Here is a 40,448-nt window from a genome sequence, read left to right on the forward strand (position 1 = left end):
AAATTTATCTGGGATAGGGCAATCAAATATTTTATATTTTACAGATGGTGAATATATCGCAGCAGTAAGCAATGCATAGAGGGTTATGGTGACTGAGTTAATATCTATGATGAAATTGAATACCAATATAGCTAATTGATGGGTATGTGTTTATCTTGCTTATTATGCATTGTATATATTTGTTTTTTTTAGTGTTATTTGGGGGTGTTTTGAGTGGTGGCTGCTATGTATTGTGGCTTTACACTTCGAATACTTAGTTGGCACCTATTGTAAAGAGATGAATATTAGATGAGGTTTGATATCTAGCTAAAGAAAAGTAGTGAGAGTAAATTGTTCTCATACTAATCAGCTAAGGCTTTATCTGAAGCACTTACGAGTGAGCTTGTATTCAATTCGTCAGTTATAAACTGATCGGATCTGAAACTAAAGGTCTATTATAAAAAAGATTATTGTTATATTTATTTGTCACTCTCTTTGTCGAGTTACTTGATATAATAAAAATGTTTGACTTCGCACCTTTTAAGTCTGTATATTTCGTCCTTGTCGGGTTTGTGGTTCGATGTCAAACTATTTTTGATTGGGCGGGATATAGGTTGTAATAGATATGTTGATGAAAAAAGCGCCTATAGCGGTACCTCTAATTGCAGTGTTTGGTGAAGCCGCTGAGGTGATGGTGACAAAGTCTGAAAATGTTTATAGCCAGGTGCGTCAGGCTATCGTTGAAGGTTTGATAATCTCGTTTCACGGTGTGGAGTTCGAGTCACCAGAAGAGCTTGATCAATATATAAGGAACATGGCTGAGACTAATGACCGTAATCGTCGGAAGGGCGAAGCATTGATTCGGGGTATTGAAGGTAGCTATAAGAATGGTGATATCAAAGTGAGCGCGAGCCGAAGCGTACGGAGTAAATATACAATTTAGCAGCCTTTCAATATAAAGATACGGTGTCTTCTTTTCTCGTTGATTCTCACAAAACGTCAGTGAGTTAAGGAGACTGTATAACCGTTTCATTGCCAACGGTATAAAAAAGGCATATGCACCTAACTTCGTGACAGAGTTAGATTAGCACCCGTTTTACTAGCTACGGGTTAAAGAGGCTAGCTCACTGACTCCTATAGGTGAGGCTTTGACTTTTGTCACTCGATATTCTGGCTACGAGTAAAAAAGCCAGCTCAGCTAATTGTTCGCTAGTAATTGGCTGATGATTGTTTGTTTGATTTTATCAGAGTTATCTCTTTGTTTTATACCGCCTTAATCGGCGGTATTTTTTTGCGCTACATTCGGTGACTTCAGTTACGCAATGGGGGAGCGTGGCCAATATCGCTTTTGCTATCAGGGAGCACTGCAACCCTTAGCGATTAAAAACTTCAGGTATTAAATTACCAAGAGTCGTGTAGCCAGTCAGGGTTTAATTCTTCAAGCATACTATCCATAGCCTGTTTAACGACTTTCTGGTCTTTTTCAGAAATATTACGTGTTACTGATATCAGTAGAGCATCAACAACTGGCGAAATATCATCTAATATCGTTTTACCTTTCAAAGTGAGGTGTACTTTTTTTGCATTTTTGTTCTTTGGATCAGATGCCAACGCAATCAATTCGTTTTTTTCTGCGTGCTTAAGTAGGCTTGATATCGTACTTTTTGTACGCTGCATTCGGTAAGCGAGAACGGAAGGCCGCACACCATCATCGTAGTTAAGTTCAATCATGAGCTGAAGTTGTTCAGTATTAAGGAAAGGATAGTGAGCCTGAAGTTCGTTCTGAAGGTTGTTCTGCAGAAGTTTCATGGCCATCCAGCATTTCCCTGTCAGTGAATCAAACAGCTTTGGATCTTCAGTCATTATTTATTCTCGTTAGTGCCTACAGGTTTGATAATATTGTATGCCTTGCATGTTCGATATCAAACCTTTTTGTAATGCATTGTTTATTCAAGCTATTTTTTCTTCCGCATAACCATTTCTAATTCAACGGCATCAAAATAAGCCATGAGTAAGTGGCGGCAAGCGCTAAGCCTAAAATCACTGGCTATCTCGTGGGTGTTGATAGGTAACACGAGATCTGCTGTATGCGATAATTGAGAAAGCTGTGAGGTGATAGCGATGACCCTGCAGCCTTGCTCTTTCGCTTTTGCTGCTGACTGGCTCAGTAATTCATGGTGTTGGTTGATACTAAGGCATAGCACGACATCGTTAGCGCGAAAATTGTGACTATATGCATCTATTAATGAAGGATCATGACTGGTTAGTGCGATTTTCCCCTGTGTAGTGAAGCGATATTGGGCATCTTCTGCGGCGCTATAGGTGATGCTGTCTGATCCCAAGATATAAATAGTCCCAGCTTCTTCAATAAAGTCAGCGAGTAAAGTGATATGGCTACCCGATAGGGTAGTGACATTATTGAGTAAAACGGTACTGATTGATTCATAAATTAAATTATAGCCACTGGTCGCAAGTCGATTATCGATATCAGGGGTCTCACCCAAGCCTAATGATTGCGCGAGATGAAACTTCAGTTCTCGAATATTCTCAAACCCAAGCGCACGGGCAAATCGGCTGATCGATGCAGCACTCACTCCAATCATTGTCGACAGTTTGCTAATGCTTGATACCGCAACTAAGCGGGAGTCATCAGTTATAAACTGGGCTATTTTTTTCTCTGTTTCACTGAAAGCATCATGCTTTTCGAAGATCAGTGATATGACATCAATTTTATTTTCCATGTGAATATTAGTTCGTCCTACAGCAAATATTTGTATATTTCATTTTTTCAATTCTATGAAAATTATTTTCATGGTGCAATTTATTTTTAGCCGTGAAATAAAATAACGTACTGTTTTTAAGTAATAAAGTTTATGGGTAGTTATGGGTGGTGCTTGTAAGTCATTGGTTTTAGTGGGTTGTTTCAAAATATYTCCATGTGATCATTGTTCGCTTTATTAATAAAGTTTCTTGAAAAAAGTTTCATGAAACATATTATCTCTCCGGCAAGTATAAGAATATTCCTAAAGCAAATAAAAGCAAAGTTTCACTATTAATAAAAATTAGCAAAATCATGGAGCATAAAATGAAAAAAATTCTATTGATGTGTACTGCGGGTATGTCGACCAGCATGATGGTTCAAAAAATGCAGGAAAGTGCAGCAGAGCAGAAGATTGAGGCGACTATAGAGGCCTTTGGCTCTGAGCGATTCAATGACTTAGTGACTGAGTATGATGTGGTGCTGCTAGGCCCTCAGCTTAAGTACATGCACAATGAATTTAAAAAGCGTGCAGAACCCTACGGTAAAACTGTTGAGGTGATCAATCCAATGGACTATGCCGTGATGAATGGCCAAAAAGTGCTAGCTCACGCACTTGAACTAATTGGTTAAGGGGCTCGACAATGGAAAAAATGATGCATTGGATCGAGCAGTATGCAATGCCTGTCGCCGCTAAAGTTAGCCAATCTCGCTACTTGAATGCGCTAAAAGATGGTTTTGCTTACGCAATACCATTTTTGCTGACGGGTTCATTTGTTTTGCTGTTGCTCAATCTACCGCTGACTGATCCGAGTAACTTTTTATACATGGAATGGTATACCGATTGGGTCGTTGATGCTCGAGCAAAGTATATGCAGCCATTTTATGTGAGTATGGGGATCATGACGCTGTTTATTTCCTTTGGAATAGGTAGCAGCCTGTCGGCCAGTTATGGGCTTCATAATATCACCGGTGGTTTCTTAGCCATGTTCTCATTCCTGTTAGTCGCTGCTCCTGTTTCTGAAGGTGCAATGTCTATCAGCTATCTGGATGCGAAAGGTATATTCACTGCGATCTTTACTGCCATTATTTCAGTGCATGTGCTGAGGTTATGTGTTGAGAAAGGGATCACCATTAAATTGCCGAGTTCGGTTCCGCCAGCGATTGCTAAATCTTTCGAACTGATTGTCCCAGTCGTTTTCATTATGGTACTGCTGCACCCGATTAACTTGACTATCGATTATGTGACTGATGGGGCAGTAACACTATTACCTGAACTAATCATTACAGTATTACAGCCGTTGGTTGTGGTGTCTGATTCATTACCAGCACTACTGTTAGCTGTCTTCTTCGTCCAACTATTATGGGTTGCGGGCATCAATGGCGGTTCAATTGTTCTGAGTGTTTTGACACCTTTCCTTTTTGCCAACTTACAGTACAACCAAGATGCCTTAATGGCGGGTGAAGAAGCGTCACGCATTTTCGTCGCAGGTTTCTGGGATTACTTCATCTTTATTGGTGGGGCAGGCTGTACCTTCTCATTAGCATGTGTAATGGCGTTCTGGTCAAAAGACGCTCACTTAAGAACCATTGGTCGTCTGAGTATTGTACCGGGGATGTTCAACATTAATGAGCCTCTTATTTTTGGTACACCAATGGTAATGAACCCAGTTCTGTTCCTACCGTTTATCTTTATTCCAATGATAAATGCGACGATTGCATGGTTTGCAACAACGAGTGGTTTTGTGGGCAATGTGGTGACGTTACTACCATGGACGACGCCAGCACCTTTGGGAGCATTCCTGGCGACAAACCTTGGTACAACCGCATTACTGTTAAGTATTACGCTAATTATTACCTCTGTTCTGATGTACTTGCCATTTGTTCGCATGTACGAAAAAACATTAGAAGCACAAGCAGCTTAATTAGGAAGCATTATGAAAACAAAACGAATTGGAATTTCTGTTTATCCTGAGCATAGCGACTTGGAGCAAATCAACGCATATATTGAGTTGGCGGCGAGTTATGGCTATAGCCGATTGTTTACCTGCTTATTGTGTGCCGATGGTGACAAAGAGGCAGTGTTTGCCAAATTCAAAGCAGTTGTACAGCATGCTATAAAATACGACATGATTGTGGTTGCAGATGTCGACCCACGGGTATTTCGTGAATTGAATCTTACCCATGACGATTTATCGTTCTTCAAAGATCTAGGTCTAACTGGGATCCGTTTGGATGAAGGTTTCACTGGCTTCGAAGAAGCGATGATGACATTTAATCCGCAAGATTTGCTGATTGAAATTAATATCAGCCCAGAGCAGAGATACCTTGAGAACATCCTGACCTACCAGCCAAATCGCGACATGTTGATTGGGTGCCATAACTTTTATCCGAAGAAATACTCGGGGCTGGGCTGGGACTACTTCATGGAACGCTCAACCAGTTTCCAAAAAGAAGGAATACGGGTTGCCGCTTTTGTTAATGCACCAAGTGCAGAAATTGGTCCTTGGCCAGTATCGGAAGGCTTGTGCACCATTGAAGCACACCGTGATTTGACTATATCAACACAGGCTAAAGAGTTATTTAACTCTGGCGTGGTTGATGATGTGTTGATTGCCAATGCATTCGCATCGGAAGCTGAGTTGGCAGAATTGGCTGGGATCAACCGTTCTACGGTGGAACTTGATGTCGTGACGATTGATGATATTAGCGATGTTGAACAGCGCATCTTGTTCGACCAAATTCATTGGGTACGTGGTGATATTAATGAAACGACGATTCGTTCTAGCCACACTCGCAACCTGTACAAAGGTCAGAGTATTAAGCCAAAGAACACCTGCGAGAAAGTAAAACGTGGCGATGTCATTGTTGAAAATGATGCGTACAACAAATATACCGGCGAAATGCATGTTGTATTGAATGACTTTGTTAATACGGGTTGTTCGAATGTGGTTGGCCGTATTAGCGACGAAAATATTCGATTGCTTGATCAGCTAAAACCATGGCAAAAATTTTATTTAAAACCAGCTAACTGAGGCTCACTGTGAACAAAGAAGATTACGAATTAACGGTAATGGATTTAATTACCAATGCAGGACAAGCCAAAAGTGAGTCAATGTCGGCAATCCACTACGCCAAAAATAATGACTTCGCAGCAGCTGATGTTGCGATGGAAGAATGCGGCAAGTTTTTACGCTTAGCACACGGCGTACAAACTCGACTGATTGGCTTGGATGAAGGTGAAGGAAAGGTGCCTGTCACGTTAGTGATGGTTCACGCTCAGGATCACCTCATGAATGCTGTGTTGATGAAAGATCTAGCGCAAGAATTTATCGATTTATATAAGAGGCAAGCATAGTCTCAGCCGTTGGCTAGGCTATTTGCGCTGGGTCGTCATGGCCTGATGACTCAGCGCTCCCTCAACGTTTGTAGGATACCTACAAGGATAATTAAAGGAAAAAGCAATGGCGATTATTCGTTACGGTGTTGAAGGTGGTACAGGTACAGGTGGTCAACACCTACCGTTTGCACGTGCGACACAAGCTGGTGGTTTTTTGTATGTCTCGGGACAAACACCAATGCTCGACGGTGAAGTCGTAGAAGGGGGGATTGTCGATCAGTCTCGTCTTGCGATTCAAAACTGTGTCGATATCATGGAAGAAGCTGGTTACAGCTTAGAAGATGTTGTGCATGTTAAAGTTGTTCTGACTGATTCTCGGTATTTCCAGTCGTTTAACAAGGTGTTTAAAGAGTTCTTCGGTGCAAACCCGCCCGCTCGTATTTGCATGGTGTGTGATTTAGTGGTCGATGTAAAAGTGGAAGTTGATGTGACTTGCTTCCGCCAAGATCGAGTCTAATCATATACAGATATATACTTTCATTGATTGAGAGTGTATCGAAAAAATTCCCCCTCTATAGCAGCAGCCTTATGGCTGCTGCTATTTCAGAACTGCAATATTTACCACTGACGGTAGCCACACGTATCAATGTGAAAGCGTACTCCGCCATAAAGTCCTAGCCCCATTTTATTTTTCTTACCGACAGTTCGATAGATATCTTGGAGGATCTTATGTAATGCTGGTCTAGATATGTTGTCGATTGGAACTAAATCAAGCGCACAGAAGTCAAGGTGAGAGCTCCTAGGTGCTCCGCCGGCATGTACGTTGTATTCTTTGCTGCGGTCACCAGAAACGGGGATTAGCAAACCAGTTTTAGGAGAAACATGTTTTTGGATGAACAGCAAAGTACGTATCATATTGTCCCAGTTTGTCCTTTTGGGCAGGTTGAATATCGTCGTATTGCTAACGCGCCAATCTGTACCTTGAAGAAGCACTAAGTGTAAGGGCATTGTTTCTTTTACCCCTCTATCAATAAAGTAGTTATAGGCTTCTTCAATAATGTCCTCATTATGGTTCATCAACACCCAGCCCCTGAAGGCTGCACGAGTGGGGACTTTATATCCTTGAACTTCAACGACCAAGTCATCGTAGCTGAAATCTCTATGGCTTTTATAGAGGCTCGAGTAGGGCACAGCATTGAGCGTGGTTGTAGCGATAAGGCAAAGAGTGGCAAGGAAGTACTTCATTATCTCCCCTTTTTCACCAGTATTTGTGAATGAGTATTGGTATTAATTCTAGAAGAGCCTGTGAATTAAGTGATCCGATTAAGAGTGGGAGAACGAAAGTGTACTAAGAATCGGGAGAGTGGAAGCAAAATAGTCTGAGTAGTTAGGACAAACCTGTGGTTATGGGGAGCGATTGAATCGAAAAAAAAGTCATTATTTTAATTTCTGTTATTATTAATAATGTTATCAAAAGACAAAATAGTGACATTGACGTAGAAAAGTATGTGCAGAATAATCCTATTATTATTGTTGTTTTCAACCAGTGCCATAGCAGCCGATAAACATGTCGAGCGACTTGCGACGGATGTGTATCAAACGGCAAAATTACGCGGTGTCATTGATTATGAGTTGTTTCGTGAGGGGGTTGAAGCCTACATGGAGCAAGCGATTGGTGCGAATCCCAATTTGGTGATCATCGATTTTAGTCGCCCTTCCAATGAGCGGCGATTCTATGTTATCAACCTATTAGACAAAGAGTTGAAATACCACACTTATACTACGCATGGGATCGCTAGCGGTAAGGGGGCGATCGCCGAACGTTTTTCAAATACCGTTAATTCGAAGCAAACCTCGCTGGGAATCTACAAAACGGCTGAAACCTATTATGGAAAGTATGGCTATTCTCTACGTTTAGATGGCTTATCGAAAGGGCTGAATGATAATGCCCGCAAGCGGTATATCGTGATCCATGGCGCTAATTATGCCTCCCCCTCATTTTTAGAGCAGAATAATTTTATAGGTTGGAGCTGGGGCTGTCCTGCATTACCCCTTGAAAAAAATAGAGAAATTATCGATTTGATAAAAGGTGGAAGCATTATTCTTGCCGCCACCGGTTCCGCTCAAGGGGAGTTACTCGCAAAAGCTAAATAAACGATGCCTAATACGATAAAGGTTCGTCTAAGGTGTTGTTTTGTGGCTGCTTGCACGGTTGATCAGCTTGAAGCCAATATCAACAGCAGTCAACTGTGATTCCGCGCCATTACCATTAAGCTTATCGAGAAGTAATTGTGCAGCTTGACTGCCCATCGCTTCGTAATCAATCTGAATCGCGGTAATATTAGGGTGGCTTTGGGCACAAATTACCGAGCCATCAAGGCAGGTTAATGCAATTGATTCTGGAATTTTTACTAGGCGTCGCTGGCACTCAAAAAGGGCACCAAGCGCAATCTCCTCATGGTTACAAATCAATGCATCAAGTTCTCGCTGGCGAAGCAGTAGTTTTGCGACGCCTTCACAACCAAGTGCTAAGTTCGCCCCTTCATGGGTCGTTAAAAAGTGATCTGGGGTGAGATACCCTTCAATCATCCCCGCTTGCCAGCCACGTAGCTGTTTGTTCAGAATAGCTTGATCGCCATGCGCGCCGATAAAGCCAATATTTTTATAGCCTTGCTCTATGAGATGGCGAGTCATGGTTTTTGCTGCTTGGTAATGATCAATACCAATGTTGAGATCAACGGCAAGTGGGGTGAGCTCGTTTACCTCTAAAACGGGACACTCGCCACTTTCTAGTAGCTTTCGCGATTTTGCCGAATGTTCACTGCCAAATAGTACAACTGCTGCTGGGTTATTGGCGAGCATGCTGGTGAGCAGATTTTCTTCTTGTTCCATTGAATCATGGCTATAACCGATGAGTACTTGATAGCCACTCCGTATGATGGCTTGTTGGAACGTCGCAATAAAATCAGCACACACTTTTTCAGTGAATGACGGGAGGATAATCGCGATAGTATCGCTTTGTCCTGATGCGAGCGCACCTGCCGCTTTGTTGGGGATGTAGCCCAACTCATCGACTGCTTGTTGAATTTTTTCACGTAGTTTATCAGACACTTGATCGGGGGTACGCAATGCCCGAGATACAGTCATTGATCCTACGCCCGCAAGTTTAGCGACATCGGCAAGGGTAACTTTGCCTGTACTACGACGTTTTCGAGGCTCAGCCATCGAATCTCCTGAAGCTTTTAAAATAACATTGTGAATGATCTTTCATTGGCAATGTTATTTTGTATGTTAAATCAATTAATTATCATTTTTTAATGTTAGTTATCAACGAACCCACCATTCTAACCTTGTTCATTCTGTTGTTCCAATCTGTTCTCGCCAAGTGTGATATTCAAAAATGATAGCGCTATCACAAATTTTGGTAGCGCTATCAGGTAGCGCTATCAAATGTGACTTTGATCGCTTTATTGTCTTGGCGTGACGGTTAAAGTGGCGCCATTCCGACAGGTTATTGATGCAATGAAAGAGTAGAGACATGCTTAAAGAACTTCTTACCCACGATGTGATCAGTATTCATGACACTGCTGAAAATTGGCAGCAAGCGATTGAATTGGCCTGCCAGCCTTTAATCGATAACGGCAGTATTGAACCAAGCTATGTAGAGGCTATTTTCCGCTCGCATAAAGAAATGGGGCCTTACTATGTGATTGGCCCTGGTATGGCGATGCCACACGCACGTCCTGAAGATGGAGTAAATAAGCTATCTCTTGGCCTCACCGTGATCCGTAGCGGCGTGCATTTCGATGCTGATGAAAATGATCCAGTGAAGCTGTTGGTGACTTTGGCGGCAACCGACAGTAACAGCCATGTTGATGCGATTGCTCAGCTGGCAGAGTTATTCATGAATGAAGAGCATATTGCTGCCATTTGTGAAGCTAAAGATGTAGACGCGATTCGTCAGATCATCGAAACCTATTAATTACTCATTTAGCTGAGCGTTAGGCTTAGCTGATAACGAACAATCCAATATAAGCACGGCTATACCAGTAGCGATAAGCCGTGCAAAACGTAGAAAGGTAGAACATTATGAAAATTATGGTTGTATGTGGTCACGGTCTTGGTACTAGTCTTATGATGGAAATGAGCATTAAAAGCATCATTAAAGATTTGAATGTTGATGCGAATGTTGACCACATTGATTTAGGGTCTGCAAAAGGTACTGATTGCGATATTTTTATCGGCACAAATGATATTACTGAGCAGCTAATTGCACAGGGTGTTGAGGGTAAAATTGTATCGTTAGCCAACATGGTTGATAAAAATGCGATGAAAGAGCGTTTGTCTGTTGCATTGCAAGAGCTAGGTGCTCTTTAAGAGGTCGCTATGGAATTCTTTAGCTTTTTAATGAATGACGTGCTGGCTGAGCCAGCCGTCCTTGTCGGCCTGATCGCATTGATCGGTTTGATTGCACAGAAGAAACCCGTTACAGAATGTATTAAGGGCACAGTGAAGACCATTATGGGCTTTGTGATCCTTGGTGCAGGTGCTGGTTTGGTCGTGACATCACTGGGTGATTTCGCGACCATCTTCCAAGAAGCCTTTGGCATTACTGGTGTTGTACCAAACAACGAAGCGATTGTGTCGATTGCCCAAGAAGCGTTTGGTAAAGAAATGGCGATGATCATGTTCTTTGCCATGCTGGTCAATATTCTGATTGCGCGTTTTACACCGTGGAAATTTATTTTCTTGACGGGTCACCATACCTTGTTCATGTCGATGATGGTTGCAGCCATTCTATCGTCAAGTGGCATGAGTGGTGTTCCACTGATTGCACTTGGTTCATTGGTTGTTGGTGTAGTGATGGTGTTCTTCCCTGCTATTGCACATAAATACATGAAGCAGGTAACAGGTTCAGATGATGTAGCCATTGGTCACTTCTCAACGTTATCTTATGTACTTGCTGGCTTTATCGGTAGTAAGTTTGGTAACAAAGAGCACTCTACCGAAGAAATGAACGTGCCAAAGAGCTTACTGTTCTTGCGTGATACGCCAGTTGCTATCTCGTTCACCATGGGTATCATTTTTGTTATTACCTGTTTGTTTGCTGGTGGTGATTTCGTACGTGAAGTAAGTGGCGGCAAGCACTGGTTTATGTTCGCACTAATGCAATCAATTGCTTTTGCTGCTGGTGTATACGTTATCTTGCAAGGTGTACGTATGGTTATCGCTGAAATCGTACCGGCATTTAAAGGTATTTCAGACAAGCTAGTACCAAATGCAAAACCTGCGCTTGATTGCCCAGTAGTGTTCCCTTATGCGCCGAATGCAGTACTGGTAGGTTTCCTATCAAGCTTCGCTGCGGGTCTAATCGGCATGTTCCTGCTGTACATCATGGGCTTGACTATCATTATCCCTGGTGTTGTACCACACTTCTTCGTTGGTGCTGCAGCTGGTGTGTTTGGTAATGCAACGGGTGGTCGTCGTGGTGCAATGCTTGGTGCATTTGCTCAAGGCTTACTCATTACCTTCCTTCCGGTATTCTTGTTACCTGTACTAGGCGACTTAGGCTTTGCCAATACCACATTCAGTGATGCTGACTTCGGTGTTGTTGGTATTTTGCTTGGCTTGATTGTTCGATAATCATTGCAAAAGCGGATGAATAAAAAGCCCGACTACCGGAAGGTAGTCGGGCTTTTTGATATTAGAGGGTAAGAATTATAACGCGGCTTCTAGAATCGCACGGCTATCTGCGATTGCGATATTGCCATGCTCGCCGAGAGTCATCATGCCGTGTTTCTCAAGGCTAGCAACAAGCGTATCAATATCGTTCTTACCCAGATCGACATCAGTTAAGCTGGTTGGAACTTCCATTTGCTGGAAGAAGCTGATGGTTTGGGCAATCGCCGCATCAATACGCTCATCGGTAGTACCTTCAGTGATACCAAAAATGCGCTCTGCATATTGAAGAAGTTTGCCTTCTTTATCTTCACGGCGTTCAGTCATTACTGCAGGCAGTACAATACTTAGAGTACGAGCATGGTCGATACCGTAATTACCCGTTAGTTCGTGACCAATCATGTGGGTTGTCCAGTCTTGAGGAACACCGACACCGATCAGGCCGTTCAGGGCTTGAGTTGCTGTCCACATAATATTGGCACGTACATCAATATCATTTGGTGTTGTCAGCGCTTTCGGGCCTTCTTCAATCAGGTTTAATAGCAGGCCTTCTGCAAAGCGATCTTGTACCTTAGCGTTTGCAGGGAAGGTTAGGTATTGCTCCATGACGTGAACATAAGCATCGACTACGCCATTTGCAACTTGGCGTGGTGATAGGCTAAGCGTCGTTGTTGGATCAAGCACCGCAAATAGTGGCTGTACTTTCGGTGTCATGAATGCCAACTTATCTTTACCGCGGGATACAACCGCACCTGAATTACTTTCAGAGCCTGTTGCTGGTAGCGTTAGAATGCATGCTAGCGGAATCGCCGCTTCAACAGGGTGCTGCTGAGCCAGGATATTCCAAGGATCTTCACCTTGGTAAGCTGCCGCTGCTGCGATGAATTTGGTGCCATCAACCACAGAGCCGCCACCCACTGCGAGCAGGTAATCAAAACCTTCTGCTTTGATTTTTTCTACGGCTTGCATCAGAGTGTCGTACTGTGGATTTGGCTCTATACCTGAAAATTCACCCCAGTTATGACCTTCTAGGGCTTTAACCACTTGCTCATAAACACCATTTGATTTGATTGAACCACCGCCGTAGGTCACCAAGATTTTTTTGTCTTTCGGAATGTCGTTGGTAATAGCAGCGATTTGACCTTCACCAAAATGAATGCGGGTAGGATTCTGGTAGGTAAATTTATTCATGAACAACTCCAGTGTTTTATGTATCGATAAATGTAATGCGAGTGATACTTTGTGTTGATGGCTCTAGTCTATGCCAGTCATCTAGAATATGTAATGCACGATTCTGTTTAATACTTGCCTATTTCTACTAAGCAAAACTTCGTATAGCTGCAATAAAGCCTACTTTATAAGTTTGATAATCATTATCAAACAAAAGGCGTGATGTATATCACTATACTTATCAGGAATAAATGTGACGTAAATTCAATAATTCACGTTTATTAAGTTTCTTTGTGAAATTGATCAAAAACTCAATAACTGCAGCTGTAACCGGTTACTGTAACCGGTTACTCTTTTGTCATCAGGTTAGAACTTATAATTTAAAATGGAGACTGAACCAATGAGTACCCAAGCTGCTAGTTTGCAAAGTACTATGATGGATAGAGTAAATCGATTCTTGCCCACAATATTAAAGTTTGTTAATTCAAAGCCTATTACAGCAATTAAAGAAGGCTTTATGTTAACCATGCCATTAACAATCATTGGTTCAGTTTTTCTTCTGATTGCTTTTGTACCAATTGATGGCTACAACGAATTTATGGCCGGTATTTTCGGCGAACAATGGGCAACACCTTTATTTCAAGTTGTTGGTTCAACCTTTGATATATTGGCATTGATTGGTGCCTTCGGTATTGCATTTACCTATGTGAAATATGAGGGGCATAACGGTATTAATGCAGGTGTGCTTGCAATAGTTTCAATGCTTATTGTGATTAATGCCTTTGTTGTTGCTCCTGATGGAACAGAAGTTGGTGGTGTAATACCAAAAGCCTTTTTAGGTGGAAAGGGTATGATTGCTGCTATATTAATAGGCTTGTCTGTCGGCTGGATATATGCACAAGTTCTTCACCGTAACTGGGTTATAAAATTGCCTGACAGCGTGCCAGAAGGTGTGTCGAATGCTTTTAAATCTTTAATACCTGGTTTTATTATTATATTTCTTGCCTTCTCGACTTATATTTTCTTTGAAGTTGTCTTTGAACAAACCTTTATTGAAACCATTTATGTCATCGTACAAACACCACTTCAAAGCATGTCAGATTCATTCTTTGGTGCTGTTGGTATCGCATTGCTTATCTCACTCTTATGGTGGTGTGGTGTTCATGGTCCAGTTATCGTTATGGGTATCATGGGGCCGATTGTTACAGCTAACGCACTTCATAACCAAACGTTGGTAACAGCAGGAGAAGCTTTAATTGCTGGTGATAACGCGAAGATTGTAACCAACCAGTTTGTTGACCAGTTTATTACCGTGGGCGGCTCTGGCCTTACATTTGGTCTAGTATGTTGTATGGTGATGTTTGCCCGTTCTGCACAATATAAACAACTTGGCCGTCTGTCTTTCATCCCTGGTGTGTTCAATATCAATGAACCAATTATTTTCGCTACGCCAATTATCTTTAACCCAATTATGTTCATTCCATTTGTACTTGCACCTGTGACATCTGCAGTTATGGTTTATACCGCAATTAACTTTGGCTTTGTTGGGCCATTTACAGCAGTACAAGTTCCTTGGACAACGCCAATGATATTAAGTGGTTTTATTATTGGCGGGTGGAGTGCAGCTTTACTTCAAATTAGTATTTTCGTAATGACAGTATGTGTTTATTTCCCATTCTTTAAATATCAAGATAAGTTAGCGCTTCAAGCCGAAACTAAATAAACATGTAAATAAATTTATTAAGGTGATTAAAATGAAAAAAATTCTACTTCTATGTGCTGCTGGTATGTCAACGTCAATGGTTGTGAAAAAAATGAAAGAGTCAGCAGCAACAAAAGGGCTTGATGTCCATATTGAAGCTCATGGTGTTGAAACTATTTCAGATTTCTTAACGGAATACGATATTTTCTTATTAGGTCCTCAAATTCGATTTAAGCAAGATGAATTACAAAAACTAGCAGACCCGATTGGTAAGAAAGTAGAAGTTATCGATATGCTTGATTACGGTATGTTGAAAGGTGAAAAAATTCTTGATGATGCTTTAGCACTATTAAATTAATTATTGTTATTGATACGCGTATTTAATGATATGTCGATATGCGTATTAATCTAAATTTAGAAAGAGATTAAAATGAAGTTTTCAAATGAATTCTTATTTGGTGCAGCAACAGCTGCTTATCAAGTTGAAGGCGCATGGGACCAAGATGGGAAAGGCGTAACAAACTGGGATGAATTTACTAAGATCCCGGGTAAAACTTTTGAAGGTACAAACGGTGATGTCGCGGTTGATCATTACAATCGCTATAAAGAAGACATTGCGTTAATGGCAGAGATGGGGCTAGAGTCTTATCGCTTCTCAATTTCATGGGCACGCATCTTGCCTAATGGTACCGGAGAAATAAATCAAAAGGGTATTGAATTCTATAATAACCTGATTGATGAGTGCCTAAAACACGGCATCGTTCCTTTTGTTACCTTGTATCACTGGGATCTACCGTTACCGCTAGAAAAAGATGGCAGTTGGTTAAACAAGAAAACAGTCGATGCTTATGTAGAGTATGCCAAGGTGTGTTTTGAAGCCTTTGGAGATCGTGTTAAGCATTTCATTACCTTTAATGAAACCGTGGTGTTTACTGCATTAGGCTACCTTGCCGGTGCGCACCCTCCGGGTATCACCAATGATCCAAAGAAATATTTCCAAGCCACACACAATGTATTTTATGCGCATGCTTTAGCATTGATTGAGTATAAGAAACTGAATCAATTTGGTGAAATTGGCTTGAGCCATGTCTTTAGTCCAGCTTTTGGCGTTGATGACTCAGAAGAAAATCAGTTCGCACAAATGCATGCAAATCAATTTAGTACTAACTGGTTCTATGATCCTATCTTGCTTGGTAAATACCCTGAATACGTGGTTCACGAGCTTGAAAAACTCGGCTATGTGCCTGACTGGACACAAGAAGAGTTAGATACAATTGCAGCAGCTGCACCGCTAAATGATTTCATGGGGCTAAATTATTATCAGCCACAGCGTGTTGAAAAAATTGATGCTTCTTTCGAAGGTGAAGAAATAACCCGTGAAAATTCGACTGGATCGCCAGGTAACCCAAGTTTTGATGGCGTTTACCGAACAGTAAAAATGGATGATAAGCGCTATACCAAATGGGATTGGGAAATCTCACCAGAAGGTTTTGTATCTGGCCTAGACATGCTCAAAGAGCAATATGGTCAGATTAAACTCTATATCACTGAAAATGGTTTAGGTGATGAAGACCCTATCATTGAGGGTGAGGTCTGCGATATTCCACGCATTAACTTTATCAATGACCATTTGGTCGCGGTAAAAGCTGCCATCGATAGTGGCGTGAATATCAAAGGTTATTACGCATGGTCAGCGATTGATCTGTTGAGTTGGTTAAACGGTTATAAAAAGCAGTACGGCTTTATTTATGTTGACCATCAAAACGGCTTAGCGCGTAAGAAAAAAGCGTCATTCCATTGGTTTAAAGACGTCATCGCAACACGTGGTGAGAACTTAAAGCGATAGGTAGTACTGGGTTTATGATGATGAAACAAGAGCAATTGTATCTCGCTTACGATATTGGTGGCACCAACATTAAATATGGCGTGCTTAACCAAGACGGCAAAATTCTGCATAAAGACAAGGTTGAGACTGAGCTAAACGGTGAGGCTATTATTGATTGCCTTGTCGCGATTAAGGAAAAGTACAGCCGCCGTTATAAGTTTGAAGGTGCGGCCTTTTCATTGCCTGGTTTCGTTAATGTTGATACAGGCTATATGCAAACAGGCGGCGCGATAGATGACTTTTATGGTATTAACTTTAAAGACATCATGACAAGCAAACTCGCAATGTCTGTTGAGCTAGAGAATGACGTTAACTGTGTAGCTCTGGCTGAGAAATGGTTAGGAAATGCAATTGATTCAGAGAATTTTCTCTGTATCACTTTAGGATCAGGGGTTGGGGGCGCAATATACTTCAACAATCAACTGGTCAGAGGCCACAGGTATATGGCTGGTGAATTCGGCTATATGTTAACGCGTGATTTGTTTGCCAACCAAGAGTTGCCCGCCACGATGAGCTTTACCGCTTCGGTTAAAGAAGGGTTAAGGCGCCAATATGTACTCCGTAAAGGGGGGCTCACCCTTGAAGAAGTGTCTGGACGAGATGTGTTCAGCTTTGCCAAAGCGGGCGATGCTATTGCGCAGGGGGTTCTTGAATCATTCTATGAGCATGTAGCAATCGGTTTATATAACCTGACTTTCATTTTAAACCCAGAGAAAATAATTATTGGTGGCGCGATAAGCGAACGCCGTGAAATATTAGAAAAGATAACAGATAAGTTTCAGAATATCATTAATCATGAACGAGCAATAAAAGATACATTGGTTTCAGATTATGTGACGATTGAATCAGCAAAGTTTAATAATGACTCTGGTCTTATTGGTGCTGTTTATCATTTTATTACGATGTCTAAATAAAGGCATTTAAAAGCATGGGAGAGAACATGAGTCTATTAACGGGTGAAGCGCTAGAAGGCACTGTTATGGAACTTATTATCAACGCTGGTGAGTCAAAGTCATCTGCGATGGATGCGCTACGTGCGGCAAAAGCTGGAGACTGGACGAAGGTCGATGATTGCCTTGAGCGCTCTGCAGCTGCATCAAAGCGTGCTCATGATGTACAAACGCAGTTGATTGGCTTAGATGAAGGCGAAGGGAAAGTACCAGTGAACCTTATTATGGTTCATGCTCAAGATCATATAATGACAGCGATGTTAGCAAAAGATCTAATTGCTGAGCTAATTGATATCCATCGAGCATTACAAACTAAATAATCATGAAATTAATAAGGTCCGTTAGGGCCTTGTTTAAAATATATTAAGCCATCTTCTTTCTATATGGTTATTGAGTAGGTGTACCTATAAATTAAGAAAAATAAATATAAATAGAACTTAATTTATTTCAATTCAAATTAAAAGTCATACGACAAATGTCGTGTGAGAGCTTATTACATCTTTAATTTTCTTAGGGGTAAAATAATGAAACTATTACCATTAGCCGTAGTTATATCTACACTTTTGGCAAGCACGTCAATTTTTGCAGAAGAGGCTGATTCAAATAATGATTTAACTTTTACGGGCTATGCTCGTTATGGTCTGCATTATGCTGATAATGGCAACGATTATGTTAGGGCTGATGGGCAGATGTCTGACAGTGCTGCTGGCCGATTAGGTAACGAGGCAAATGGCGGCGAGTTCCAGTTTTCAAAAGGTTTTGATGGCAGCAATGGCACTAATTGGGATGTTGTGGTGATGCTGGAAAACTGGTGGAAAGAAGATGGTGAGTATGGTGATATCGCCTTGAAGAAGTTTTACGCGGGCGTATCGGGTGTATTTGCTTCTCAGCCAGATCTTTATATCTGGGCTGGTAGAGACTTCCACCAACGTCCACAACAAGGGATCAATGATTACTTTTGGATGTCTCATGATGGACAGGGTGCAGGTTTTTATAACCTGAATCTTGGCGGTGTTTATTTCGACATGGGCGCTGTGGGTCAGACCGCTGATGAAGGTACAGGTGATAGCGGTAACTATGCGATTACCACTAAACTTCACGGTATTAATCTGACGGAAGATCTAGGCTTAACACTTTATGCAAACTACGGTTTTTCTTCTGATAAAGCTAAAGATTCAACAGATCCAGGTAAAGAAGATATCACCGCTTATCAAGTTGCAGCTGTTTTAGATTATAACGGCCATAATTTCATGGTGCGTTACTCTGATAACTCTGATACTTCTGTATTTAATAAAACAGATGATCTAACCATCTGGTATGCAAGTTTAGAAGGTGCGTTTGACTTAGATGACCGTGCGGCTATCGAATATTTAGCGGGTTACCATAAATACGATGGAGACGACAAAGCTATCAATCGCACAAACTATACAGCAATTGTTCGCCCAACCTATGCGTGGACAGATGTGCACTCAACGTGGTTAGAAGCTGGCTACTCGTTAGTTGATTATGATGAGTCTGATGAAAACTCCGCATGGAAAGTAACGCTATCTCAGAATATTAGCTTCGGTAACAGCTCATCTGATCGCCCAATGCTGCGTTTTTACGCGACTGTCGGTGAAGCCGAGAATAACGTCGATGCAGAGACTGGTTCTTTGAAAAACAAAGATATCGATCGAGACACATTTGCAGTGGGTGCAATGTGGGAAGCTTGGTGGTAATCAGGTAGCCTCTTAAAAGAAAGAGCAGCAACAGCTGCTCTTTTTATTGGCTGGATTATTGATTGAAACGAAAAGCAGCAAGACTAAAGATTGACACTTTTCCTTTGTGAGCAGATTAAACCGTATCGTTTAGCATCGATACAGAGCCCTTTCTCGACTTTACTTTCATTAACGATACTGCATTGATGTGTCACTCGTTTTAATTCGCAAGCTTGTTGCACATCTTTGAGTGCTGGAGTTTGTGTTTTTGTCGCCATGGCAGGTAAAGCAATAAAAGCAGCTATAGAGATAGAAATAAACCACTTCATATGAGCCTCTTTGAGTATGTTTGCGGGTTAGCATTTTAATTTTAGACAGAACTTTGCTAGCTGCATATTTTATTTGCATAACTATGCAAAAAAGCATGCAATTGGCGGCAGAGCAGTGAAGTGTGTAGTTGTAAAGGTAGGAAGCAGAGAGGCCATAGCCGACCTCTTGAGCTTAGGACGTGTTATTTTTTTGCAGTAGCTGAATGACGTAAAATGAGCTCGCCTGTGAAGGTTTTTGAGCCATTAGTAACAGGTTCGCCTTCAGCGAGTTGCTGTGCGATATGCATTGCGTGCAGGGTCATGGTTTTTATCGGTAGTTCGACTGTCGTTAGCGAAGGCGTTACAAAGGCACTTTTCTCTTCATTATCGATGCCGACGATAGAGACTTGCTCCGGTACCTTTATACCAGCTTCTGATAGTGCCTTCATCGCACCGATTGCAATATCATCACTAGCAGCAAAAATAGCGCTAAATGAAACTTTGCTCTTAAGGAGTTCTTGGCATGCTTCATAACCACCATAGACAGTAAAACCTGAGGTAACGAAGTGTCGACCCTGCGCAGTAAATTTGTGCTGTTCAAGTGTTTCTTCAAAAGCTTGGAGTCGAAGTTCAGTCGTTGGCGTTTTGGGCTCAGGGCCGATATAAATGATGTCTTCATGGCCAAGTTCTATTAAATGTTCAATAGCAATTTGTGCCGCGTGTTTGTGGTCAAAACCAATGGCATAGCCTGCTGATGTAGGCAAATCTCGGCCTACATTGACGATTGGGATTGAAATCGAGCGTTTAAGTTCAATGATGTCGTCGACAGACATTTTTCTCGTGTACAAAATGATTACGTCGCACTTACGATCGGCGAGGAATTGAATTGCCTCTTTCTCTCGTTTAGCACTATTGTGACCATCCGTCACAATGAGTTGCTTCCCTGTTTTTTCAGCTGTTTGAGAGGCTTGTTTTAACAAGCGGCCGAAGTAGTTACCATCAAAATCGGATAAAACCAGACCAATGCTATTAGATTTATTGGTAGCAAGGGCTTGAGCTAAGGAGTTAGGGCGAAAATTAAGTTCGTCCATAGCTTCAAAAATGGCCTTTTTGGTTTTGTCACTAACTTGACCTGTACCATTAATGGCTCTAGATACGGTTGCTTTCGACACTCCAACCATTTTACTAATGTCGTTTATTGTTGCCATGTATATTTCTCGTTATATGAATGCTGGCCGGTAGGTTTGTTATGAATTATTTTAGCCAGCAGAACTAATATTGCAGGCAATGTAACCGGTTTCCTTACAAAGACAATACCATAACCGATGTGCTGCTGAAACCGGTAAAAATAAAAGGTTCAACTGCTATTGAGCAAAGGCAATTGATAGTACTAAATTACTGTAGTTAAAATCGTATTAGCGAGACACGAAGGGCTGAAGATTCTAATAATGTGCTCTTGGTCATAGTTGGCCACATTACGCTGTAGAAGCGTAGTCGGGTCTTGCCTAATTTTATTCATTTATTGCCTAATTCTGTTTTTTAGCACGAAATGGTTTGATCTATCACTACTGCGACTTCGATAATGTGAAGCGACACCTTGAACGGAGATGCTTTATGAACCAATGTGCACTGAAGGCGAACGATTTATGTCATTACTTTGGCCTTTCAGCAGAGCCGGGCATTGTTGATACTGAATTATCAGGGGTACGGCTATTTAGAATTAATAAATACCATAAGCTGACACCCCAGATGTACCAACAAGGTGTAGTGGTTATTTTGCAGGGCAATAAGGTTGGCCACCTAAATGACTATCAGTTTGAATATGACACTGAAAATTGTCTGATAGTATCAACACCATATCCAATCGCTTGTGAGACTTTTGCTTCAGAGCAAGAGCCATTAATCGGGTTGGATATTGATTTTGATCTTACTGTGATTCAAGAGTTGGTTGATACGGTTGAGCAGTATGCTCAGAGTCAAGAAAGCCACAGTATTGTAAGTGATTTTGACAATGGACGTGGTGTGGCTGTAACCCCAATTACGCCAGCCATTCAAGAGTGCATCTGCCGCTTACTTAGCTGCTTAGATAGCCCATTAGACGCAAGAGTAATAGGGAAACAGCTCCTGCGTGAGTTTTATTATCAGTTGTTGAAAAGCGAGCAGGGCTATTTACTCGCGCAGTACAGTAAGCACGATACAACGTTAGCACGCGTATCTAAGGTCATTAATCACGTCCAGCTTAACTATGAGCAAAAACTGTCGATTGATGATTTAGCCGCAATGGCTGGAATGAGTGTGTCAGCTTTTCACCGAGCATTTAAGCAAGTTGTGACAGATCCACCGTTGCAATACATTAAAAAAATTCGATTAAATCGCGCCAAAACCATGATGGCGCAAGAAGGGATGCCGGCAAATGTTGCGGCAGTGAAAGTGGGCTATGAAAGCCCAACCCAATTTAGCCGTGAATTTAAGCGTTATTTTGGTTTGCCACCAAGCAAGGCTTCGCATATTGGAATCTCATGAGTTTGTGAAGTTTTTTCCTACTTCTATTAATAATTAATTACAATAAAACGGTGTTTTCTATTCTTAAGGTTGGGTTCAGGTTTATTCTGTACAGTGTGCATTATTGAAACGGCAAGCACTGAGTTGCCGCATTTTACGAAGGAAGTAGGAAAATAATTATGAAAAAGTACGCAGTAGCTTCAACTCTTATTCTAGCCACTTTATCTGCAGCACCTGCATTCGCTAACAATGTTGATTGGTTTGTTGGTGGTGGTATTGGTTACCAGAACGACTCTATAAAACAAGAGGGTATCTTTAACAACCATAGTAAGAATACAGAATCGGCAACTTATCAGTTACGTGCTGGTGCAATCATTAACGATCATCACCGTGTAACAGGTACATACAGCTACTTTGACGATAAGTATACCAGTGGTGTTACGGGGCTAGAGAACAAGCAAACTCAAAACATGTTCCTTGCATCTTATGATTATCTGATCCCTGTTCACCAAAATATTAACCTGTTTGCGGGTGTATCGGCAGGTTTTGCTGATAATAAAATTGAAACTGGGTTGCTTGGAATGAAAGCAGACTCAACTGATTTTGTATGGGGCGGCCAGGTTGGTGCTCAGTACAACATCGATAATAATTGGTCGACAGATCTGACGTACCGTGTGCTTGATCAGGACTATGACAAGCTATCCAATAAAGTTGACTATACACAACAAGTTGTTTGGTCACTTGATTACAAATTCTAATGACGTTTTAGCTAATGAATAACGAAGAGGGCTTTTTAGCCCTCTTTTTGTATTTGCAGATAAATAAAAATCGCCAACTGAACTAATTTTGTAAGTTTTATTTAAAACACTGAACGTATTTTTATCAAATGATTTAATGGGCTGGCTTTCGTCGTCTAAAAGTCTCAGTGTTTATTCAKCAATATTGGGTATAAAGATGAATTATTTACCCAGTATTCAATGGGTTTAATGCTATACCCTGAAATCTTTACAATCCATATTCAGCGACCATTCAGACTATAAAACATTGTTTTTTATTTTAAGTTTCCATACAGGTTAAAGGTGTAACGTAAATAGCGAGCAAACAATCTAGATAAATATTTCTTTGGGTTACTGCTTTATAGAGTATGCGTAACCGAAAGTCTAAGGAGCTATAAATGAAAAAAATTACTGCGCTATCAACAATTGTACTAGCTGTTTTCGCGGCTTCTCCTGTTTTGGCTGCTGATGCTCAATGGTTTATTGGTGGTGGTATTGGTTATCAAGAAGATACCATTAAAGGGGAAGGTGCTCAAAACGGTGAAGATGCAACGTACCAATTACGTGGTGGTGCTATTTTGAATGACCATCACCGAGTGATGGGTACATATAGCTACATGGATAAGTCATCACAAAATATGTTCTTAGCTTCTTATGATTATTTACTTCCAGTGCATCAGAACGTTAACTTGTTTGCTGGTGTATCAACAGGTTTTGCTGATAGTAAAATTGATGGTAAAAGCTCAACAGATTTCGTTTGGGGTGGGCAAGTTGGTGCCATGTATGAAATCAATGACAGCTGGTCAACAGATCTAACATACCGTTATTTAGATCAAGACTACAGCGAGAATAATACAAAAATTGATTACTCTCAGCAGGTTGTGTGGTCGGTAGATTATCGTTTTTAATCTGGGCTAATAGCTGAAAGTTTTATTGTAAAGGGAGGCTATGCCTCCCTTTTTGATATGCGCATTAAACATTGTTATGTCAATGGTGGGTATTAGCTGCTATAAACTATTGTAATGGAATATATTTTTTGGGTGATAGGATGAAGCCAATATTAGCAATAGGGATGTTAATTGCAGGAGTTACGGCCTTTGGTGTTCAAGCTACACCAGATTTAGAAGGCGGTACTTGGCGTTGTCAGCGTACGGATACACCAAATGGTGTGCAGGAGTGGACGAGCTATACCTTTCATACTAACGGTACGATTACTTCTCAAGAGTGGCTGAGAAACAAAGAAAATAATAAAGTTGTATTGGAATTTACCTTGTCTGTGAATTATAGCTATCACAATAACGGTGAGGAGTTCGTATTAAGGCCGATAGAACTGGCTCGAGATATAACGGTTGATTATTATAATATCGACCCGTTTAATTATGATTCTCGTCGCGATTTATTAGGATATCGAATTTTCTTCCAGCCACAGTTTGATGGCAATGATCGAGCTGAGTTTGATATGCGCCACCATATAACGCCAGAGCAACCTTTTTCATTAAGCTGTACTCGCAAAGCGTAACGTTATCGCTAAGCACGGCTTCGCTCTAATAAATTCTCTTTATATTGCGTGGGCGTTTGTCCACGCTGACGTTTAAAAGCTTTGCTAAAGCTTTGAGCGTTGGAGTAGCCAAGCTGTGAGGCTATGGTTTTTATTGGTATGTCTTTTTGCATATATTTTATAGCCTGATTACAGAGTACGTAGCTTGATACTGAGGTAAAACTCCAGCCAAAGTCATGTAATCGGCGTTGAAACTGTTGCCTTGAAAGCTTAAAGCGCGCTGCAATAAAGTCTATATTGGGGTAACCGTAGAACCTTGCGTAGTTAATCATTTCATAGACAACTTTGGCCGTATCATGCGGTTGTGGCATATTTAAAAACTCATCCAGTTCGAGGTTCGATAGCATCATAGGTCGGTTGTATTGAAAAGGTTCTGTATTACCGTGCTCTAGTATGGAAATGTCTAGCCAGACATTTGTCCTTGGCGCATTCCATTGAATATTACAACCAAAAAAGTCTTCAAACCTTCCGTTACCGCAGCGAGGCCCACTGATCTCAATGTTTTTAGGTGCATAGTTAGCTCCCATAAAATGCCTGAGAGTATTGGTAAACATAATCGCCATTCTCAGGCTGTCATGTAATCGACCTCTTCCTTGTGAAAAGTGGTTGTCATAACTCCATTTGATTATCTTTCCTGAAAGCTCACCGTGAAACGATGCCCCTGACTGTAGGCAAGAAGTGCCGTAATTAATGCGGCGAAATGACAATGCCAGCTCGGGGGTAGAAAGAAGCCAATCGCCGAGTTTATCCATATTATTAAAGGATAAATCGGGGGCGAGTGTTGCCATATAGGCAGCATCGCCAACCATCTCCTCTATATCTTCAAGCCACTTGTTTACATCAACAAACGGGATGAGTGTCATTTGTTCTGAGATCAGCTGGCTGGGTATGTTGAGGTGGTGGAGCTGTATTTGATAATGCTTTTCCAGTGATTTTGCGACAGGCTGCATAAACACAGAGCGAATGAATGATATATCAAAGAGAGATTGCGGCGTTGGCATTGGCAAATCTTTGCTGTTGTGATTACGAGATGGTCACATTGTATCATTTCCTTACCAAATGTGACCCAATCTAACCAAAAGAAAGATCTCTTATTATATACACTTCAAACTGGCATGCATAAAAACAACGTATTAAATCCGTGCAGATAACTGTGTGGAACCGGAGAATGTTTTATGAGTCTTGTCAGCATGCCTTTTGTTGATAGTGGCGTAGATACTGCTTTGCATGTAGTAGCTGCTGTTGTACTGCTGGGTTCAATTGCCGCCGTCGTTTACGGTTTTTGGCGAATTCATGAGTTACCAATCCAAAAAGCGCACACAAAAGATCACCATCAAATTGGATTAATCACCGCTTTAACATGGATAGGGTTTATCTGGCATTGGGTTTGGGTAGTTGCTGTCATTATTGCATTTGTCGATGGCGAAAAAGCACTGCGTCGGATCCGTGATATTTGGAAAGGAGAGAGTGATCCGCTCGCACCAGTACAAGATCTGGCTTCACCATCAGTAGTACAAACTAAAACGGTTAAGGCTACTGTCGAAACTGCTGCCGCGGAGGTTGAGAATGCTTGAGGGTCTAGCGGTTTGGGCATTATTCATATACCTGTTGCGCCTAGTGGGTATGCCTTGGAATAAGTACACCCAAAGTTTTGCCTACCTTGGTGGTGGCGGTTGGCTATTGTTTGTATGGGTTGGCTTGATCACCTTTGCACCGATGGATTTATCTGGCGGTTCAGTGGTGCAATCCCCACATGTGCAGCTGCGGCCGGGCTCAACAAAAATAAAGGGTAATGTTGATCAGATTTTTGTTCGTCCGAATGAACAAGTCACCAAAGGTCAGTTGGTATACACCATTGAAGATGAGCAATACCAAATTGCACTCAATAAAGCTCAAGCCGGCTTAGATGCAGCCGCAGTGACGTTGTCGATTGCTAAAGAAGAAGTACGGATTAGCGCCGAAAGCTACCAAGCGGCACTGAAAGATATTGAAATCTCTAAGCATCAATTAGTTGCTGCAGAAGAAGAGCTGAAATGGAAGCAAACCACACTCAAACGCTACGAAGAGCAAAACCGTGTGGTGAAGCATACCATTACAGAAACTAAAATGGATGAGCAGCGTACTGCGGTAGAAGTGGCGAAAGCACAACAAGTTGCTTTGAAGTCACAACTTGATAAATCGTTATTATCGTCAAACAAAGCAAAGCTTGCTTTAGAAAAAGCAGGGTTAACGGTTGAGAGCAAACGCGTTAATGTCGCGAGTGAAAGAGAGAATGTTGCTCAGGCACAATGGAATCTCGATAACACCAAAATCCATGCGCCATCAGACGGGTACTTAACCAACTATATTATGCGCGAAGGTCAATACATTGGTACGTTGCCACGAATTCAGATGTATACCAATGAAAAGTATGTACTGATGCGGGTAAACCATCAGGCTATTCGCAATGTAAAAGTTGGGCAACAAGCTGRATTCACCTCTGCTGTCTATCCGGGAAAAATCTTCAATGCTGAAGTTGAAGGTATTATTGAAGCAACAGGTGAGGCACAGGGAAGCCTATTGGCGCGTGATGACAGTATTCGCCAAACCACAGGACAGAATGTGATGAACAAACATCATTTCGTCCGACTTAAGCTTGTTGAAAACGATGGTTATGACATACCGGTGGGTTCGGTGGGGTTGGCATGGATAAGTGCTGAAAAGCCAATCAGCTTCCTTCAATTCTTGGATGTTATACGTGGGATTATTATTCGAATGAAATCACAAATTTACTATGTTTGGTCAATGTAATGCTTAAGACCTGTACATAAAGCACAAGACAGGGTAGCGAGATAACTACCCACTTACTGACTACGACTCTGCTGACCGTAGGCTTTGCTGCAATTTTCTGGTAGTACGGAGTTGCAGCTTTTTTTTTATATATCTCCTCAACATTGAAACAACGAACGCTATAGCATTTTTATCTTCAAGATCAATTGAAGGATTAGATCTAGTGACTTAGCCAAACAACGCTATAACCGCAAGGGTAAATAATACAATATGTGGAAAAGCGATGGTTGGTCTGAGTGATTGCGAAATATATTCTTTTATTAATCCAAATTGGCTTGGTCGAGACTGATAATATTGGCTGTTGAACTGATATGGAGGCTCACTATTTTCATCAATGATGTCATTTTTTATTGATTGTTCAAGGCCAAGTAGCCTTGGTTCTATTCTGGATTGAAAGGTTTTCCAAATTGCATCCTGCATCCACAAAATGAGTAAAATGGTGACAGTAAATAAGGTGACATCGCTGAATAAATAAAACGAGCACAAGAGGGTAATACTCAGTAGCTTAATAAGCAGAGAATACTTTTCATACCCATCAAATTGACTTTGTAGTAGTAACCATTCGTTTTCTAATCCTTGTTTTTCGATTGTACTCATTTTATGTCCATTAAAAGAGTTATTGGTATGTGCTGATTTGCTCTATTTACTTTAGACAACAAAATTCTTATTTGCTTTTTTGTTTGCTTAAAGCATCGTTATACTGTGGTGGTTGTTTGTATGGAGTGTTTACTTTGTCATTGAAATTGTCCTCATCAGCGTTAACCCAAAGAATCAAAATGGGTACTTTACTCATAATGATTTTGGGCTTTTCTTCGGTTTCGGCGAGAGAGGTTGCCTTGCGGCAAGATATCGCATTCGGTGATGATATTAAGTATGTCAGTACCATTGCTGAAGGGTTTGATTGCTCGGTGTTATATCATGACGGTGATGCTGAAAACCTCGCGTATTGCTTCGATGACACCAGCTTATTTAACCTCAATACCGGCTTATATAGCGCACACTTTATTGATGGTAAAGTTAATAGGGTCGAATATCGAGCCCCCTTAACGTTGGTTAATTACAATGCGATACTTGCTGGCTTGCGACGCCAGAATTATGTATTTGCCAAACTACATGTCGCTGATGAAAAACTTGATGTATTGGCTAGTCTGCAAGTATTAGGTAGACAAACAACTGATGATCAGATGTTTAAGCTTGCTAACCGCTATGATCTCACTGTTCATCGTGAATACTTTTTCTTGGATAACAGTAGTTTCCAGCAAGCAAGTCAACTTGGGCTAGAGAATATTGATGCGTGGCTATTAAATGAGTCATCAGACAATAGCTTTGCAACGACGACTCTAGTCCGTCTGTACATTGATGGTAGTGAAATAGCGCTAGACGCTTATTTACCCTTTGCCGACTAACTTCCGGTCTTGGCCATTATTAGCTGGTGGCTGGACTATCTACGATTCATGGTAAACAAACTCAGTCTTGCCGAAGTTTACTCACGGTAGATATAGGGGTTGGAAAGCGTTTCACGACCCAATAGGTTGAAACGATAAAAGTGGTCATAGTGGCCACTTGGATAAACAATGCAGCATCGGGTGAGAGTAAATTAGCTTGCATCGCCGCATAGGCGACTAAGAATGAAAACTCACTGGCTTGACTCAGCCTTGCACTAAGTTCTCTATTCATCGAGTCTTTCTCTTTCGCTAAAGAGAGAGCCTTTGAAAACCCCCATGCTTTTACTGCGACGAGTATAACGCCAAAAACCCCGCCCCATAAAACATAGATATTGGCTTGGTCCAGTGTCATTCTTGCGCCGATAGCAAAAAAGAACAGAATAAGAAAAAACTCACGTAGGGGCTTTAGGTGTACAGAAATAGCTTGTGAGACTTGGCTAACTGCAATGGATATTCCCGCAATAAATGCCCCACTTTCATATGATAGCCCCACTTGGTGACTGAGTTCGGCCCAGAAAAAACACCAAGCTAATGTTGTGACGAAGCTGTATTCCTGAATGACATCGAAACGACGAAATAGCGGTAAGATCAGAAAGCGAACCCCCATAAATGCGAGTAAGCAAAGCATGGCAAACTTGCCAAGCATGAACACAAATGACAACAACATGTCGTTCCCGTCACCCATGTTGAAAAAGATGATCACACTAATGGCGAGAATATCCTGCACCAGCAGAATACTGGTAATGACTTCACCCATGCGCTTGTGATGTAACGTCGTGGTTGGAATGAGCTTTAAGCCAATTACCGTGCTGGAAAACATCATAGCAGCTGCCACTATGATGGCGTCAATAACGGATAGTTGGATAGATATACAGAACAGCAATGTGATTAAGAAGAAAAACGCACAAGTACCGAGAGTAATGATGGCACTTTCTTTAAATAGGCTGAGTAACTTTTTAGGTTGGAGGTTTAGCCCAATTAAGAAGAGTAGCAATATCACCCCAAGGTTGCCTATTTGCGTAATATTTTCGGCACTGGTAACAAGGTTTAGGCCGTGTGGCCCTATAAGCATACCAGCTGCGATATAGGCGAGAATAATGGGCTGGCAGGCATATAAAAAGAGTGTACCAAGAATCGCAGCACTGATAATAATTGCACATAATTCAAAGATCAGCGGCGCTAAATCAATCTGCATAAATGCGACGCCTATATTGCTGGAACAGGATTTAAGTTTGGTTCATTACAGCCTATTACGCCTAGGTGTCTGGTTTCTTATTGAGTTTATTATTATGACTCAACAGTGATCTGCGTCACACTTATTATACGGTTCGCTGTTCTGTATAATAATGTGGTGATAATCTCATTTCTGTAATGGTTCTCGCAACAAGGATGTTGTCGATTAGGCTTATATTTAAGTTACCTCAAGATACTTTTGTGCCTTGAAGGAGCTTGGATTTTATGCAGCGGGCTGAGCCCGCTCTTTTTTTATCTACATTAATTTAACTGAGCATTCAGTGTTTTGGTTGTATTTTAGAGTTTTCACTCTAAAATGTTGAGTATCTAGCCACCTTTGGGCTGAAAGGTACAAAATGAAACTAAAACCCATCGCTTTGCTAATATGTTGTGCATCTTTTGTTATGCCAGCAACAGCTGCGGTATCGCCAATTGATGGTGAGAATAAAACCAATACAGCAACGCCATATACTGCTCGTCAAAATGTCAGTTTTTTTGATGCGTGGCGCGCTGTAGTTGAAAATAATGACGGCTTGGCGGCAGAGCGCGCCAATGTCGATCGTACTCGCCATATGCAAGATGCAGCAAAAGATCTGTATCTTCCGAAAGTAACCGCCTCGGCAAAATATACCCGTCTTGATAAAGCCGTTGAAATCAAACCCTCAGACTTGTTTGATAGCATGGCGGTTAGCGATAAGCTTAATCTTAACCTCTCTTCGCTTGACCCACTTTTTACTTCCCAGCTGACTGAGCGTGATGTGTTCACCAGTTCCATTCGTGCTGTTTGGCCGATTTTTACCGGCGGCAGGATTAGTGCTGCCCAAGATATTGCGAAAGGGCAAACAGAAGAAGCTCAGTATCTGTTGGCAATGAAACAGCAAGGAACATTTGAAGATCTCTCAAAATTTTATTTCGGTGTTGCGTTAACACAGCAAGTGCTAGATGCACGTCTAGATGTTGAATCAGGCCTGAAAAAACATTTTGAACATGCCAAAAAGCTTGAGCAGCAAGGTCAGATAGCAAAGGTCGAAAAACTCCAAGCAGAAGCCTCTTACGATAAAGCACGTGTTGAGCGACAAAAAGCCCAGCGAGATATGGAAATCGCGCAAGTTGCGTTAACCAAATTGTTGAAGCTTGATACACCAGCAATGCCTTCAACAGCACTGTTTATCAATCCATCGTTACCGCCAATGTCGGCTTTTATTGATAAGACCCTGATTGATTACCCTGGGTTACATATTCTTGATGCCAAGAAAAAGCAGGCCAGCGGGTTGATTGATGCAGAAAAGGGGAAATACTACCCAGAAGTGTATCTGTACGGGAATTATAACCTGCATGAAGACGATACATTGGCATCGAAAACCGCACCTGATTGGGCAGTTGGTGTCGGGGTAAATATTCCGTTATTAGATAATTCTGGCCGCTCGGGGAAAGTCAAAGCTGCCCATAGCGCAGTCACCCAAGTGAACTACTTACGTGCTCAAGCAGAGCAAGATTTAACGGTGTTGGTTGAAAAAACGTACCGCGAAGCAATGCAATCATTAGAAGAGTACAACGGCTTAGCTTCAAGTTTGCAGCTTGCCAAAGAAAATGTCCGCTTACGTGAAAAAGCATTCAGTCAGGGCTTATCAACATCGCTTGATGTTGTAGATGCCGAAATGTATTTAGCGGGTGTTAGAACCCAGCGTTCGGCCGCAGCATATCAGTATGTCATTTCTCTTACCCGGTTACTGGCCGTGAGTGGTGAAATTAATAGTTTTAATCAATATCAGCAATATCAAGGTATAGAGGTTCAGTCATGAGTAAGTTTAAGTCTATTGCAATGCTTGTTCCGGTTGCGGCACTTGTTGGCTGGCTAGGGTTTACCTTCTGGCAAGCTTATCAGCCAGATCCAATACGTATGCAAGGGCAGATTGAGGCCCAGCAATACAATATCTCTTCTAAAGTACCAGGACGGATTGAGCAGGTTTTGGTAAGAAAAGGCGATCAAGTTTCTCGCGGTGAGTTGATATTCACCCTGTTAAGTCCAGAAATTGACGCCAAGCTTGAACAGGCAAAAGCCGGACGAGAGGCTGCAGGGGCAATGGCGGCACAAGCTGAAAAAGGCGCTCGCAGCCAAGAGATAGCGGCAGCGCGTGATCAGTGGCAAAAAGCTAAAGCGGCGGCTGCTTTGATGGAAAAAACCTATCAACGGGTAGATAACCTCTATGAAGACGGTGTAATGGCTGAACAAAAGCGTGACGAAGCTTATACCCAATGGCAGGCTGCGCGATTTACTGAGCGAGCAGCTTATCAGATGTATGCAATGGCAAAAGAAGGGGCGCGAGACGAAACCAAGCGTGCAGCCGTTGAAAAAGCACGTATGGCAGCAGGTGCTGTTGCTGAAGTGGAAGCTTATGCCGCAGATACACAGGTTGAGAGCTGGTACGACGGTGAAGTGGCACAAGTTCTGCTCCATGCTGGTGAATTAGCCCCACAAGGTTTTCCAGTTGTGAGCGTGGTTGATATGAACGATGCATGGGCGGTATTCAATGTGCGTGAAGATAACCTAAAAAACTACAACAAAGGTGCAGAGTTTAAGGCGGTTATCCCAGCTTTAGGTAGTGAAAGCCATCAGTTCAAAGTAACGCATGTGGCTGTGATGGGGGATTTCGCAACGTGGCGCACGACCGATGCAACCCAAGGCTTTGACTTGCGAACGTTTGAGGTTGAGGCTCGTCCACTTAAACCGATCGAAGGTTTACGTGTTGGTATGAGCATCATTGTTGAGTAATCGCTTATGACAATAGCTCAAGAAACGGGTGAGGTGAGTGTGTTAGCACAACTTGCTAGAGAGTGCCGGATAATCAAAGGTGACCGATGGATTTTTGCAATGTCCTTTTGGTTGCCGTTACTATTATTTACGTTGCTATGGGGGATATTCTCCACCGGCATTGCACGGAATTTACCGATTGGAGTCGTCGATCTCGACCATAGTCAATTATCACGGCAGTTAGTCCGCCATTATGATGCGAGTCCTGTGTTAGCGGTGTCAGAGAGATATACCTCTGTCGCTGAGGGGAGTGCAGCACTGAGAGGGGGAGGTATTTATGCACTATTGGTTATCCCCCCAAAGCTTGAACAACAGACGCTAATAGGGCTATCACCAACGGTCACCACTTTTTATAACAGCCAGTTTATTCTAATTGCTAAGCTTGTGAATTCTGCTGTGATACAGGCACAAGGTACCTTAAACGCCTCAATAGATACGCTGAAAAATATGGCAAGTGGTGACAGTGTACCGGTCCAAGCCCTCGGGCAGGCAGTGCCTTTACGGTCGCAAATTACACCGCTATATAACAGCAACAGTCATTATGGCCAGTTCATTGTTTCTGCGGCTATTCCTGCTATCTGGCAAATTGCGATTGTGATTACCACGATCATGGCCCTGTCGTTTGAAGCTCGTAACAGTGCTAATTCGCAGCAGGGTATTAGTAAGTGGCTGTCAGGTATGCCTGTGCGTAATTTAGCCCTTAAATTGTTGCCGTATACCTTGCTGTTTATGGTGCAAGGGGGAATATTCTTAACGGCCTTATATGGGGTGCTAGGTTGGCCGATGCATGGTCATTGGGCCATTTTAATACTTGCACAATCGCTTATGGTGTTGGCGTGCCAAGCAGTTGCTTGCTTGTTCTACTTACTGACATTGGATGCGACAAAAGCGATGAGTATGGCAGCTGGTTTTACTGCGCCCGCTTTTGCGTTTGTCGGTATTACCTTTCCGGCGAGTGACATGCCGTTTTTGGCTCAAGTATGGCGGGCAATGCTGCCGGTATCACACTACCTTGAGGTTCAAGTTCATCAGGTGAATCAGGGGCAAACATTAGCACTTGCGATGCCTCAGCTGCTGGCCTTGCTGGCTTTTTCTCTGTGTTTTGTTGTTGTGGTATGGCGATCACTACAGCTTGCACAAGGTGGTACTGTGTGTAACCAGAATGGGAGTAAGTGATGAGTTGGCGTTCACTGTTCAAATTTGAACTTAGGGCTATTTTCACTAACCCTTCGATTTTATTTACCATATTTGGTGGGGTATTAATTTATTCTTTTTTATACCCACTGCCTTATTCAAACCAGTTACCTCGAAACCAACTTATTGCCGTCGTTAATTTAGACCAAACACAATTAAGCCGTGAGCTGGAACGTATGGTTGATGCAACCCCGCAGGTGCAAATTGCAGCGCGAGCACATAGCTTGGGTGAGGCAAAGGCACTTGTGAATAATGGTCAGGTTGATGGCTTGCTGGTGATCCCGCAACATTTTAACCGTGACTTGTTGCTAGGAAAAAGTCCGACACTTGTTTACGCGGGAGATGCGGCATACTTCTTGGTATATGGCACCATTGCAGAAGGGTTAGCCACCGCTGGTGGTACATTAAGTGCCAAAGCTAAAGTGTCTCGCATGGTAATGTCTGGCGAGAATATTGCGCTAGCATCAGAACAATATACTGCGATTAAAGTGAATGCTCAGCCTGTTTTCAACCCTACAATGGGGTATGTAAATTATGTTGTTCCGGCAGTCTTCGTGTTGATTTTGCATCAAACCTTGCTCATTGCCGTTGGGCTACTGGGGGGAGGGCAGAATGAACATTATCGTGAGGGAAAATCCGGTTACTGGCTACATTATCCAGCATGGCAGGTGCTGGTCGTTCGAGGTATCTCGTTTACCCTTATTTACCTGCCATTAGTGATGTATTACTTTGGTTTTAGCTTTCGCTATTACAATATTAATCGCTTAGCTGAAATATCCGATTTACTTGCGATGGTGTTACCGTTTTTATTCGCTGTTATCTTTTTAGGTATGATCCTCGGTCAGTTGGTTTCTCGTCGAGAGTTAGTAACGGTAATGGTACTGCTTAGTTCACTGCCAATAGTTTTTGCGACAGGCTTTATTTGGCCTATAGAGGCTATCCCTGCACCCATTACGGCCTTGGTTCAGTTAGTGCCATCTACGCCAGCCATCAATGCCTTTTTACGATTAAATCAAATGGGAGCAAGCTTTGACCAAGTGATTGGTTACTGGGCTCAACTTTGGTTACAGGTCGTGATATATGGTTCGATTGCCGTGTGGTTAATGCTAAAGGTAAAGAGACGAGCAAGGCCTGCAGTGAAAGTACGCTAGTACAGGGCGGAATAAGGAAACAAAAAAGGGTGTCGCAAAGCGACACCCTTTTTTGTTTGTTAGCTTATGTAATACCAACCTACATAAGTACTTGATCAGTATTACTGGTTAAAACCGCTGTTCTCTACGTTAGAGATTTTGTAATTAGAACCACTAGTTACTGCAATCTCTGCCTTGATAACAACAATTTTTCCTGCGTAATACTTAGATCAATTACTTATCCAGATTGGTATAATTAAGCGATTTGGGTTTCTTTTTGGGTGTTTTGGCGGCGTTTCACCATCAGCAGAATACCCGCACATACCATGCCGGCAGCAGAGACCGTTAAGCCAATACCGAAGATCATTTGATATGCTTCAACTTTATCGAAAGTATCAATGATCCAACCATTAAGCGCGTATGCCCAGAATACAGAAGCGTAGGCAGCAAATGAACCAACACTCATGGCTGCACCACTGCATTGCTCAGGAACCCCGGCTTCTGCTACTGGAGCCAAAATAATACCTTTGGCTAAGAAAATAGAGAAAGAGAATGCCATTAATAAGATCATGTTCATCATTAACATGCCTTCAGTTTTTGGCATCAGAATAGTACCCAGCAAACACAAAGCAGTTAAACCAAGCGCAAACATCATCATTTTAGTTGAAGATTTAAAAACGAAGTCCGAGATTGAACCTGCCACTAAACCGGCAACGACACCCATTGCACCTGTATTGATAATACCGAACATCGCAGCTTGAGAGGTGCTTAAGCCAAATACCGCTTGTAGGTAAGGAACGGTATAAATGAGAGTAATGTATGTCCAATATACTGTCATTGATGTCAATGCAGCTAACCATACTGTTGGCATCTTCAATACATGGATAAGGCCTTTAAGCGCGGCTTTATTTTTAGTTTCGCCTTCTTGTACATGCAATGTATTTTCTGGCACATATTTCCAGATAAGGAAGATCATTGGAATAATCAGTAGGGTGTAGAAAACAATCGCGCCCTTGAAGACGAGGATCGAACCGCCGACTAAAGCCATGATACCCACAATAGCGGCATTCATGCTCATTTCCATTGCACGGCGAACAGACTCAAGTAAGCCAAACGCCATACCTTTGTTGTTGTCTCCCGACATCAAGGTAACGCCATTTACAACAGCAGGCCAGAATATCGCATCGGTTATACCCCATATAGCGGCAATAATTGCTAATACGGTAAAGTCGGGCTGGAACACAATGATAAACATCATGCTGAGGAAGCGGACAATGAGGCTGTTCATTAGAATGGAACGTACAGAAAAGCGGTTATTCACCCAGCCAGCCGGGATATAGAAAAACATCGCAGAGCCAATAAGGGTAAATAATATCCCCATCTGCGTATTATCAATACTAAGTACATCGAGTAAAAGGTTATAAAATGTACCTTTAAATGCTTCAAAGGCGGAATAAATTATTTGTCCTGACATAACAACAGATAAAAAACCATAAAATCGTTTGTTGGAGTCAAAACCTATTTTTTGTATCATTTTATTCATAATATACTTTCTTCTTCTTATCGATTCTTGTAAGAACGATTCACGTTATACGTTTTTATATTTAGAAGGGAACTGGTGCGCAATATCGGTAAATACACCGTCGACGCCCCAATTGAATAGCTGATTGGCACGCGCAAGATCATTTACAGTGTAAACGTTGATTTTTAGTCCGGCTGCTTTGAATTGCTGTACTTTTTCTTTGGTTAAATTGACATCTTCTGGGTGAATATATTCAGCTTGGCAAGCTTGAATGATTGAGTGCCAATCATCCCATAGGTTTGCATCTTCAAATAAACACGCAATGGCGGTATCAGGGCGACGACGTTTGAATTCTGCTAGTGCTAGATGGTTAAAGCTTGATATTATTAGCTCTCGATCTTCATTAAGCTTTTGTAGTTCAGTAATGACATTATCAAGCAGCTTCTCTGTCATATCCCAACCAGCAGTACATGACTTGATTTCAACGTTGAGGTTGAGCTTATGTTCATTAGCAAGAGTAACGAGTTGTTCTAAAGTAGGGATTCGTTCGTTAATGAAATCGTCATGGAACCAACTACCAGCATCAATGCTTGGTAAATCACTTTTGGTTAGATCATACAAGCTACCACAGCGATCAGTACAACGATCCAGTGTATCGTCGTGAGAAAGTACAACCGTTCCATCGGCTAAGATATCGACATCACATTCAATCCATTGAATACCATATTGCTTGCACATGGAAAAAGCGGCTAGCGTATTCTCTGGTGCTAACGCTGACATACCACGGTGAGCAAATACTTTTTTCATTTTGTTACCTTTACTGTTTTCGAACGAGCTTTATTGTTTTCGAACGAGTTTTGTCGTGGTCGGAAATATACAGGTGGAAGTGCATTAATAATGTGACATAAATGCAATAAAAGGCAGGCAAAGTGTGATCTGTTTAGCAGATAAGCGAAAAAGAGAAAATATCAAATAAACAGTAAGTTGTTAGAGAAGATAAACGATAACCAATCGTTTTGGCTCGTTGTGTCCAATACAATACATAACAAAGGGTGATCTGTCTTATTCGATAAAAGCTAGGAAAGCTATATGCAGGTGTTTATGAGGGTTTGATGTAACTTTGTTCACTTACGAGCATGTCAGGGGCGGTATTATCGAAATACTCGCCCATATCATGCCGAATCTTACAATTTAGGTAGTTTGGCCTGTGGCAATTACTGAGTACTTTCAGTGGTTGGCTGAACGTAAGCTTTAGTTCCCCATAACGGAACTGTAGACAGGCTATGCTTGAAACTTCCTTCTGTCTCTTTAGTTGTGTAAGACAAGTAGAGCAGGGTTTGGTTTTCTGCATCGTAGATACGTCTAACTTTCATTGTCTTAAAGAAAATGCTTTTTGATTTTTTAAAGACAACTTCTCCAGACTTACTTTTATCAATAGTCGCAAGCATCTCTGGTGTTATATCACCGGTTTGACGGCAAGAGATTGAACTATCACTTGGGTCTGCCAGACTTAAATTAGCTTCAACTGATGCGATGTGACAGGTTATTCCTGGAATTTTATCGTCATCCAAATTCGAAATTTTTATGTCCTTCATGGTAAAGATGCCCAAGCTCACATCACCCACTTCATTCTCCGAGCAACCAGCCATTAATGTGGTCGTAGCGATTAGCCCCGCAAGCAATAACTTTGATTTCATTATTTATTCTCCATCATTTTTCATGATGATAGCAGCTAGTCACCAAGATGGATAATGCCTTTAAGTATTAGCCGTGGGTCTTTACTAACACTCACATAATAAAATTAAGATTTATTATGACTGAGTTGCCACAATTTTTCGGCGTGAGTACCAATAAACCAAAAACTGAGGGCAAGAATAGCGAAGAAGATTGTTTTATGCATTGAATCCCAAAAGTATTCAAAGTATCGAGTATAGAGATTGATTAATAAAAAAGTGATACCAAAGCTGCGAGCAAGTTTGTCTTCTTGACTAATGCCATAGTAAATAAGTCCTAGGCATATAACACAAGACAAAATACCCCAATGGAGCAATGTAATTTGTGGGACTTTAGACCAAGCCGCGGCATCACCGTAATTACCTATGATCGATACCAACCATAAGGCAAATAATACATAGAGATAGCCTATGAAACGTGTAGGCTCTATAAAGGGCTGATAACGTGCATGTTGCGTAAATAGGTGTGCAAAAATTAAGACAAATACACCTAGAAAAACAAGGCGTAGAGGCTGATTTAATCCGAGAAAGTGACCGCTGGGTGTTTCCCACAGGTGGCTTTGCTCCAGCCCCCACCAGGCAAAGCTGAATAGCGAAAATAGCCAAACTAAGGTACTTGGCAGCTTGAGGCCGAGTACAACATAGATCATCGTCAATAACAGAAGGAATGGAGCGGTTTCGGTCTGGATAAACAATGACGTTTCTTGTAAAAATCCGAGAGATACAGCGGTAAACAATACGCCAAAGAAATAAATGGCTTCATTACTAATTTGTTTAGCTGGAGCGACTTTTCGGCGTCGTTGCCCGGCCCAGAATGCGGCAGCTGCAATAAGCGCACTTAGAGCAGAAAGCAAGCTTGCAGGTGTATCAATCAATTTGGCCAGTAATGCCATAAGATAATCATCGGCAAGTAGCACGCCAATAGAAATGATGAAGCAGGTAATGGCAATCCAAAAGGAATAGACCGCGATAAGCTTCCAATCGAAACCAATCACGGTGTAGCTATCACGCAAGGTTTTTGCCATTTCAGGAGGAATAGTTTGCTCATCCTCCCAGTGCTGGATGGCTTGGCTGATTGTTTTGGCTTGACGTTTACTGATGCGCATCATGTACCAGTGTATAGAAGAAGTGAATAAGGCCGAAAATGATTATTGCTGTACTTCTTCATTATCTTCTGTGATCTCTTCAGGCATAAACGTCAGAATATGCTGTTCAGAGGTTAGCGTCAGAATGTTGTTTTCAAGTGCCGCGTTATTCCATGCTTGTAGGGATTGGGTCATAATTGCCTCCACAGTGGCTTGGTCATCTTGAATACAGATCATTTTGGTGGAACCCATGCCATTAAGGCGGAGTTTATTGCCGTCGGTGACCTCTAACTGGCCAAAGAAGCGGTTACAACCACTAAACCCTGACACTTTTAAATCGGCATCTATAGCCATACCGGGAACGGTTCTCGGCTCTGCTATTAGAATATTTTTTCCATCGACTTTGGTGAGTACCCAGCTTTGCTGGAGGTTTTTTTCAGAAAAACCTTGAGTAACTTCAGCTTCGCAGCCCATTAAGAAGAGAGGAACTGCTGATAATGCGATTAGCCACTTTTTCATAGATATCACCTAAATGATTAAAGACCTAAATTTCTTTAAGATTGGTATAATAGTAGCACTTTTCGGTAAATATCAGAATCTTATCGAATAGTTATAAAAAGCTTCGCCCAAAGCGATTGACTTCGCCCTCTTGCAATCGTAATCCTGACTCTTGCTTGTTTTCATAGGCTTGAAGAGCTCGTTGGGCATCGCAATAACTGTTATTTTCTGCGAAGACCTCTCGAGTGAAATCAATTGCTCGTTCAGCGTTTCGACGAACCTCTTGGCTCGACTGACTATCACTGAACAACATTTGTTGTTTGCCGATGAGTTTTTCCATTTCTTTCAGACAAATCATTTCATTATCAGGTAGAAAAGTTGTTGCGTTAGCTTTCATCGCCATAAAGGCGATAACAGGAAATAATAAACGTAGCTTTAGCATGTATCCTTCATCAATAAAATTGGCAGCGGTGCTTATAGTGATTGAAACGACCGCTATAACTCAAAAAAATAGAGGCGGTGTCTGTTTTTTATAACTTGGTAAATAAGAAAGCTTCGTTAACAAATTATATTACCCTTCAATATGTATGGGTAAACTGCTGAGCTTTTAATTTATTAGCTATTTAATAGCGGTAATGTCGATAAACATTTACGGCACAGGCA

The 40,448-nt window shown here is 41.7% G+C and carries 43 protein-coding genes; 27 read left to right on the forward strand and 16 right to left on the reverse strand.

Features of this window, described 5'->3' with window-relative positions; all coding sequences use genetic code 11:
• Window positions 1-610: 610 nt before the first annotated feature.
• Window positions 611-922 carry a hypothetical protein gene (locus tag L4D09_RS22730; protein ID WP_428459818.1) on the forward strand — a complete coding sequence of 104 codons (312 nt, stop codon included), beginning with the start codon at window positions 611-613 and terminating at the stop codon, window positions 920-922.
• Window positions 923-1,380: 458 nt separating this feature from the next.
• Here the strand turns inward: L4D09_RS22730 and L4D09_RS22735 are convergent, their stop codons facing one another.
• Both L4D09_RS22735 and L4D09_RS22740 read right to left on the reverse strand, forming a co-directional pair.
• Window positions 1,381-1,842: a MarR family winged helix-turn-helix transcriptional regulator gene (locus L4D09_RS22735; RefSeq protein ID WP_428459819.1), complete on the reverse strand. Its 462-nt coding sequence runs from the start codon at window positions 1,840-1,842 to the stop codon at window positions 1,381-1,383.
• Between the two features lie 92 nt (window positions 1,843-1,934).
• A complete protein-coding gene (locus L4D09_RS22740; protein WP_428459820.1) occupies window positions 1,935-2,720 on the reverse strand; it encodes a MurR/RpiR family transcriptional regulator in 786 nt (261 codons plus the stop codon).
• Window positions 2,721-3,064: 344 nt separating this feature from the next.
• Here L4D09_RS22740 and L4D09_RS22745 point away from each other — a divergent pair, with 344 nt between their 5' ends.
• The 5 genes from L4D09_RS22745 to L4D09_RS22765 all read left to right on the forward strand — a co-directional run bounded on the left by L4D09_RS22745 (window position 3,065) and on the right by L4D09_RS22765 (window position 6,594).
• Window positions 3,065-3,370, forward strand: a complete 306-nt coding sequence (locus L4D09_RS22745) for a PTS sugar transporter subunit IIB (RefSeq protein ID WP_428459821.1) — start codon at window positions 3,065-3,067, stop codon at window positions 3,368-3,370.
• Between the two features lie 11 nt (window positions 3,371-3,381).
• A complete protein-coding gene (locus tag L4D09_RS22750; protein WP_428459822.1) occupies window positions 3,382-4,662 on the forward strand; it encodes a PTS sugar transporter subunit IIC in 1,281 nt (426 codons plus the stop codon).
• 12 nt (window positions 4,663-4,674) lie between these two features.
• Window positions 4,675-5,772, forward strand: a complete 1,098-nt coding sequence (locus L4D09_RS22755) for a DUF871 domain-containing protein (protein WP_428459823.1) — start codon at window positions 4,675-4,677, stop codon at window positions 5,770-5,772.
• Between the two features lie 8 nt (window positions 5,773-5,780).
• Window positions 5,781-6,095, forward strand: a complete 315-nt coding sequence (locus L4D09_RS22760) for a PTS lactose/cellobiose transporter subunit IIA (protein ID WP_428459824.1) — start codon at window positions 5,781-5,783, stop codon at window positions 6,093-6,095.
• Window positions 6,096-6,201: 106 nt separating this feature from the next.
• Window positions 6,202-6,594: a RidA family protein gene (locus tag L4D09_RS22765; RefSeq protein WP_428459825.1), complete on the forward strand. Its 393-nt coding sequence runs from the start codon at window positions 6,202-6,204 to the stop codon at window positions 6,592-6,594.
• A gap of 101 nt (window positions 6,595-6,695) precedes the next feature.
• Here the strand turns inward: L4D09_RS22765 and L4D09_RS22770 are convergent, their stop codons facing one another.
• Window positions 6,696-7,322 (reverse strand): D-Ala-D-Ala carboxypeptidase family metallohydrolase, encoded by a 627-nt coding sequence (locus L4D09_RS22770; RefSeq protein WP_428459826.1) that lies wholly within the window; start codon window positions 7,320-7,322, stop codon window positions 6,696-6,698.
• 261 nt (window positions 7,323-7,583) lie between these two features.
• Here L4D09_RS22770 and L4D09_RS22775 point away from each other — a divergent pair, with 261 nt between their 5' ends.
• Complete coding sequence (locus L4D09_RS22775) at window positions 7,584-8,231, forward strand: murein L,D-transpeptidase catalytic domain family protein (protein ID WP_428459827.1); 648 nt, start codon at window positions 7,584-7,586, stop codon at window positions 8,229-8,231.
• Window positions 8,232-8,258: 27 nt separating this feature from the next.
• On the opposite strand, the gene L4D09_RS22780 is transcribed toward L4D09_RS22775, so the two are convergent.
• Window positions 8,259-9,302, reverse strand: coding sequence for a LacI family DNA-binding transcriptional regulator (locus L4D09_RS22780; RefSeq protein WP_428459828.1), 1,044 nt, complete (start codon window positions 9,300-9,302; stop codon window positions 8,259-8,261).
• Between the two features lie 313 nt (window positions 9,303-9,615).
• On the opposite strand from L4D09_RS22780, the gene L4D09_RS22785 reads away from it, so the two are divergent.
• From L4D09_RS22785 to ulaA, 3 genes are all read left to right on the forward strand, one after another.
• Window positions 9,616-10,059 (forward strand): PTS sugar transporter subunit IIA, encoded by a 444-nt coding sequence (locus L4D09_RS22785; protein WP_428459829.1) that lies wholly within the window; start codon window positions 9,616-9,618, stop codon window positions 10,057-10,059.
• 107 nt (window positions 10,060-10,166) lie between these two features.
• Window positions 10,167-10,454 carry a PTS sugar transporter subunit IIB gene (locus tag L4D09_RS22790; protein ID WP_428459830.1) on the forward strand — a complete coding sequence of 96 codons (288 nt, stop codon included), beginning with the start codon at window positions 10,167-10,169 and terminating at the stop codon, window positions 10,452-10,454.
• A gap of 9 nt (window positions 10,455-10,463) precedes the next feature.
• Window positions 10,464-11,720: a PTS ascorbate transporter subunit IIC gene (gene ulaA, locus L4D09_RS22795; RefSeq protein ID WP_428459831.1), complete on the forward strand. Its 1,257-nt coding sequence runs from the start codon at window positions 10,464-10,466 to the stop codon at window positions 11,718-11,720.
• A 75-nt stretch (window positions 11,721-11,795) separates the two neighbouring features.
• On the opposite strand, the gene L4D09_RS22800 is transcribed toward ulaA, so the two are convergent.
• Window positions 11,796-12,947 (reverse strand): iron-containing alcohol dehydrogenase, encoded by a 1,152-nt coding sequence (locus L4D09_RS22800; protein WP_428459832.1) that lies wholly within the window; start codon window positions 12,945-12,947, stop codon window positions 11,796-11,798.
• A 379-nt stretch (window positions 12,948-13,326) separates the two neighbouring features.
• Between L4D09_RS22800 and L4D09_RS22805 the strand changes: the two genes are divergently transcribed.
• The 6 genes from L4D09_RS22805 to L4D09_RS22830 all read left to right on the forward strand — a co-directional run bounded on the left by L4D09_RS22805 (window position 13,327) and on the right by L4D09_RS22830 (window position 19,181).
• Window positions 13,327-14,649, forward strand: a complete 1,323-nt coding sequence (locus L4D09_RS22805; RefSeq protein ID WP_428459833.1) for a PTS sugar transporter subunit IIC — start codon at window positions 13,327-13,329, stop codon at window positions 14,647-14,649.
• Window positions 14,650-14,680: 31 nt separating this feature from the next.
• Window positions 14,681-14,986: a PTS sugar transporter subunit IIB gene (locus tag L4D09_RS22810; RefSeq protein WP_428459834.1), complete on the forward strand. Its 306-nt coding sequence runs from the start codon at window positions 14,681-14,683 to the stop codon at window positions 14,984-14,986.
• Between the two features lie 72 nt (window positions 14,987-15,058).
• Window positions 15,059-16,474, forward strand: coding sequence for a glycoside hydrolase family 1 protein (locus tag L4D09_RS22815; RefSeq protein ID WP_428459835.1), 1,416 nt, complete (start codon window positions 15,059-15,061; stop codon window positions 16,472-16,474).
• A 14-nt stretch (window positions 16,475-16,488) separates the two neighbouring features.
• Complete coding sequence (locus tag L4D09_RS22820) at window positions 16,489-17,427, forward strand: ROK family protein (RefSeq protein WP_428459836.1); 939 nt, start codon at window positions 16,489-16,491, stop codon at window positions 17,425-17,427.
• Between the two features lie 26 nt (window positions 17,428-17,453).
• Window positions 17,454-17,783: a PTS lactose/cellobiose transporter subunit IIA gene (locus L4D09_RS22825; protein ID WP_428459837.1), complete on the forward strand. Its 330-nt coding sequence runs from the start codon at window positions 17,454-17,456 to the stop codon at window positions 17,781-17,783.
• A 204-nt stretch (window positions 17,784-17,987) separates the two neighbouring features.
• Window positions 17,988-19,181: a carbohydrate porin gene (locus L4D09_RS22830; protein ID WP_428459838.1), complete on the forward strand. Its 1,194-nt coding sequence runs from the start codon at window positions 17,988-17,990 to the stop codon at window positions 19,179-19,181.
• Window positions 19,182-19,264: 83 nt separating this feature from the next.
• Here the strand turns inward: L4D09_RS22830 and L4D09_RS22835 are convergent, their stop codons facing one another.
• Together L4D09_RS22835 and L4D09_RS22840 are read right to left on the reverse strand one after the other, a co-directional pair.
• The gene (locus L4D09_RS22835) at window positions 19,265-19,489 is read right to left on the reverse strand and encodes a hypothetical protein (RefSeq protein ID WP_428459839.1); all 225 of its coding nucleotides are present in this window, start codon (window positions 19,487-19,489) and stop codon (window positions 19,265-19,267) included.
• Window positions 19,490-19,671: 182 nt separating this feature from the next.
• Entirely contained in the window at window positions 19,672-20,676 is a 1,005-nt protein-coding gene (locus L4D09_RS22840) for a LacI family DNA-binding transcriptional regulator (protein WP_428459840.1), read from the reverse strand.
• A gap of 406 nt (window positions 20,677-21,082) precedes the next feature.
• Here L4D09_RS22840 and L4D09_RS22845 point away from each other — a divergent pair, with 406 nt between their 5' ends.
• The 4 genes from L4D09_RS22845 to L4D09_RS22860 all read left to right on the forward strand — a co-directional run bounded on the left by L4D09_RS22845 (window position 21,083) and on the right by L4D09_RS22860 (window position 24,265).
• Complete coding sequence (locus L4D09_RS22845; RefSeq protein WP_428459841.1) at window positions 21,083-21,991, forward strand: AraC family transcriptional regulator; 909 nt, start codon at window positions 21,083-21,085, stop codon at window positions 21,989-21,991.
• A gap of 158 nt (window positions 21,992-22,149) precedes the next feature.
• Window positions 22,150-22,728, forward strand: coding sequence for a porin family protein (locus L4D09_RS22850; protein WP_428459842.1), 579 nt, complete (start codon window positions 22,150-22,152; stop codon window positions 22,726-22,728).
• Between the two features lie 416 nt (window positions 22,729-23,144).
• Window positions 23,145-23,654, forward strand: coding sequence for an outer membrane beta-barrel protein (locus L4D09_RS22855; protein ID WP_428459843.1), 510 nt, complete (start codon window positions 23,145-23,147; stop codon window positions 23,652-23,654).
• A gap of 140 nt (window positions 23,655-23,794) precedes the next feature.
• The gene (locus L4D09_RS22860; RefSeq protein ID WP_428459844.1) at window positions 23,795-24,265 is read left to right on the forward strand and encodes a hypothetical protein; all 471 of its coding nucleotides are present in this window, start codon (window positions 23,795-23,797) and stop codon (window positions 24,263-24,265) included.
• Between the two features lie 8 nt (window positions 24,266-24,273).
• Here the strand turns inward: L4D09_RS22860 and L4D09_RS22865 are convergent, their stop codons facing one another.
• Window positions 24,274-25,305, reverse strand: a complete 1,032-nt coding sequence (locus L4D09_RS22865) for an AraC family transcriptional regulator (RefSeq protein WP_428459845.1) — start codon at window positions 25,303-25,305, stop codon at window positions 24,274-24,276.
• A gap of 174 nt (window positions 25,306-25,479) precedes the next feature.
• Here L4D09_RS22865 and L4D09_RS22870 point away from each other — a divergent pair, with 174 nt between their 5' ends.
• Both L4D09_RS22870 and L4D09_RS22875 read left to right on the forward strand, forming a co-directional pair.
• Window positions 25,480-25,878, forward strand: coding sequence for an MFS transporter (locus L4D09_RS22870; protein WP_428459846.1), 399 nt, complete (start codon window positions 25,480-25,482; stop codon window positions 25,876-25,878).
• Entirely contained in the window at window positions 25,871-27,094 is a 1,224-nt protein-coding gene (locus tag L4D09_RS22875) for an HlyD family secretion protein (RefSeq protein WP_428459847.1), read from the forward strand. The genes L4D09_RS22870 and L4D09_RS22875 overlap by 8 nt, the downstream gene beginning before the upstream one ends.
• 207 nt (window positions 27,095-27,301) lie before the next feature.
• Here the strand turns inward: L4D09_RS22875 and L4D09_RS22880 are convergent, their stop codons facing one another.
• The gene (locus tag L4D09_RS22880) at window positions 27,302-27,730 is read right to left on the reverse strand and encodes a hypothetical protein (protein WP_428459848.1); all 429 of its coding nucleotides are present in this window, start codon (window positions 27,728-27,730) and stop codon (window positions 27,302-27,304) included.
• A 179-nt stretch (window positions 27,731-27,909) separates the two neighbouring features.
• On the opposite strand from L4D09_RS22880, the gene L4D09_RS22885 reads away from it, so the two are divergent.
• Window positions 27,910-28,539 carry a hypothetical protein gene (locus L4D09_RS22885; RefSeq protein ID WP_428459849.1) on the forward strand — a complete coding sequence of 210 codons (630 nt, stop codon included), beginning with the start codon at window positions 27,910-27,912 and terminating at the stop codon, window positions 28,537-28,539.
• 61 nt (window positions 28,540-28,600) lie between these two features.
• Here L4D09_RS22885 and L4D09_RS22890 read toward each other — a convergent pair whose 3' ends face one another.
• Window positions 28,601-29,773, reverse strand: a complete 1,173-nt coding sequence (locus L4D09_RS22890) for a cation:proton antiporter domain-containing protein (protein WP_428459850.1) — start codon at window positions 29,771-29,773, stop codon at window positions 28,601-28,603.
• A gap of 394 nt (window positions 29,774-30,167) precedes the next feature.
• Here L4D09_RS22890 and L4D09_RS22895 point away from each other — a divergent pair, with 394 nt between their 5' ends.
• Genes L4D09_RS22895 through L4D09_RS22910 form a run of 4 tightly spaced genes read left to right on the forward strand, consistent with a single transcriptional unit; the run spans window position 30,168 to window position 34,968 of the window.
• Window positions 30,168-31,613: a TolC family protein gene (locus tag L4D09_RS22895; protein WP_428459851.1), complete on the forward strand. Its 1,446-nt coding sequence runs from the start codon at window positions 30,168-30,170 to the stop codon at window positions 31,611-31,613.
• A complete protein-coding gene (locus L4D09_RS22900; protein ID WP_428459852.1) occupies window positions 31,610-32,584 on the forward strand; it encodes an HlyD family secretion protein in 975 nt (324 codons plus the stop codon). The genes L4D09_RS22895 and L4D09_RS22900 overlap by 4 nt, the downstream gene beginning before the upstream one ends.
• 6 nt (window positions 32,585-32,590) lie before the next feature.
• A complete protein-coding gene (locus tag L4D09_RS22905; protein WP_428459853.1) occupies window positions 32,591-33,799 on the forward strand; it encodes an ABC transporter permease in 1,209 nt (402 codons plus the stop codon).
• A complete protein-coding gene (locus L4D09_RS22910) occupies window positions 33,799-34,968 on the forward strand; it encodes an ABC transporter permease (RefSeq protein WP_428459854.1) in 1,170 nt (389 codons plus the stop codon). The genes L4D09_RS22905 and L4D09_RS22910 overlap by 1 nt, the downstream gene beginning before the upstream one ends.
• 235 nt (window positions 34,969-35,203) lie before the next feature.
• Here the strand turns inward: L4D09_RS22910 and L4D09_RS22915 are convergent, their stop codons facing one another.
• The 6 genes from L4D09_RS22915 to L4D09_RS22940 all read right to left on the reverse strand — a co-directional run bounded on the left by L4D09_RS22915 (window position 35,204) and on the right by L4D09_RS22940 (window position 40,227).
• Window positions 35,204-36,490, reverse strand: a complete 1,287-nt coding sequence (locus L4D09_RS22915) for an MFS transporter (RefSeq protein ID WP_428459855.1) — start codon at window positions 36,488-36,490, stop codon at window positions 35,204-35,206.
• A gap of 45 nt (window positions 36,491-36,535) precedes the next feature.
• Window positions 36,536-37,276: a glycerophosphoryl diester phosphodiesterase gene (locus L4D09_RS22920; RefSeq protein WP_428459856.1), complete on the reverse strand. Its 741-nt coding sequence runs from the start codon at window positions 37,274-37,276 to the stop codon at window positions 36,536-36,538.
• A gap of 407 nt (window positions 37,277-37,683) precedes the next feature.
• Window positions 37,684-38,166: a CreA family protein gene (locus L4D09_RS22925; RefSeq protein ID WP_428459857.1), complete on the reverse strand. Its 483-nt coding sequence runs from the start codon at window positions 38,164-38,166 to the stop codon at window positions 37,684-37,686.
• A gap of 104 nt (window positions 38,167-38,270) precedes the next feature.
• Window positions 38,271-39,308, reverse strand: coding sequence for a hypothetical protein (locus L4D09_RS22930; RefSeq protein WP_428459858.1), 1,038 nt, complete (start codon window positions 39,306-39,308; stop codon window positions 38,271-38,273).
• A gap of 42 nt (window positions 39,309-39,350) precedes the next feature.
• Entirely contained in the window at window positions 39,351-39,806 is a 456-nt protein-coding gene (locus L4D09_RS22935) for an META domain-containing protein (RefSeq protein ID WP_428459859.1), read from the reverse strand.
• A 91-nt stretch (window positions 39,807-39,897) separates the two neighbouring features.
• Entirely contained in the window at window positions 39,898-40,227 is a 330-nt protein-coding gene (locus L4D09_RS22940) for a hypothetical protein (RefSeq protein WP_428459860.1), read from the reverse strand.
• Window positions 40,228-40,448: the final 221 nt, after the last annotated feature.

The sequence above is a fragment of the Photobacterium makurazakiensis genome (assembly GCF_050336715.1).
In the GTDB taxonomy this organism is placed as follows: Bacteria; Pseudomonadota; Gammaproteobacteria; order Enterobacterales; family Vibrionaceae; genus Photobacterium; species Photobacterium makurazakiensis.

Coding starts and splice junctions, on each gene's coding strand:
- L4D09_RS22850 (WP_428459842.1), top strand. CDS start 22,150: ATGAAAAAGTACGCAGTAGCTTCAACTCTTATTCTAGCCACTTTATCT.
- L4D09_RS22800 (WP_428459832.1), bottom strand. CDS start 12,947: ATGAATAAATTTACCTACCAGAATCCTACCCGCATTCATTTTGGTGAA.
- L4D09_RS22870 (WP_428459846.1), top strand. CDS start 25,480: ATGAGTCTTGTCAGCATGCCTTTTGTTGATAGTGGCGTAGATACTGCT.
- ulaA (WP_428459831.1), top strand. CDS start 10,464: ATGGAATTCTTTAGCTTTTTAATGAATGACGTGCTGGCTGAGCCAGCC.
- L4D09_RS22820 (WP_428459836.1), top strand. CDS start 16,489: ATGATGATGAAACAAGAGCAATTGTATCTCGCTTACGATATTGGTGGC.
- L4D09_RS22750 (WP_428459822.1), top strand. CDS start 3,382: ATGGAAAAAATGATGCATTGGATCGAGCAGTATGCAATGCCTGTCGCC.
- L4D09_RS22825 (WP_428459837.1), top strand. CDS start 17,454: ATGAGTCTATTAACGGGTGAAGCGCTAGAAGGCACTGTTATGGAACTT.
- L4D09_RS22895 (WP_428459851.1), top strand. CDS start 30,168: ATGAAACTAAAACCCATCGCTTTGCTAATATGTTGTGCATCTTTTGTT.
- L4D09_RS22735 (WP_428459819.1), bottom strand. CDS start 1,842: ATGACTGAAGATCCAAAGCTGTTTGATTCACTGACAGGGAAATGCTGG.
- L4D09_RS22900 (WP_428459852.1), top strand. CDS start 31,610: ATGAGTAAGTTTAAGTCTATTGCAATGCTTGTTCCGGTTGCGGCACTT.
- L4D09_RS22785 (WP_428459829.1), top strand. CDS start 9,616: ATGCTTAAAGAACTTCTTACCCACGATGTGATCAGTATTCATGACACT.
- L4D09_RS22885 (WP_428459849.1), top strand. CDS start 27,910: ATGGGTACTTTACTCATAATGATTTTGGGCTTTTCTTCGGTTTCGGCG.
- L4D09_RS22940 (WP_428459860.1), bottom strand. CDS start 40,227: ATGCTAAAGCTACGTTTATTATTTCCTGTTATCGCCTTTATGGCGATG.
- L4D09_RS22865 (WP_428459845.1), bottom strand. CDS start 25,305: ATGCCAACGCCGCAATCTCTCTTTGATATATCATTCATTCGCTCTGTG.
- L4D09_RS22815 (WP_428459835.1), top strand. CDS start 15,059: ATGAAGTTTTCAAATGAATTCTTATTTGGTGCAGCAACAGCTGCTTAT.
- L4D09_RS22920 (WP_428459856.1), bottom strand. CDS start 37,276: ATGAAAAAAGTATTTGCTCACCGTGGTATGTCAGCGTTAGCACCAGAG.
- L4D09_RS22840 (WP_428459840.1), bottom strand. CDS start 20,676: ATGGCAACAATAAACGACATTAGTAAAATGGTTGGAGTGTCGAAAGCA.
- L4D09_RS22925 (WP_428459857.1), bottom strand. CDS start 38,166: ATGAAATCAAAGTTATTGCTTGCGGGGCTAATCGCTACGACCACATTA.
- L4D09_RS22915 (WP_428459855.1), bottom strand. CDS start 36,490: ATGAATAAAATGATACAAAAAATAGGTTTTGACTCCAACAAACGATTT.
- L4D09_RS22780 (WP_428459828.1), bottom strand. CDS start 9,302: ATGGCTGAGCCTCGAAAACGTCGTAGTACAGGCAAAGTTACCCTTGCC.
- L4D09_RS22910 (WP_428459854.1), top strand. CDS start 33,799: ATGAGTTGGCGTTCACTGTTCAAATTTGAACTTAGGGCTATTTTCACT.
- L4D09_RS22830 (WP_428459838.1), top strand. CDS start 17,988: ATGAAACTATTACCATTAGCCGTAGTTATATCTACACTTTTGGCAAGC.
- L4D09_RS22935 (WP_428459859.1), bottom strand. CDS start 39,806: ATGAAAAAGTGGCTAATCGCATTATCAGCAGTTCCTCTCTTCTTAATG.
- L4D09_RS22835 (WP_428459839.1), bottom strand. CDS start 19,489: ATGAAGTGGTTTATTTCTATCTCTATAGCTGCTTTTATTGCTTTACCT.
- L4D09_RS22880 (WP_428459848.1), bottom strand. CDS start 27,730: ATGAGTACAATCGAAAAACAAGGATTAGAAAACGAATGGTTACTACTA.
- L4D09_RS22740 (WP_428459820.1), bottom strand. CDS start 2,720: ATGGAAAATAAAATTGATGTCATATCACTGATCTTCGAAAAGCATGAT.
- L4D09_RS22775 (WP_428459827.1), top strand. CDS start 7,584: ATGTGCAGAATAATCCTATTATTATTGTTGTTTTCAACCAGTGCCATA.
- L4D09_RS22860 (WP_428459844.1), top strand. CDS start 23,795: ATGAAGCCAATATTAGCAATAGGGATGTTAATTGCAGGAGTTACGGCC.
- L4D09_RS22770 (WP_428459826.1), bottom strand. CDS start 7,322: ATGAAGTACTTCCTTGCCACTCTTTGCCTTATCGCTACAACCACGCTC.
- L4D09_RS22765 (WP_428459825.1), top strand. CDS start 6,202: ATGGCGATTATTCGTTACGGTGTTGAAGGTGGTACAGGTACAGGTGGT.
- L4D09_RS22810 (WP_428459834.1), top strand. CDS start 14,681: ATGAAAAAAATTCTACTTCTATGTGCTGCTGGTATGTCAACGTCAATG.
- L4D09_RS22790 (WP_428459830.1), top strand. CDS start 10,167: ATGAAAATTATGGTTGTATGTGGTCACGGTCTTGGTACTAGTCTTATG.
- L4D09_RS22730 (WP_428459818.1), top strand. CDS start 611: ATGAAAAAAGCGCCTATAGCGGTACCTCTAATTGCAGTGTTTGGTGAA.
- L4D09_RS22745 (WP_428459821.1), top strand. CDS start 3,065: ATGAAAAAAATTCTATTGATGTGTACTGCGGGTATGTCGACCAGCATG.
- L4D09_RS22845 (WP_428459841.1), top strand. CDS start 21,083: ATGAACCAATGTGCACTGAAGGCGAACGATTTATGTCATTACTTTGGC.
- L4D09_RS22890 (WP_428459850.1), bottom strand. CDS start 29,773: ATGCAGATTGATTTAGCGCCGCTGATCTTTGAATTATGTGCAATTATT.
- L4D09_RS22755 (WP_428459823.1), top strand. CDS start 4,675: ATGAAAACAAAACGAATTGGAATTTCTGTTTATCCTGAGCATAGCGAC.
- L4D09_RS22855 (WP_428459843.1), top strand. CDS start 23,145: ATGAAAAAAATTACTGCGCTATCAACAATTGTACTAGCTGTTTTCGCG.
- L4D09_RS22905 (WP_428459853.1), top strand. CDS start 32,591: ATGACAATAGCTCAAGAAACGGGTGAGGTGAGTGTGTTAGCACAACTT.
- L4D09_RS22930 (WP_428459858.1), bottom strand. CDS start 39,308: ATGCGCATCAGTAAACGTCAAGCCAAAACAATCAGCCAAGCCATCCAG.
- L4D09_RS22805 (WP_428459833.1), top strand. CDS start 13,327: ATGAGTACCCAAGCTGCTAGTTTGCAAAGTACTATGATGGATAGAGTA.